42 protein-coding genes are annotated in these 53,472 nt (G+C 36.8%); 21 read left to right on the top strand and 21 right to left on the bottom strand.

What is annotated here, in order from left to right; genetic code table 11:
* The first annotated feature begins 1,179 nt into the window (after positions 1-1,179).
* From EDF66_RS24795 to EDF66_RS24810, 4 genes are all read left to right on the top strand, one after another.
* Positions 1,180-2,685, top strand: a complete 1,506-nt coding sequence (locus EDF66_RS24795; RefSeq protein WP_132845898.1) for an ankyrin repeat domain-containing protein — start codon at positions 1,180-1,182, stop codon at positions 2,683-2,685.
* Positions 2,686-2,779: 94 nt separating this feature from the next.
* Positions 2,780-3,175: a DUF2271 domain-containing protein gene (locus EDF66_RS24800; protein ID WP_021190236.1), complete on the top strand. Its 396-nt coding sequence runs from the start codon at positions 2,780-2,782 to the stop codon at positions 3,173-3,175.
* A 5-nt stretch (positions 3,176-3,180) separates the two neighbouring features.
* Positions 3,181-5,364, top strand: coding sequence for a PepSY domain-containing protein (locus EDF66_RS24805; RefSeq protein WP_132845900.1), 2,184 nt, complete (start codon positions 3,181-3,183; stop codon positions 5,362-5,364).
* Positions 5,365-5,387: 23 nt separating this feature from the next.
* Complete coding sequence (locus EDF66_RS24810) at positions 5,388-6,350, top strand: FAD:protein FMN transferase (protein WP_132845901.1); 963 nt, start codon at positions 5,388-5,390, stop codon at positions 6,348-6,350.
* Positions 6,351-6,352: 2 nt separating this feature from the next.
* Here the strand turns inward: EDF66_RS24810 and ccoS are convergent, their stop codons facing one another.
* From ccoS to ettA, 7 genes are all read right to left on the bottom strand, one after another.
* Positions 6,353-6,532, bottom strand: coding sequence for a cbb3-type cytochrome oxidase assembly protein CcoS (gene ccoS, locus EDF66_RS24815; protein WP_031288414.1), 180 nt, complete (start codon positions 6,530-6,532; stop codon positions 6,353-6,355).
* Positions 6,533-6,557: 25 nt separating this feature from the next.
* A complete protein-coding gene (locus EDF66_RS24820; RefSeq protein WP_132845903.1) occupies positions 6,558-8,945 on the bottom strand; it encodes a heavy metal translocating P-type ATPase in 2,388 nt (795 codons plus the stop codon).
* A gap of 9 nt (positions 8,946-8,954) precedes the next feature.
* Positions 8,955-10,328: an oxygen-independent coproporphyrinogen III oxidase gene (gene hemN / locus EDF66_RS24825; protein WP_132845904.1), complete on the bottom strand. Its 1,374-nt coding sequence runs from the start codon at positions 10,326-10,328 to the stop codon at positions 8,955-8,957.
* Between the two features lie 4 nt (positions 10,329-10,332).
* A complete protein-coding gene (locus EDF66_RS24830) occupies positions 10,333-10,746 on the bottom strand; it encodes a lactate dehydrogenase (protein ID WP_132845906.1) in 414 nt (137 codons plus the stop codon).
* A 195-nt stretch (positions 10,747-10,941) separates the two neighbouring features.
* Positions 10,942-12,003, bottom strand: a complete 1,062-nt coding sequence (locus EDF66_RS24835; protein WP_132772302.1) for a response regulator — start codon at positions 12,001-12,003, stop codon at positions 10,942-10,944.
* A gap of 6 nt (positions 12,004-12,009) precedes the next feature.
* The gene (locus EDF66_RS24840; RefSeq protein WP_132845907.1) at positions 12,010-13,200 is read right to left on the bottom strand and encodes a PAS domain-containing sensor histidine kinase; all 1,191 of its coding nucleotides are present in this window, start codon (positions 13,198-13,200) and stop codon (positions 12,010-12,012) included.
* 3 nt (positions 13,201-13,203) lie between these two features.
* Complete coding sequence (gene ettA, locus EDF66_RS24845) at positions 13,204-14,886, bottom strand: energy-dependent translational throttle protein EttA (protein WP_132845909.1); 1,683 nt, start codon at positions 14,884-14,886, stop codon at positions 13,204-13,206.
* A 182-nt stretch (positions 14,887-15,068) separates the two neighbouring features.
* Here ettA and EDF66_RS24850 point away from each other — a divergent pair, with 182 nt between their 5' ends.
* The gene (locus EDF66_RS24850; protein WP_132845910.1) at positions 15,069-17,603 is read left to right on the top strand and encodes an ATP-dependent Clp protease ATP-binding subunit; all 2,535 of its coding nucleotides are present in this window, start codon (positions 15,069-15,071) and stop codon (positions 17,601-17,603) included.
* Positions 17,604-17,729: 126 nt separating this feature from the next.
* On the top strand, positions 17,730-18,182 hold the full coding sequence (locus tag EDF66_RS24855; RefSeq protein WP_132845912.1) for a hypothetical protein: 453 nt from the start codon (positions 17,730-17,732) through the stop codon (positions 18,180-18,182).
* 312 nt (positions 18,183-18,494) lie between these two features.
* Here the strand turns inward: EDF66_RS24855 and EDF66_RS24860 are convergent, their stop codons facing one another.
* From EDF66_RS24860 to EDF66_RS24885, 6 genes are all read right to left on the bottom strand, one after another.
* Positions 18,495-18,896, bottom strand: coding sequence for a hypothetical protein (locus tag EDF66_RS24860; protein WP_132845914.1), 402 nt, complete (start codon positions 18,894-18,896; stop codon positions 18,495-18,497).
* 89 nt (positions 18,897-18,985) lie between these two features.
* Positions 18,986-19,387: a hypothetical protein gene (locus EDF66_RS24865; RefSeq protein WP_132845915.1), complete on the bottom strand. Its 402-nt coding sequence runs from the start codon at positions 19,385-19,387 to the stop codon at positions 18,986-18,988.
* A gap of 114 nt (positions 19,388-19,501) precedes the next feature.
* The gene (locus EDF66_RS24870) at positions 19,502-20,596 is read right to left on the bottom strand and encodes a hypothetical protein (protein WP_132845917.1); all 1,095 of its coding nucleotides are present in this window, start codon (positions 20,594-20,596) and stop codon (positions 19,502-19,504) included.
* Positions 20,597-20,607: 11 nt separating this feature from the next.
* Complete coding sequence (locus tag EDF66_RS24875) at positions 20,608-21,420, bottom strand: sigma factor-like helix-turn-helix DNA-binding protein (RefSeq protein WP_165902521.1); 813 nt, start codon at positions 21,418-21,420, stop codon at positions 20,608-20,610.
* Between the two features lie 468 nt (positions 21,421-21,888).
* A complete protein-coding gene (locus EDF66_RS24880) occupies positions 21,889-22,188 on the bottom strand; it encodes a type II toxin-antitoxin system RelE/ParE family toxin (protein ID WP_132845920.1) in 300 nt (99 codons plus the stop codon).
* Positions 22,178-22,393: a hypothetical protein gene (locus EDF66_RS24885; RefSeq protein ID WP_132845921.1), complete on the bottom strand. Its 216-nt coding sequence runs from the start codon at positions 22,391-22,393 to the stop codon at positions 22,178-22,180. Before EDF66_RS24885 ends, EDF66_RS24880 begins: the two co-directional genes overlap by 11 nt.
* A 1,522-nt stretch (positions 22,394-23,915) precedes the next feature.
* Here EDF66_RS24885 and EDF66_RS24890 point away from each other — a divergent pair.
* Complete coding sequence (locus EDF66_RS24890; RefSeq protein WP_021187772.1) at positions 23,916-24,392, top strand: helix-turn-helix domain-containing protein; 477 nt, start codon at positions 23,916-23,918, stop codon at positions 24,390-24,392.
* 203 nt (positions 24,393-24,595) lie between these two features.
* Here EDF66_RS24890 and recN read toward each other — a convergent pair whose 3' ends face one another.
* Together recN and EDF66_RS24900 are read right to left on the bottom strand one after the other, a co-directional pair.
* Positions 24,596-26,263 (bottom strand): DNA repair protein RecN, encoded by a 1,668-nt coding sequence (gene recN, locus EDF66_RS24895; RefSeq protein ID WP_132845923.1) that lies wholly within the window; start codon positions 26,261-26,263, stop codon positions 24,596-24,598.
* A 496-nt stretch (positions 26,264-26,759) separates the two neighbouring features.
* Positions 26,760-27,653 carry an alkaline phosphatase family protein gene (locus EDF66_RS24900; protein ID WP_132845924.1) on the bottom strand — a complete coding sequence of 298 codons (894 nt, stop codon included), beginning with the start codon at positions 27,651-27,653 and terminating at the stop codon, positions 26,760-26,762.
* A gap of 359 nt (positions 27,654-28,012) precedes the next feature.
* On the opposite strand from EDF66_RS24900, the gene EDF66_RS24905 reads away from it, so the two are divergent.
* The 4 genes from EDF66_RS24905 to EDF66_RS24920 all read left to right on the top strand — a co-directional run bounded on the left by EDF66_RS24905 (position 28,013) and on the right by EDF66_RS24920 (position 32,455).
* The gene (locus EDF66_RS24905; protein ID WP_132845926.1) at positions 28,013-29,623 is read left to right on the top strand and encodes a DUF4139 domain-containing protein; all 1,611 of its coding nucleotides are present in this window, start codon (positions 28,013-28,015) and stop codon (positions 29,621-29,623) included.
* Between the two features lie 101 nt (positions 29,624-29,724).
* Positions 29,725-30,363 carry a SprT-like domain-containing protein gene (locus EDF66_RS24910; protein WP_132845927.1) on the top strand — a complete coding sequence of 213 codons (639 nt, stop codon included), beginning with the start codon at positions 29,725-29,727 and terminating at the stop codon, positions 30,361-30,363.
* A complete protein-coding gene (locus EDF66_RS24915; RefSeq protein ID WP_132845929.1) occupies positions 30,347-31,996 on the top strand; it encodes a M28 family metallopeptidase in 1,650 nt (549 codons plus the stop codon). Before EDF66_RS24910 ends, EDF66_RS24915 begins: the two co-directional genes overlap by 17 nt.
* Before the next feature lie 45 nt (positions 31,997-32,041).
* Positions 32,042-32,455, top strand: a complete 414-nt coding sequence (locus tag EDF66_RS24920; protein ID WP_021187768.1) for a hypothetical protein — start codon at positions 32,042-32,044, stop codon at positions 32,453-32,455.
* 253 nt (positions 32,456-32,708) lie between these two features.
* On the opposite strand, the gene EDF66_RS24925 is transcribed toward EDF66_RS24920, so the two are convergent.
* Positions 32,709-32,966, bottom strand: a complete 258-nt coding sequence (locus EDF66_RS24925) for a hypothetical protein (protein WP_021187767.1) — start codon at positions 32,964-32,966, stop codon at positions 32,709-32,711.
* Between the two features lie 309 nt (positions 32,967-33,275).
* Between EDF66_RS24925 and EDF66_RS24930 the strand changes: the two genes are divergently transcribed.
* Positions 33,276-33,803 (top strand): hypothetical protein, encoded by a 528-nt coding sequence (locus EDF66_RS24930; RefSeq protein WP_132772284.1) that lies wholly within the window; start codon positions 33,276-33,278, stop codon positions 33,801-33,803.
* Here EDF66_RS24930 and EDF66_RS24935 read toward each other — a convergent pair.
* The gene (locus EDF66_RS24935) at positions 33,800-36,145 is read right to left on the bottom strand and encodes a BamA/TamA family outer membrane protein (RefSeq protein ID WP_132845930.1); all 2,346 of its coding nucleotides are present in this window, start codon (positions 36,143-36,145) and stop codon (positions 33,800-33,802) included. The genes EDF66_RS24930 and EDF66_RS24935 overlap by 4 nt on opposite strands.
* Positions 36,146-36,151: 6 nt before the next feature.
* Between EDF66_RS24935 and EDF66_RS24940 the strand changes: the two genes are divergently transcribed.
* From EDF66_RS24940 to EDF66_RS24950, 3 genes are all read left to right on the top strand, one after another.
* Positions 36,152-36,901: a TrmH family RNA methyltransferase gene (locus tag EDF66_RS24940; protein ID WP_132845932.1), complete on the top strand. Its 750-nt coding sequence runs from the start codon at positions 36,152-36,154 to the stop codon at positions 36,899-36,901.
* A 63-nt stretch (positions 36,902-36,964) separates the two neighbouring features.
* Positions 36,965-38,143, top strand: a complete 1,179-nt coding sequence (locus EDF66_RS24945) for an MFS transporter (RefSeq protein ID WP_132845933.1) — start codon at positions 36,965-36,967, stop codon at positions 38,141-38,143.
* 46 nt (positions 38,144-38,189) lie between these two features.
* Positions 38,190-39,386, top strand: coding sequence for an AI-2E family transporter (locus EDF66_RS24950; protein ID WP_132845935.1), 1,197 nt, complete (start codon positions 38,190-38,192; stop codon positions 39,384-39,386).
* A gap of 136 nt (positions 39,387-39,522) precedes the next feature.
* Here the strand turns inward: EDF66_RS24950 and EDF66_RS24955 are convergent, their stop codons facing one another.
* Positions 39,523-40,224 (bottom strand): sterol desaturase family protein, encoded by a 702-nt coding sequence (locus EDF66_RS24955; RefSeq protein WP_207898766.1) that lies wholly within the window; start codon positions 40,222-40,224, stop codon positions 39,523-39,525.
* Between the two features lie 78 nt (positions 40,225-40,302).
* Here EDF66_RS24955 and EDF66_RS24960 point away from each other — a divergent pair, with 78 nt between their 5' ends.
* On the top strand, positions 40,303-40,842 hold the full coding sequence (locus EDF66_RS24960; RefSeq protein ID WP_132845938.1) for a GNAT family N-acetyltransferase: 540 nt from the start codon (positions 40,303-40,305) through the stop codon (positions 40,840-40,842).
* Between the two features lie 175 nt (positions 40,843-41,017).
* Positions 41,018-43,717, top strand: coding sequence for a DNA gyrase/topoisomerase IV subunit A (locus tag EDF66_RS24965; RefSeq protein WP_132845940.1), 2,700 nt, complete (start codon positions 41,018-41,020; stop codon positions 43,715-43,717).
* Positions 43,718-43,801: 84 nt separating this feature from the next.
* On the opposite strand, the gene msrA is transcribed toward EDF66_RS24965, so the two are convergent.
* Together msrA and EDF66_RS24975 are read right to left on the bottom strand one after the other, a co-directional pair.
* The gene (msrA, locus tag EDF66_RS24970) at positions 43,802-44,317 is read right to left on the bottom strand and encodes a peptide-methionine (S)-S-oxide reductase MsrA (protein WP_132772269.1); all 516 of its coding nucleotides are present in this window, start codon (positions 44,315-44,317) and stop codon (positions 43,802-43,804) included.
* A 163-nt stretch (positions 44,318-44,480) separates the two neighbouring features.
* Positions 44,481-45,506, bottom strand: coding sequence for an isoaspartyl peptidase/L-asparaginase family protein (locus tag EDF66_RS24975; protein WP_132845942.1), 1,026 nt, complete (start codon positions 45,504-45,506; stop codon positions 44,481-44,483).
* 182 nt (positions 45,507-45,688) lie between these two features.
* Between EDF66_RS24975 and EDF66_RS24980 the strand changes: the two genes are divergently transcribed.
* The 4 genes from EDF66_RS24980 to EDF66_RS24995 all read left to right on the top strand — a co-directional run bounded on the left by EDF66_RS24980 (position 45,689) and on the right by EDF66_RS24995 (position 52,740).
* Positions 45,689-46,915: a C40 family peptidase gene (locus tag EDF66_RS24980; RefSeq protein WP_132845943.1), complete on the top strand. Its 1,227-nt coding sequence runs from the start codon at positions 45,689-45,691 to the stop codon at positions 46,913-46,915.
* 15 nt (positions 46,916-46,930) lie between these two features.
* Positions 46,931-47,986 (top strand): dipeptide epimerase, encoded by a 1,056-nt coding sequence (locus EDF66_RS24985; RefSeq protein WP_132772263.1) that lies wholly within the window; start codon positions 46,931-46,933, stop codon positions 47,984-47,986.
* 122 nt (positions 47,987-48,108) lie between these two features.
* Entirely contained in the window at positions 48,109-51,264 is a 3,156-nt protein-coding gene (locus EDF66_RS24990; protein WP_132845945.1) for a SusC/RagA family TonB-linked outer membrane protein, read from the top strand.
* An 18-nt stretch (positions 51,265-51,282) separates the two neighbouring features.
* The gene (locus EDF66_RS24995) at positions 51,283-52,740 is read left to right on the top strand and encodes a RagB/SusD family nutrient uptake outer membrane protein (protein ID WP_132845947.1); all 1,458 of its coding nucleotides are present in this window, start codon (positions 51,283-51,285) and stop codon (positions 52,738-52,740) included.
* A 71-nt stretch (positions 52,741-52,811) separates the two neighbouring features.
* Here EDF66_RS24995 and EDF66_RS25000 read toward each other — a convergent pair whose 3' ends face one another.
* Positions 52,812-53,300: a GNAT family N-acetyltransferase gene (locus EDF66_RS25000; protein WP_132845949.1), complete on the bottom strand. Its 489-nt coding sequence runs from the start codon at positions 53,298-53,300 to the stop codon at positions 52,812-52,814.
* Positions 53,301-53,472: the final 172 nt, after the last annotated feature.

The raw sequence follows: 53,472 nt of genomic DNA on the forward strand, positions 1-53,472 counted from the left end.
TTAACCTGAATTAAACCCTTCTTTTTTCAGTGCCTATCCTTTCGGATCAGCCGTTCCTCCCTTGCGGAGTGGTGCAAAGATAGGGACTTTTTATATTCACTTCCTAATCTTTTCCGGAAATAGTTTGCCGTGAACCGGTAAACAGCTTATAACCTGATCGATAAATTTACCTATGATCTGTTCTCGGGGCTGAGAAACGGACAATCCTGGATTTAAACTGTAAAAAAGCGTATACGGGGAACTGTTCGTCCTGGGCCTTCTTTTATGGATACCGTATCCTTTTTAGGAAATGGTCCGCAGAAATTATATCTTTTTCGGAGTATTGTACAGCGGATCATCGAAACTATTACTATTACAATTACTAATAAGGTGATTCATTCCTGTCCATGCTGTCCGAAGGGTTCACATCTCTACTATATAGTATATACTATAAAAGAGGCTAGAGAAATTCTGCTGTTTTAATATAACCAACTACCTTCCGCTTAAATAATCCGGAATAGGTTATATTATAACCTGATCGGGAACTGATAGGGACCTGATTATTACTTAAACTAGGATTAACATAGAGATTACTGGGATTTTATAGGGGGTTAATAGAGCTTTACCTCTACTAACCCCCTATAAACCCCCTCTTAACCCCCTACTAAACCTCTATTATATTCGAACATGATCCCTAGTTGCTTATAATATGGTATAACCCTGCTAACAACAGTAGATTTCTCCAGATTCAATTGGCTTAATGATCACTTTCGTAACAGTCAGTATCCTTATGTTTCCTTCTTTTATAATTATTGCGATCCCAATAGCCCATTATACAAATTATTCATACAAATACACACCATAGAAGCTTATACAAATAACTTCTAACAGGTGAAAAAGTAATAAGAGGATATTAGTTTACTTACAAATAGCATAACGGCAGTAATTAAATTCATTTAATGATCCAATTCCCCTCGATATAACAAAGTTATTTTAGAACAAAAGTAAAAGCTAAACGTACAAAGTCAGATTGTACAAGATATTATTAATAGCGTCCTGTTACCATAATCACTGCAATGCCTTTAAATAGTGTAATTTTCAATAAATAATATTTTTTTTCTATAATTAAATTTAATAGATTTGCCTTCTATTTAGATTTAGTATAAATAAATTCCAAACTCAAGATATTCCAATCATAACATGAAAAAGATTTTTCTAGCAGCTTTATTACTATCGGCTTTATACGGAAAAGCCCAAAATAACAATACCTTGATGAATGCGGATTTTTGGAAAGGTTCGCCAAATTTAGCTACTGTTAAAACTGAAATCGCAAAAGGAAATAGCCCTTCAAAACCAAATGCGGCTTCATTCGATCCTGTTACTACCGCTATTTTAAATAAAGCTCCTAATGATATTATCCAATATCTAATTGAACAAGAAGGAAATAGTGTTACTAAAAAAACACACCATAGCCGCAGTTATTTACATTGGGCTGCTTCTACGGGAAATCTTGAGCTTGTCAAATATTTAATAGCTAAAGGCTCGGACGTCAATTATCAAGATAGTCATGGCTTTCCTATTGCAGCCTATGCGGCATCAACAGGAAACAAAAACACAGCTGTTTACGATGCTTTATTCAAAGCAGGTGTAGATCCAAAACAAAAATATGAAGATGGGGCGACCTTACTTTTATTATCAGTCGCATCAGATAATGATTTAAGCATTACTGATTATTTTGTATCGAAAGGGTTATCGCTAACAGATAAGGATAACTTTGGACGTACTACAGTCGACTATGCTGCTAAACTTGGTCATATTGAACTTATCGAAAAACTGATAAAAAGAGGAGTTAAACCAACAAATAATGCTCTTTTCTTCGCTACTCAAGGATCTAGACAGGTTACTAATGGTATTGAAACCTATAAATACTTGGTAGAAACTCTAAAGTTAGATCCAAAAGCAACAAATAAAGATGGTGCTACAATTCTACATGCATTAGTACGTAGACCCAATATGGAAGTAATCAACTATTTCCTGGCAAAGGACGTTGCGATCAACAAAGCGGACAATGAAGGAAATACTGTACTTATGGTCGCAGCTGCCGGTAAAGATGCGAAGTTGGTCGAGCTTCTATTATCAAAAACAACAAATATTAACGCTGTAAATGATAAAGGAGAATCTGCATTGACAAAAGCAATTGCAAATGGCTCTTCAGAAGTAGCAGCTTTATTACTTAAAAATGGTGCTGATATCAAAGTGCTGAATAAAGACGGAAACAATCTTGCTTATTATTGGTTAAATTCATACACAGAACCTAATCCTCAAACACAAGGTGGCCAGCAACGCAATCCACAAGGGGATAGTTTTGAAGAAAAATTAACCTTATTAAAGAATAATGGCTTAACAGTCACTGATCTTCAAAAAAATAAAAGCTCTTTATTACACTTAGCTGTTGCAAAAGAGAACATAAACCTGATTAAAAGAGTCGCTGCCTTAGGAACTGATATTAATGCTCAGGACAATGATGGCATGAGCGCTTTACATAAAGCGGCTTTAATAGCAAAAGATGATACTATTCTTAAAGAATTGATTTCAATCGGTGCTAAAAAAGACCTGCTAACATCACTTGATGAAACAGCTTACGACATTGCAAAAGAAAATGACTTTTTAGCAAAAAATAATGTATCTATCGATTTCTTAAAATAACGGCATGAAAACCTCTTTAAAATTTACTGTACTTATATTTCTTATTACACTATTTAGCTCAAATTCATTTGCACAATCAAGTAAATTCAAGTGCATGATTCAAATGAATAGCTATGAGGGTGAGGGAGCATATATCATTATATCATTAATCAATCCAAAAGGCGCTTACGAAAAAACGCTTTCTGTATTAGGCCCGGATAAACAATGGTATAATACGCTTAAAGAATGGCATAAGTTTCAAACAAAATCCAACAACAAACTTAGTGCAATTACAGGCGCCTCTGTTGGTGGTGGTGACCGTGCAATGAGAACAATAGAAATTGACGATACAAAATTGAACAAAGGTTATAAATTACGTTTCGAATCGGCTGTTGAAGAACAAAAGTATCATGTCACTGACGTAGAAATTCCCTTGACAACAGAAGCATTAGCGGAGCGTGCTAGCGGCAAAGGATATATTAAATTTGTAAAATTAAGTAAAGTTCAATAATTAAAATGACCTTATCCATATGGAGGTATGCACATTTAGCTCTTGCGATAGTATCATCCCTATTTTTACTCATACTTTCCGTAACAGGAATTATATTGGCGATAGATGCAGTTAACGAAAAAACACAAGCATACCGAGTAGAAGATTTCAATACCATAAACCTTGCGCAATCCATAACGGCCTTGCGCAAGGTTTACCCCGAAATCATTGAAATAGCAGTCGATCACAATCAATTTGTCAGTATAGATGCTTTAGATGAAGAGGGTAATACCATTAAAGCTTATATCAATCCGACCACAGGGAAAGTATTAGGTGAAATCAAACCCAAAAGCCAGTTCATCCAGTGGACAACCGCCTTACACCGTTCCTTATTTCTACACGAAACAGGACGTATATTAGTCGGCATGGTTTCCTTCATACTGCTATTGATTACCATTAGTGGACTCATCTTGATCCTTAAACGTCAGCAGGGTCTTCGCAATTTCTTTTCTAAAATAAACCGTGATTTTTTTGCTCAATATTTTCATGTTGTCAGTGGAAGATTGTTCCTCATTCCTATTTTGATCATTGCTTTATCAGGCACATATTTATTTATGGCACGAATTGAACTGATCAAGAAATCGAACGAAGAGCTTGAACATCAGGATACGCAAACTAAGAATCAAAAGGATTTCAAGGAATTTGCGATTTTTCAAAAGCACACTTTAGGTACAATTGAAAAGATTGAATTTCCTTTCATGGGTGATGATCCTGAAGAATTTTACACGATCAAATTTAAGGATCGTGCTGTTACAGTTAATCAGTTTAATGGCGAAATCGTTAAAGAAACAAAATATCCTTATACTGCAGCACTAGAGAAATTAAGTCTCGATATCCATACAGGCCGAACAAATGTGATTTGGGCTATTATTCTAGGTCTTGCTTCTTTTAACATTGTATTCTTTATTTATACTGGCTTTGTCATCACATTCCGAAGAACAAAAACTAAGATTAAAAATAAATATAAAGCCAATGAAGCTGAATTTATTATTTTAGTTGGCTCAGAAAATGGCAGTACTTTATTTTTTGCAAATCAGATTCATAAGCAACTACTAGCAGATGGTAAACGTTCGTTTGTTACAGCGATGAACCAATACCAAAACTATCCAAATGCGACACATATTTTAATATTCACTTCGACATATGGGATCGGAACAGCACCGACTGGAGCATCAAATTTTAAAGAGCTGCTTGAGAAATTCCCTCAAGAACAGACAGTCCAATACAGTGTAATTGGATTCGGATCGAAAGCCTACCCAGATTATTGTGCCTACGCAGAACATATAGATAAACTTCTTGCGACCAAAGAATGGGCTACACGCTTCTTAGATCTTCATAAAATTAATGATCGATCTGCTCATGAATTTACAAATTGGGTACATCACTGGAGTGAAAAATCATGCATTGCTCTAGCTACTGCTCCATCTTTATACCAGTCAAAAGTTGCCAATCTGCAGCAACTTCAGGTTGTTAAAAAAACAAGCGAAGATCACGCGACATTCACTGTCGTATTTAAACCTCTCAGAAAGTTAAAATTTCAGTCGGGCGATCTTTTAGCAATATATCCTGCACATGATAATAGGGAACGCTTTTATTCCATTGGTGCAAATAATGGGACGATTCAACTGGAAGTTAAGCTGCACCCCAATGGGTTGGGATCAAATTTTCTATATGAATTAAAGGAAAATGACCATATTGATGCCCGGGTAATGACGAATCCTGACTTCCACTTTCCTAAAGCTCCTGCTGTTATCATGATTGCAAACGGGACAGGAATTGCACCTTTTTTAGGTATGATTCAAAACAATGTAAAAACACCTCTTCTTTTATATGCTGGTTTTAGATACAACAATACACTTACACAGCGCTATCAACAATTTGCACAAGAGGAAATTGTAAAAAAACATTTAACAGCCTATCAGTTTGCATATTCAAGAGAATCAACAGCACAATACGTGATGGATCTAATCAAACATGACGTACAACTATTTGTAGAACATTTAGAGAATGACGGTGTCATTATGATCTGTGGATCGCTTCAAATGCAACGTGACGTCGAAAAGGTCCTTGAAGAAATGACCCTATCGCAAAAAGGTAAAGCACTGCTTTATTATAAGGAGAAGAAACAGATTCTAACCGATTGTTATTAAAAGACAAATCAATACTACTGCTCATGAGACTTCTTTGTACGATCACCTTCCTATTTATTATAACGCTTAGTCAGGCACAGGTATTACAAAAAAAGCAAGTGACTTTAATGGGCTCTGTCTTTGAAATCACTATTGTAGACCGGGATACCGCATCTGCCCGAAATCATATTGATCTTGTAATAGCAGAGGTTACACGTATTGAGAATCTGATTTCAGAATGGAGACCGGAAACCCAGATTTCGGAAGTAAACCGCAATGCAGGTATCAGACCTGTAAAAGTAGATCAAGAAGTTTTTGATCTGACCAAAAGAGCAATCGCGTATTCCCGCAATTCAAATGGGGCTTTTGATATCAGTATAGTTGCTTTAGATAAAATCTGGAAATTTGATGGGAGTATGACCGAATTACCTACAGAAGAAGCAATTCGTAAATCAGTTGAAAAAGTGGGTTATCAGCATATTATCTTAGATAGTGTCAATTGCAGTATTTATTTAGCACTCCCGGGTATGAAAATAGGTTTTGGCTCTATCGGGAAAGGTTATGCGGCAGATCGTGGAAGAGCTTTAATGCTGGAAAAATCTGTTGCAGCTGGTATCGTTAATGCCTCCGGAGATCTGTCAACCTGGGGGCTTCAACCAAATAATAAGCCTTGGTTAATAGGCATAAAAAACCCTTTCAAAGCTTATAAAACGATTAAAATTTTAAAAATGGAAGAAAGTGCAGTTGCGACATCGGGCAATTATGAGAAGTATGCTGAAATTGACAACAGACGATATGCACATATCATCAACCCTAAAACTGGCTATCCTTCTACTGGACTGACCAGTGTTACGATCTACGGCCCTTCTGCTGAGTTTGCGAATGCTCTAAGCACCTCGATTATGGTTCTAGGTCAAGAAGAAGGTATTCTATTAGCAAAAAGATTTCCCCTCTATCATTATCTTCTGATCACTGACAACGGAACTGTTATAAAAAGCCAAAGATAAACCTAGCGCTTCTTCTTTTCTGGTTCCGGTTCAATTTCTTCCACATCATCGTCAAACAGGATTCGAACAGAAGGCGTATAGGTATCATCATTTTGTCCCGTTTTATTAGCCCAAAAAAAAGCACCTAAAAACAATAACGCAACAAATACACTACAGCCAATCAACATAAAGATGATACTCATAACACTATTTTAATATAAAAATCTTCTATAATCCCCTTCTTTTTGCAAACCATCTTGTCAAAATACTGGTGAATGATATAATCGTTACCGTACTTATAGGCATCAGTATTGCTGCAAACAAGGGAGACATTTCTCCTTGAACAGCAAAACTCAGTCCAATCACATTATAAAAAATAGAGATACAGAAACTTAAGTGAATAACACGGACTGCATCTTTACTAAAAGCAAAAAACTTAGGTAATTTATCAAAAGATTCGCCATCCAAGATTGCATCACAACCTGGAGAAAAATTATTGATATCATCACTGACCGCGATCCCTAGATCGGCAGTTTTTAGCGCTCCAGCATCATTAAGCCCATCTCCTACCATACAGACACGATGTCCATTCTCCTTGAATAAATTGATAATGTCCAATTTATTCTGTGGAGATTGATTAAACAGCAATCGTGTTGTTGAAGGAAAAATCTCCTTTAATAAATCTTTTTTTCGATCATTATCTCCCGATATCAAGTGAAGATCATAATGTTTTAAATCATGAATAATACCGGAAAGCCCGGCACGCCAAGACTGTTCCATTGCAAAACTACCCTTTACTTCACCATTAATAGAAACAAATACATAAGAAGCTTCTGCTGCTCGAGTAGGCACATCTACAAAACGGGCACTACCTATCTTGATTGTATATTGGCCAATATGAGTTACTGACCCTTCTCCAATTTTTTCTTCATACCGATTAACCGGTACAGCATCTACTCCTTCTAACCATTTTACAATCTCCCGGCTCAATGGATGACTTGAATTTCGACAAGAAGAATACACCAATATTTTTTCTTCTTCTGTTAAATATCCGTCAAAAACAATTCCATTAACAGTAGGTGACGAGATTGTCCCTGTTTTATCAAATATTATCGTGTCAATTGATGCCATCTGCTCAATGGCATCTGTATTTTTAACGTAGAATTTGTTTCGGTCAAATACACTTAAAGCTGCAGACAATGTAAATGGAGAACTCAATGCTAAAGCACAAGGGCAGGCAATGATCAATACTGCTGTAAATGCACCCCAAGCTTTATCGGTATCTGCGTCCATCATCCAAAAAACAGTTGCAGATAGGGCAATAATCAATAAAGCAACTGTAAAATATTTACTGATATAACTTATAAATGTCTGAAACTGTTTATCATATTGTTTAAAATTTTCATTATTCCAAAGCTTGGTTAAATAAGACTGCGAAACCGATTTGACCACTTCAAGCTCAATCGCTTCAGCCATTTGACGTCCACCCGCATAAATCACTTCGCCTAGTGTTTTAGTCACAGGTTTTGACTCTCCAGTCACAAAGCTAAAATCGATACAGGCATCCCCGCGGAGCAACACCGCATCTGCTGGTATGATTTCATTATTTCGGACTAATATCCGATCCCCAACTTTTAAATCGGCCAGCTGAATCGGTTTTTCCTTTTCATCGTGTATCGTTGTTACAGCCACAGGAAAATAACTTCTATAATCACGTTCAAAAGAAATGTGATAATATGTTCTTTCTTGAACCCATTTCCCAATCAATATAAAAAAGACCAAACTACAAAGTGTATCCCCAAAGCCAGCCCCGGTCTGCGAGATCACTTCATATGCGGTACGTATAAATAAGATAAATATCCCCAATGCCAATGGTACATCTAAGTTCAGTCTTTTTTGACGGATACTTAAAAATGCCGATTTAAAATAATCTGAAGCACTATACAGTAAAACAGGCAGTGTAAATAAAAGATTTGCATACCCAAAAAACACCGAATAATTTTTTTCAAAACCTGCCAGTCCAAAGTATTCAGGGAAGCTCAACATCATTGAATTTCCAAAACAAAAACCTGCTACCGCTATTTTTGCTATCAATGGATTAGCATTAATCTTCTTGCCCGCCTTAACCACATCCTGCAATGTAATTTTAGGTTCATAACCGATACTTCGAAGTAACTGTACAAGATCACGGAGTGACAATTCAGTATGCTTAAATGTGATACTTGCTTGTCTTTTCATGAAATCAACTTTCGAGACAAGTACATTTGGGTTTATTCTATACAGGTTTTCTAATAACCAGATACAAGAGCTACAGTGAATTACAGGAATGTAAAATGTTATGATCGTGATCTGCTCATCTTTATAGTCAATCAGTTTATCGGTAATAATAGCTTCATCCAGATAAGACAAATCAGCTGTTTTATCAAGGTTTGATTTTCCTGGATGCTGGTTATAGCGATAATAACTTTGCATATTATTATCATGTAAAATCTGGTATACTGTTTGGCAACCTAAACAGCAGAAATCATGGTTATCAAATTGATAGCCACTAGAGACAACTGCATCACCACAATGAAAACAATGCTGGTCTATTTGAACTTTTTTGACTTCTACCATTATATCATCTTAAATAGCTTGACTAAATAATTCTTTCTCGTTTTTTGAATGCTGTAACTTCAGATCAAATGCCATACAGATATTGCGTAGAAAAGATCTTCCTGATGGGGTAATGATTATATGATCTTTATTAACATGGATTAAACCTTCTTTTATCATATCTTCAAGACGTTCTACGATGCCTTCATTTTTAACAAAATCTGCTATCAATTTTGTTTCTCCTTTACACATCAGATCTAAAATGTTGCGTCTTATAATCAGATCTTCGTCATCAAGTAAATGCCCTTTCACAACCGGCAACTGATTGTTTTCAATCATCTTTTGATATTCCTCCACACTTTTAACATTTTGTGCAAAAGCATCCCACGAATCACTGATAGAAGATACTCCGAGACCAATCAATAAGGGACGGTATCGATCTGCATATCCCATAAAATTGCGATGAAGCCTTTGCTGTTGAAATGCAATGAACAATTCATCGCCAGGTTTAGCAAAGTGATCCATTCCAACATCTCTATACCCAGCATCTTGAATAAATTGCTTTCCCAAGGTATAAAGCGCAAGCTTTTCCTCTCCTTGAGGTAAGTCTAATTCAGTGTAATGACGCTGTCCAGGCTTTAACCATGGCACGTGCGCATAGCTATAGAAAGAAATACGATCCGGATCAAGCAACAGCGATTCTTTGATCGTTTCTGTTATTGTTTTCAAATTTTGTTTGGGCAGTCCGTATATCAGATCAAAATTAATAGAAGTATAACCGATAGCACGAGCTTCTTGCATAACGCGGCGTACATCTTCCACATCCTGCTTTCTATTTATAGTAAACTGCACAAGCGGATCAAAATCCTGAATTCCCAAGCTTAATCTTCGAAATCCCAACTGATATAAATCGGCTAAGTGTTCATAAGTCGTATTGCCGGGGTGTGCTTCGAAAGAAAATGATGCATCGTCTGCGACCTGAGCTTTCGATAAAATACCCGCCAGTAATTTTGCTAAATTCTCTGGAGCAAAAAAGGTAGGGGTTCCACCACCAAGGTGAATTTCAGAAATCAAAGGCGCACCTTCCTTTAATATTGCTGTGTACATCCCCCACTCTTTTAGCAAACTGTCGATATAAGGTATTTCAACTTTATGATTTTTCGTAATTCGGGTATTGCAACCACAATATGTGCACAGACTTTCACAGAATGGCAAATGAATATAGAGGCTTATCCCTGCTTTTTTTGATTTTTGATAGGTATGATATACGCGACTAGACCATTCCTTCTCAGAGAATTGGTCGCTATTCCAAAATGGAACAGTAGGGTAACTCGTATATCTAGGGGCTGCAACATTGTACTTCCGTACTAAAGACTGCAAATCTATTCTATTGTTCGAATTCATGAGATTATAATTTTACAGGACATACTTTTAAACAACAACAAGCAGTGCCCACACATTTGCCAGCACCCCACAAATTCAAATTGCGAATTGTCTGTTCGGCAATACCTTTTGGACTTTGGTCCTCATAAGGTGTATTGGCAACTTGTATATCCAACTTTCCTGCCTCAACTAAGTCGATGTGTTGTGTCCCTAAAGTACGTGTCAGAATACGGCCTACACCCATATCTTTTAACACCCGGAGCATGGAAGCTTCTAGAATATCCTGTGCTGAAATGACCACAACATCTTTCCCTGTAGCATAAACTTTTGTTTCTTCATTTAGCCCATTAGAAATTAATGTCAAATCATGCATTTTACCATTAGCTAATGCTAATAACTCCTTTTCATAGGTCTGAATACTGTAAACAACTACTTTCATGCTATCTTTTTTGATATTCTAAATCCGAACTAGAACAAAAGTAAATAGTCTTCAAATACTTACACATGAAGTTCATCAGCTTAAAAAGTGATCTACGTCACATTTTTAAGCTTAAAAATGATCTGAAAACGAAAAAGGGTCGCATCCTTACTGGATGCGACCCTTCTGATCAAAATATCGTGGTACTAAAAGACCTTATTGCTTTACCTTACGAAGTTTTTTAACTGAAAAAATACGAATGGCACTTTTCTCTTTTGCAATTAAATTTTCCTCTCTAAAATCGGCTAAAACACGCGAGATCGTTTCATTTGCAGTACCTGCAATTGTTGCGATTCCCTCTCTTGATATTTGAATAACACATTCATCTTCAATTGCTGTATTCACCGTTTTCTCCGCAACACTAATTAATGCATTGGCAATACGTTTACGTACTGTATCATATGCAAATCCCAACAATTGCTCTTCTTTCTCTCTAATATTTCCCGATAGCAACTGGATAAATTTACCTGCAATCAGTGGTTTGCGATAAATTAATTCAAAAAAGTCTTCTTTACTGATCAGTGCTATTTCGGATTTTTCAATAGCTTCAACATTATCAGAATAATTTTCATTCAACAACATCGCTTCATACCCGATATATGTACCTGCAATCTGAATATCTGTCGAAAGCTCCCGTCCATCATTATAACATAGAAAACTGCGGACCTGTCCACTCAGCACAAAATAGACGAATACGGGTACATCACCCTCTTCGTAAATACTTTGTTTCTTTTTGAATACTTTAACACGAGATTTTTCAATGAGTTCTTTCAACAAAAAATCTTGTTCTTCAGGACTTAAATACAAGGAGTTTTTAACTGTTATGGCCTCGCCTATCTGCCCCCGCTTTTTAAAGCGCACATCAATGGCATTTAACAACTCAACATCATCAAAAGGTTTTGTTAAATAATCATCTGCTCCTAGCTCCATTGCTTTTCGCATATCAGACCGTTCAACTTTAGCCGTAAGGAAAATAAAAGGTATGTGTGCCGTTTCTTCGTTCTTACTTAGAATATATAAAACGCCATAGCCGTCTAACTCAGGCATCATAATATCACAGAGAATTAAATCGGGCAAATGAGTTGTTGCTAAATCAACACCATCACGGCCATTTTCCGCTGCAAGTACATGATAACGTCCTGTTAACTCCAAAATCTCTGTCGTTCCTTCCCGTATATCTGTATTATCCTCTATAATTAATATTGTCTTCTTTTCCACCTACAATTATTTATTTTGGGTAAATATCATCTTAAAAAAAGCTCCTTCGTTGATAGCAGATTTGTATTCCAATAATCCGTCCATAAGATGAACATAGCGCTTTACAATGTTCAACCCTAGACCTGTACCTGGTATATTACCTGTATTATGAGCTCTAAAAAACGGTTCAAATAAATTGATCTGATCTTCCTCCGGAATTCCTATTCCATTATCACGGACTGTGATGATGCAAATATTATCCTCGATTATAGTATTAAACTCAATGAAGGTATCTTCACCAGAATATTTTATCGCGTTTGAAATCAAATTAACAACCGTATTTTTAAGCAAATTAGAATCCATCATAAACAGTCCAACCTCACCTGTGTGCTGATAAACAATATGTTGATTCTTTTTACAGATCAATTGCATCTCTTCGGTAATTTCTTCTGCTAATCCAACCACATTGATCATTTGCTTATTGACCGTAACAACACCTGCTTCCAACTTTTCCAGTGATAGAAAATCATTTAAGATGCTTGTTAGCAATTGAACAGAGCTCTTAATTTTACCGGTGTGTTTCAATACACTTGCAAAATCTGGTTTTTCAATATACTTATCGATCAATGAAGCTGATAACTGTACAGAGCTCAAGGGAGTTCTAAATTCATGCGAAGCCATGGAAACAAATCGCGATTTTAGCTGACCAAGCTCTTTCTCCTTCTCAAGCGATTTTGAAACTTCAGCCTTTGTTTTCTCCAGCTCCGAAACAAGCATAATCAAATCTTTCGTTCTTTCGCTCACTTTCTGTTCAAGCTCGACAGCATGTTTTTTCAATCGGTTTTCCGCGGCTTTTTCTCTTGTAAGATCATGAATAAAGCCAGTAAAAATATTTCTATTTTTATACCACACCTCACTCACTGCCAAACGAAAAGGAAAGGTGGTTCCATCTTTCTTTCTTCCAAGAACCTCCCTTCCTATTCCAATGATCTTTTTGTGCCCTGTTCTTTTATAATTATCAATATAGCTATCATGGCGACTATGATCCGGCTCGGGCATTAACATCGAAACATTATTACCGATAACTTCCTGATCTGAATAACCAAATAAACTTGACGCTGCCGGATTAATAGATTCGATCAATCCCCGATTGTCGATCGTAATAATTCCATCAATAGCATGATCAATAATTGCTTCTAAAAGCTTCGCACTATCCATTTACTATTTCACTAGTTTTTTATACTTAAGACGGTGTGGAGTGACATCGCCAATTCTTTTCTTTCTATTTTCTTCATATTCCGAATAGTTCCCTTCGAAGAAATATACCTGAGAATCACCTTCAAATGCTAAAATATGCGTACAGATACGATCTAAGAACCATCTATCGTGGGAAATGACAACTGCACAACCACCGAAATTCTCCAAACCTTCTTCCAAAGCACGTAAAGTGTTCACGTCAATATCATTGGTAGGCTCATCCAGAAGAAGTACGTTCGAACTTTTCTTCAATGTAATGGCCAAGTGTACACGGTTACGCTCACCACCAGATAACACACCAACTTTTTTCTGTTGATCTGCTCCATTAAAGTTAAATTTTGAAACATACGCTCTCGAGTTTGATGAGCGGTTGCCCAACATGATATTCTCATTTCCATCGGTAATATTTTCCCATACTGATTTCTCCGGATCTAAGTCATCATGGTTTTGATCCACATAACCAAGAGCTACCGTTTCGCCAACTTTAAATGTACCCGTATCAGGCTGTTCCTGTCCTGTAATCAAGCGGAACAAAGTTGTCTTACCGGCACCATTGGGACCAATAATACCCACAATACCGGCAGGAGGAAGTGAGAAACTTAAGTGTTCAAATAAGATACGGTCACCGTAAGATTTTGAAATATTATCTGCTTCGATCACCACATTACCTAAGCGTGGTCCCGGTGGAATGAATAATTCTAATTTCTCTTCACGGTCTTTTGTCTCCTCTGAAGCTAATTTCTCATAATTATGAAGACGCGCTTTAGATTTGGCATGTCTAGCTTTAGGAGCCATACGTACCCATTCCAATTCACGTTCTAATGTTTTTTGACGTTTTGATTCTGTTTTTTCCTCTTGCGCTAGGCGTTTAGATTTTTGATCTAACCAAGATGAATAGTTTCCTTTCCAAGGAAGACCTTCACCGCGATCCAATTCCAGAATCCATCCAGCAACGTTATCCAAGAAGTAACGATCGTGGGTCACAGCGATAACTGTACCTTTATATTGTTTTAAATGTTGTTCTAACCAATCGATAGACTCGGCATCCAAGTGGTTGGTTGGCTCATCTAATAATAAAACATCTGGTTCTTGTAGCAAAAGACGACACATTGCCACGCGTCGGCGCTCCCCTCCTGACAAATTGGCAATCTTAGCATCAGGTTCTGGACAACGTAAAGCATCCATGGCACGTTCTAATTTTGAGTCAATTTCCCAAGCATTGGTTGCATCAATAATATCCTGAAGTTCACCTTGTCTAGCCAATAGCTTATCCATTTCATCTGCATTTTCATACACTTCAGGTAAGCCAAATTTTTCATTAATTTCTTCGTACTCTTTCAGAATACCTGTGATCTCGGCAACACCTTCTTGAACAATTTCAAGTACTGTTTTTTCCGGATCTAAAATAGGCTCCTGCGCTAAATAACCCACAGAATAACCTGGTGAGAATACTACTTCACCTTGAAAAGATTTATCTAAACCAGCAATTATCTTTAACAGTGAAGATTTTCCGGAACCGTTAAGACCGATTACACCAATCTTTGCACCGTAGAAAAAAGAAAGGTAAATATTTTTTAAAACTTGTTTTTGAGGAGGGTAGATTTTGTTGACACCCGCCATTGAAAAGATTATTTTTTCGTCTGACATACTAATCAATTATTCTTTGTTTGGACAATAAATACACACAAATGTAAACTTTTATACTGACATTTTGATCGATTTAATAGCATGGCTTAATTGTTGATAAATATTACTAAAATATTAAGGATTGATAAAGTAAATTTATTACATTTATATCATTCTTGGTCATTAAAAGAAAGGTAAATTACATGGAAGCAAAATTTTCACCGCGCGTAAAAGATGTCATATCGTACAGTAGAGAAGAGGCTTTGAGGTTGCGTCACGATTATATTGGCACAGAACACTTGTTGTTAGGTTTGATTCGTGAAGGTGATGGCATGGCAATTAAGATTTTGAAAAATATCGGAATTGACACTGCGGCTTTACGTCAGTCTGTAGAGGAGGCCGTGAAAAGCTCAGCTGTATCTCGCGCTCCAATTGGCAATATGCCACTTACTAAACAAGCAGAAAAAGTACTTAAAATCACATATTTAGAAGCTAAAATTTTTAAAAGTGAAATCATAGGAACAGAGCATTTGTTATTAGCTATTTTGAGAGATGAAGATAATATCGCTTCTCAAATACTACAACAATATCAAGTGAGTTATGATATCTTCAAAGCGGAAGTAGAACAAAATAAAACAACTATCCGAGATGAAGCTCCAGGTTCGTCCACTGGTGATGACGATTATCCTGAAGAAGAGCAATTCATCCAACCTAAGAAGGTTTCTGACATTAAATCTAAAACTCCGGTTTTGGATAACTTTGGTCGCGATTTAACAAAAGCTGCGGAAGAAGGTCGTCTTGATCCTATTGTAGGTCGTGAAAAAGAAATCGAACGTGTTTCTCAGATTTTATCACGTCGTAAGAAAAACAATCCGTTGTTAATCGGAGAGCCGGGTGTTGGTAAATCTGCCATTGCAGAAGGATTAGCACTACGTATCGTACAACGTAAAGTATCGCGTGTACTGTTTAACAAACGTGTCGTTACGCTTGATCTCGCATCTTTAGTGGCTGGTACAAAATACCGTGGCCAATTTGAAGAGCGTATGAAAGCTGTGATGAACGAATTGGAGAAATCTCCAGATGTGATTTTATTCATTGATGAGATTCATACCATTGTAGGTGCTGGTGGAGCTTCGGGTTCATTAGATGCATCCAACATGTTCAAACCTGCTTTAGCAAGAGGTGAGATTCAATGTATCGGTGCTACTACATTAGATGAGTACCGTCAGTACATCGAGAAAGATGGAGCTTTGGATCGTCGTTTTCAACGCGTCACCATTGAACCTGCAACTCGTGATGAGACTATTGAGATTTTAAATCGTATTAAAGAAAAATACGAAGAACACCATAATGTCAACTACACTCCTGAAGCTATCGAAGCTTGTGTAAGTTTAACGACTCGTTATATTACCGATCGTTTCTTACCGGATAAGGCTATCGATGCGCTGGATGAAGCTGGTTCACGTGTGCATTTAACAAACATACATGTTCCACAATCCATCATTGATATCGAAGAGAAAATCGAAGAGATCAAATTGGAGAAAAATCGTGTTGTTCGCAGTCAAAAATATGAAGAAGCTGCAAAACTACGTGATACGGAGAAAAAACTGTTAGAGGAACTTGACCGTGAAAAATTAGCATGGGAAGAGGAAACGAAAGCAAAACGTTATGTCGTAACTGAAGATAATGTTGCAGAAGTTGTTTCGATGATGACTGGGATTCCTGTACAGCGCGTTAGCCAGACAGACAGTCAAAAACTGTTGAACATGGGTGACCTGATGAAAAATAGAATCATCGGTCAAGATGATGCTGTTCAGAAATTAGTGAAAGCTATTCAACGGACACGTGCCGGTCTTAAAGATCCGAAGAAACCAATTGGTTCATTCATCTTCTTAGGCCCTACCGGTGTTGGTAAAACTGAGTTGGCAAAAGAGTTAGCGCGCTTTATGTTTGATTCTGAAGATGCATTGATTCAGATTGACATGAGTGAGTATATGGAGAAATTTGCGATATCACGTTTAGTGGGAGCGCCTCCGGGATATGTTGGCTATGAAGAAGGTGGACAGTTAACAGAAAAAGTTCGTCGCAAACCATATGCTGTAGTCTTATTGGATGAGATTGAAAAAGCGCATCCAGATGTTTTCAACTTATTATTACAAGTTTTAGACGAAGGGCAATTGACAGATAGTTTAGGTCGTAAAGTTGATTTTAGAAATACCATCATCATCATGACTTCTAATATCGGAGCACGTCAATTGAAAGAATTTGGTCAAGGTGTTGGTTTTACCACTGCGGCAAAAACAACACAAGCAGATTCACATTCAAGAACTGTTATCGAAACAGCTTTGAAACGTGCTTTTGCTCCTGAATTCTTAAACCGTATCGACGATGTAATTGTTTTCAATTCGTTATCGAAAGAGAATATCTTCAAAATCATTGATATTGAGTTGAGATCTCTATTCGGTAGAATCACAGATTTAGGTTACACAATAGATTTGACTGAAACTGCAAAAGAGTTTATCGCAGAGAAAGGATACGACACTAATTTCGGAGCCCGTCCATTAAAACGAGCAATTCAGAAATATTTAGAAGATCCAATCGCTGAAGAAATCTTAAAAGGTGATGTTAAAGCTGGCGATCGTTTAAAAGTTGATTTAAACGCTGAAACTAAAGAAATTGAAGTCACTGCTGATCGTTCTGAAAGACCGATTGAGCCAGCAGATAAAAAAGAAGATTAATAGAATTTGATTTATTTAAGAAAATGCACCAGAAATGGTGCATTTTTTGTTAGAAGTGTTAAAAGATTGTTAAACTATTTTAGTTACAAACAGTCTTACAAATTAAGGAACAAAAAAACTACAGATATGAAAAGAATTTTATTAGCCTTATTAATAGGTGGTGCAACCTTAACTTCACTTAGTTCTTGCACGAAAGAGTATATAACTAACTCTTTACCAGGAGTAACACATAATGTTGCTGTAAAATCAAGTGAATGGAAATTTGATGGAACTTCAAGAACTACTTTTGTAAAGTCCATACCATTCAGAGAGATAGATGCACAATACTATGATTATGGACAGGTAGCCGTTGCTATTTCATTTGATGAAGCCTCAGATTTTTTCATTAACATCCCATCTCCAAATGTTCCTACTAAACGTACTAAATACAATTTTAGAGTTGAGTATACTTTTACGGATAATAAATTAGATGGTGTATTAAACATCTATGCTGAAGATACCGGTATTGGTACCGCAATAGCTCCTCCAGATATGTTAGCAAAAGTAACATTGAGTGATGCAGACAATGGTGGTAACTAGAAAAGCAATGGTGGTAACTAGAAAAGAAAGAGCCTCAAATCGAAGGGCTCTTTCTTTTTATATCTTTTACTTTACTAATCAACAATATTTAATAGAGCCTTAGCATGAGCCAATGCAGCTGAGCTAGGTTTTATACCACTCAAAATATCAATAATTTTATTGACATGCCTTCCTAACTCAAAAGAACAATACAATACCCCATCTTATCTTCTTCTATAATTTTTAATGTGATCAGCAATAGGTGAGAAATAGTAATAACTCACAAATCTCCCGTTGAAAGTTCTATAATCTCCCAGACCTAATACTTTCTTATTATATCCATTTACCGAACACAAGCTTATTTCGAATAGCGATTAAAAAAAGACAGGAAAATATAAGAAAGAACACTAAAAAGAAACAGAAAAATTTTGTTGTCTTATTTCTTAACGCAATATCATCCTTGTACTTTTCATAAATAGTTAGGTAGCGTTTATTCCAGAAAAAAATAAAATAGGTTGTGGCAAGACTAAGGATTACCATCAAGTATGCTAAAGTATCTGTCGGACCTTGACGAGCATTCACATCTTGATATATAATATAGGAATAACAAAAAAACATATAAATTCCAAAGAACATAGCAGTGAAAAGCCCACCTACTGTTAGCGGCGGATTATCATTTTTAAATTCGTTGTCTTTATAATAACTGTTGAAAATCACAAAAAATAACTTATCCATTTTTCCAAGACTATAATGAGGAATGCGTAGATCTATCACTCACTGTACTTTACTCATTCTCAAAAATAAATCAAACTATTGCCACCTCCTTATATCCAGTTACCAAACACAAGCTTATTCCGAATCAAAATAATAAACATAGGACATACGATCAAAGAAAATATTAAAAAGAAACATAAGAACTTTATTGATTTTTTTCTTAATAATGCATTATCCTTATATTTTTCATAAATGTTCATATAACGCTTATTCCAAAAGAAAACAACATACGTTGTAATAAAACTAAGCAAAGCAATAATGTATCCAAAGGCTTTTGATGGGCCTTGACGTGCATCAATGTCAATGTAATAAATATAAGAATAACAAAAAAACATATAAATCCCAAAAAACATAGCAGTGAAAAGCCCACCTACTGTTAGCGGCGGATTATCATTTTTAAATTCGTTGTCTTTATAATAACTGTTGAAAATCACAAAAAATAACTTATCCATACTTTATTCCTATATAACTAATAACGAGTTTCTGTTGCCTTGATAAGAATTATAACTTCTCCATTTAAGTTATCTGCGCCAAATTTAATTTACTTCGATTTACAATCCAAAAAATTATTCTACAATGACATTTATACCAGCCATATTGGCTTTGTATTTAATCTTTTCAATCAGTCCATAATAACTCCAATTCCGCAATAGAAATTCATCCTCTTTAGCAAATTCTTCTTTGTTCGTTTGATTCACTAATAATAATGTTCCTGCTTCAGATTTAACACATATATCGATCAACTTTCGACTATATAGATGAAGACGACTATCTACATATCGTTTCTCCTTTTCATTAAAATGTTCCAAACTTTTCATCTTTTTCTTACGACCATGACCACCTTTGTTGAATGTTGCAGCTTTTTGCAATCGTTGCCTAGCAGCCTGAAGAGCTAACCGTCTGTATAGAAATTCTTCTTTATTTCCTATTTGATAACTATCCTTATCAATAGATACTGTAATCGGATGCTCGACAGACAAGGATGCCTCAGCAATGATATGATCTTTTAGTTCGTGTTGCTTTTTTGGCAGTTCCAATGCTAGCAATAGAAATATTTTCCCTTTCACGATCTGGATAGAACTTGTACAAATCTTTATCTGTCCGACCAACGCTCTCTGTAGTAACACCCTTTTGTCTGATCGATCTTTACCTAAATACGTGCGGAAAGGAATTTTGAAAAGCTGCAATTTAAAATCCCACCCTTTCTCATCATTACTCAGCTTCACCTGATTTCCACCGAAGGGAATTGGCATATCTTTTTTATAGTTCCGCAATGATTTTTCACCTTTCCAATAAGCCACCCGATCAGTACTAAAAGCCCTGTTCAAGGTCATATTCATTGAAGAAAGAATATCCGATGGCAGTTTTCCTTTAAAATATAAAGACAATATGCGATAAGTTGTATGCATCTTTGAGGATGTAAATATGCCTTCCGGATCCTTTTTAAAATCTCCCAATTTAACTTTAACTTCATCACGCAGATAAATGAGATCTTTCATCTGCTCTTGAATAAACTGGTGCGTCATCACCATATTCGATCCGCGGTACACAACATCCTGCCATTCGAATAATTTCTTATAATACTCAGATCGTTGCTCTTTATCATCACAGTCCAAATAAAGCTGAACTTTTCGAGTTAAAATTAGCGTATCTTTTTCCATAACGGACTATTTTAATTAAGCTTTTTTGCAGTTTTGATCTTAGCATGAGCCTGCACGAACAGCTGTTTCACCCTCGATGGATTTAAATTCAATGATTCCGAGATTTGTTCAAATGACAGTTGTAGTTCATAGCGCATATGAAAAATTTCTGTCTGATGGTCATTGAATTCACCTTCAAGGACAATTTTAGATGATCTATTCAGCTGCTCCATTTGTTGCGTATTATTGAATACAGAACGGAGTATCTCAATGGTTTTTTCAACCTGCAAGCTAACTTCATAATCAGATATACCGCCCAAATAATGGGCAATACGTTCATAGTTAAAACTATATTTTAAACAAAGTTTGATGAATAGCTGCTGTTGATTGTTAAGACTTGGTAATAGTTGGTTAAGCTTATCCAATCGCTCTTGTTTTTCTTCCTCAAGTTTCTCCAAATATATCAGATCAACTTCATCCTCTTCTTCTATTTCATAGCCGAGTAAAAACTCTTGATAATCCTCAATACCATCTAAGCGCAGTAAGCTTTTGTGAAATCTATTTCGCGTTGTATTAAAGAATGCATATATAGCCGCTTTAACCTGTGCCTTTAAAAAATTGAAGGTATCGTCGATATTCTTCACCTGTTTTCGGTATAGCCATAATCGCAATAAAGCTTCCTGAGCTATACTCTCAGCTGCACAATCATCCTTTGTCACCCGAAATGATTTCACAAAAAGATATCCGTAAAAGCGATTATAGCAATAATTTAAGCCACGCTCATCTCCATCTTGAAGCAGGGAAATATACTTTTCGGCTTTTAGTACTTGTAAAGTTTTATTCATAATCATCGTTTTAGTCAAGGCATTTGAGCATGCCAATTCTTTGGTTATTCACCTCAACAGATCTCAGCCGGCCTGGCGGATTTTATTGGAAACTGAGATCATGTTTGAGGTATATTAATACGACTTAGAACGTTAATGTCATATTGGAATTGATCGGGAATTAGTGGCTTTATCAAGAGAATACCAATCTGTTATATATCTAACGACTTAAACTCAAAGAGTGAGTACCTAGATAATGTATAGGCTTACTTTTTCATCGTCATCAAAGTGACCTGAGCATGCCTAGAGGTATATGGAGTTTTTAGAATATGGACTAACAGTAGGCCGTTGTGTAGTAATTAGTAGCATAGCTATCCCATAGATTGTATATACAGAAGTATTCAACTATGGATAGTTGTAATAAATAAGTATTTAGTGAGAGACCTATAGTCATCACCCTACGGCTTCACAAGCAGCCTCAAGAATTATTTATGTGTGAGGGTATTTTTGCGGAGTTTGTGCGGTATGAAAAACCGCTTTGATGATGATCATCTCCTTCTCCTCATCTAACGTATAAAAAACGATATAAGGAAATTTCGTTAGCATCCTGCCACGAAAGTTAAGATAGAATACCTGGAAGTATCGGACTTTCAAAATATCAGCAACAGCTTTGTTAAAGTCCTGAAGAAATTTTAAGGCAACTTTTTTAGAGGCGTGCTCCAAATAATATGCGGTAGCATCTTCAATTTGCTTTCTTGCTGCAGGAGTTATAAGTATGCTATAGGCCATATTTGACCTTCAACTCTTCGAAAACTAAACTAGCAGGCTGGCAATCTTCGAGCGGCACATCATTCTGCGACAGAAGGAATTGCTCTTGTTCATGAGTGAGTTTGAAATCAGTCTCTTTCGCTTCGTACGTAGCCCCGATAAGTTCGAGTACTTCGAGGAAAAAAGAAGTCTTGTCTTCTGGAACAGATACTTTAAATGTAGTCATAACCAAATTTAGTAATAAATATTATAAGTTCCTAACTGGCAATAGTTTGAAATGACCGTATCAAGAGAACCTCAATTTTGTCTAATTTTAGTATTTCCAATATAGAGCTACCTTTTATATATGAATATTTTTAGATTAAAGAATACGACCAGAAAAAATTGACAGCTTATTTTCTAATTTCATTAACGAATAAGCGGACGCATTGTGTATATAACTTAAACCTAAACAATGAGGTGTTACTGCCAAGAACATTGTATAAATTTCAGATTATTGATAAATATTCAGTGAGTGGCAACGACCCTCACCCAACGGCGTCACAAGCAGCCTCATTTATTTTATGGTGAGCTAGAAATTAACCTTCTAACCCTTTAAATTCTAACTATTTTCAAACGCTCTTTTAAATTGTAGTCAGTAGCAACTCATCTTTTAAGATTATAAATGATGAGCCTGTTGTATATACCTTTCAAATTATGGTCAGCAACAACAGTGACAAAAGATTACCTTGCAAGTACTGAGTTGTACAGACCTTTCCAACCTGTGGTTGGTAACACCAATCCTATTATCGATATTCAGTGAGTGGCAAATACCCTCACTCTACGGATGTAAACCTCAATCATTTTATGCTACAGTTAGTTTGTAAATCGCATCATTAACAAACATAGTTCTGACGCCTTAGTTGTATATAGATTTTCTAAAATCAGGTTGACAACTACAGTAAAGTTGCTTATATATTCCACTACCTAAGATAGAACAACCTATTTTAATGCCTCGAGTTACTCCTAGGATTGTGTATACTTCAAGTTCGTAAACAAGCCAATCCTAAAACATATTTAATTACATAAATCCTAATCACTTTTGTTTTGCATATGCTTTATTTTTCCACAGAGACTAAGTTGTGTAAATTTATATCAATAGGAAAACCTTCCCATTGTGTATAAATACTATTCAGTGAGCGGTAAAAACCCTCACCCTACGGCGCTACAAGTAGCCTCAATATATTATATGGTGAACTAGAAACTAACCTTCTAACCCCTTAACTTTATAACTATTTTCAAACGCTCTTTTAAATTGTAGTCAGTAATAAAAAGAAAATCTAAAGTATGAAATCTACTGGGGCTGTATATACCTTTTCCAACTTGTAATCAGAAACAAATCATACTATCTTCAGTATTCAGTGAGTGGCAAAACCCTCACCCTACGGCGTTACAAGAAGCCTCAATTATTTTATAATAAGAGCCAAAGTAACTTTCGCCCCCCTTAACTTACTAACCTTCTAACTATCTAACTAATGCATCACGTAGTGAGTCCTATCCCACTAACTATTCCAATCAATACCAATATGTCAAAGAACTAAGAAGTTTATTCTTGGTTTATAATTCCTCTTGCAGAGGAACACATTACATTTTGTCTTTACCAACAAACTTTCGTAATTTTAAATCAAATTTATACTTTGTCAACCATAATCATTCCATGGTATCCTACCGATTTACCGGTAAAGTACCGATCCACAAAATCATAGCATATGAACACTATTTTTGAAGAAAAAAAAGAAACCATGCACATCGGTCACAATATAAAACGGATAAGAGAAATTCAAGGAATAAAACAAGAAGCTCTAGGACAATTATGCCGAAGCAAATACTCTCAACAACGTATTTCTGATTTTGAAAATATGGTTGCTTTTGACGAACCTCTTTTAAAAGAATTGGCAGATGCACTTGGAGTGACACCAGATTTTGTCAAATCGTTTAAAGACGAAAATGTAATATATAATATCCAGAATAACACGAATACATTTAATGATCATGCAATAGATCAAAGTCATAGTCAGCATACCCAACCAACATTCAATTCTGATGGTTCCGACAAATTATTGGCACTACTGGAAAAATTCATTGAGGAAGACCGTATCAAAACACAATCTATTGCAGCATTAAGCAAAGCGGTTTTAGATCTAGCCAGTGAAGTGAAAAAATTGAAAGAGGATAGAAATAGTTAATTGATCAACATGTTCAATATATCATCATATATTTTATGAACAATCTCAGCTTATGCAAGACCTTTGCATAAGCTGAGAAGCCAAAAACTTATAGAAGTTCAAAATTCAAGTAATCTATCAGGGATCATGTTGTTAGCTCTTTATCTATCTTAAACATACCTGCACACCAAAATTGACCAGATGATTTTTAGTACTGACACGTACTAATCAACAATATTTAACAAGGCCTTAGCATGCGCTAGTGCTGCAGAGGTAGGTTTTATTCCGCTCAACATCTGAGCGATTTCTTTGATACGCTCTTCTTGATTTAAAAGCACAATATTAGATTTTGTTTTATCACCTTCATCAATTTTGTAGACTTTAAAATGAGATCTTCCTTTTGATGCGATCTGAGGTAAATGAGAAATCGCAATAACCTGCATATCTCCGGCTAAGCGTTCCATGATCTCCCCAACTTTCAATGCTACTTCACCAGAAATACCAGTATCAATTTCATCAAAAATAATCGTCGGTAATGCTGAACTCTTTGCAATCAAAGATTTAATCGCTAGCATGACACGCGATAACTCTCCACCTGAAGCAACCTTATGAATTGTCTGTAATTCCTGTCCTTTATTTGCCGAAAATAGAAATTGGATACTGTTCATTCCATTTTCTTTCAGTTCATTTTCCGCTAAATCCTCCAGCCTGACTTCCAGTTTGGCATTTGGCATGCCTACTTCCGCTAAGATCGAAACCACATGTTTTTCAATTTGAGGTAAAGCTTTTTTCCGAAGCTCTGTTAATGCTTTTCCTTTTTCTAAAGCCTGCTGATAAGTCTCGGTCAGCTCTTTCTCTAAGGCAATAATTCGCTCATCCTGACTATTAACATCCAGTAGTTTTTGTTCTAAAGCATCTTTGATTGCTATTAAGTCTTCAACTGTATCGACATGATGCTTCTTTTGAAGGTTATAAATCAAACTCAGACGTTCATTGATCAACAATAATTTGTCCTGATCCAAATTTGTTCCCTGCTCCAGATAACCAATTTCTGTAGCAATATCCTTGGCCTCTATCCAGACACTCCGAAGTCGATTAACCAGATCGGGCAAAGCTGTAAGATAAGAAGCTACAGACTCTAACTGACCTAAAGATTCTTTCACCTGTAAGATTACGTTCTGCTCCTGCTCCTCTAAGATATGTACGGCACCAAGTAAGCCTCTTTTTATCTCTTCTGCATTCTCAAGTTGTTGCTGCTCGGCCTCCAAATTTACCTGTTCATCCGCAGTTAGCGATGCTTGATGAAGCTCATCAAACTGAAATTGATTAAAATCTGCTTCAATATGAGCTTGCTTGGCTTGTTCCTTTATCTTTCTTAATTCGTTTTTAACTTTTTTATACCTTAAAAATGAGGTTAGGTAACCCGCTTTTAAAGCAGTGGACTTTGCGACATTATCCACGACCAAAAACTGAAATTCTTCCGTATTGATCTGCAAGGTGGCATGCTGTGAATGAATATCAATCAACTTTTCACCTAAACTTTTAAGGATAGCTAAGGTAACTGGTGAATCGTTCACAAAAGCACGCGACTTACCATCTACACTAATTTCACGACGAATAATGGTTTCATTTTCATAATCCAGATCATGTTCCTGAAAAAAACCTTTCAGATCGTATGCTTCAATTTGAAAAAAACCTTCAATGCTGCATTTCTTATTTTGATTAAAAAAATATTTTCCTTCTACCCTACTTCCTAAAATAAGGGATAGCGCACCCATGATAATTGACTTACCCGCACCAGTTTCACCTGTGATGATATTCAATCCTTTATCAAATTGAATTGATAATTCGTCAATCAATGCGTAATTCTTAATATCTAATCTCGCTAGCATATTTTTTTATGTGTCTATTTTTTGACTTAATTTATATGAGATTAATCTTGAACGCTATCAAATTTAAACGAATATATCGCTCTCTCCGTTACCATCAAGAATTATTTAATATCGGAAAGATAATAAATATTATCTTTTTATAAGCTAACTGAAAACGAGCTAACTATAAAAATTTCCAGCACTAAGATAAAACAATAAATGATAATTTGCTAATATAAATAGCTAAAAATCTATTTATATTAGTATAAATAAGCGATATGTGGAAGAAAAACAAACCTATATAACCATCTAGCTGTACAAAAATATATGTAAGGGAGACAAGATAAATAAGCGAATGTATACGAAGTGCGCGCGTTAATTTGTATTAGCACAAAAGGGAAAAGAACACTTCGGCAAGTATCATAAGTAAAAGCATTTGAATAAAAAAAGACAGGCACGATAAATTTTCGTATACCTGTCTTTCAGATCTCTGCCTAGCGGGAGCAGAAAAATATCGTTATTTAAAAATCACAGTTGGCGCAATTCCCGTCCAGGATTTTGGAATATTCTTCAAGCCAAATAGCTTAGCGAGTACCAAAGAGGTATTTTTATTACTATTAAAAAACTGATCAGTAAGCCCTAGATTTTTAATTTTTGGACCGGTAATCGCCCATGGAATCTGCATTTCATTCATAGTCACGCCACCATGACCTTTTTTTATACCGCCGTGATCTGTAATAAACAAAAAGTAGGTATCATCGTAAAGCTTTTGTTCTTTAAGCTTATTAATGAAATTACCGATTTCTACATCCACCTCTTCAATTGCTGTAATATACTGCGGCGACATCCATCCATATTCATGTCCTGCATGGTCTGTATGCACACTATACAAAAAGACTAAAGTAGGATCATTTTTATTTTTCTCTATAAATTTCAATGCCTTTGCATAATTATCTTTATACCTGTCCCCTTCCTCAAAGGAGACTTCATCCAAATATTTTTTGTTAATTGGATTGATTAATTCGGCCCAGTTGTAGTAAAATGCTGTTTTTGCATTGTTTTTTTTATCTTTTAATACCTTGAAGATAGACGGACTATATCCCTGCTCATCTGTTTCTATGGCTTTTAATGTATGGTTTTCCATTGTCCAGTTGTTGGCTGTTATACCGTGTTCTTCCGGTCCCTGTCCCGTTAAATGACTTGTCCAATTTGGCAATGTGATCGATGGCATTACGGGCCTATTTGTCAACGTAATCAGTCCTTTTTCAAATAACCGATCAATATTAGGGTGTTTAGAACCGTTGAACCCTTCAGTACTAAAACCATCAAGGCCAATTATAACTACCCTTTGTGCGTTTACATTAACGTAAACCAGTATAAACAATGCTACTATTAATACTCTTATTTTCATGGTATTATATATTATATTTTTTAACAGAATTTCACTCACTGCATCACCAGAATAATTCGGTCCCATTACATTGGTAAAACTAAAGTTAGAAAATATCTTTTGTTTAGCAAACATAAACTTTGTTTATTAAAACTAAAATTACAATTTCTTAAACCACCGTTTACCTACTGATAAGCAGCCTTTTATTAAATACCTACTCTTTCTTTTAAAACAAAATTCATCTCTAGCATATTGTATCCATACTAGCAGTTCCCAATCTATTATTCCAGATACAGGGGGCAACATTATTCCTGCGCCAAATTATTTTTATGAAATAAAACTAATTACCGCATCTTTATATAAATTACTAAATGAACAAGATGGAGATAACAAAGATTTCATTAACAATTGGTAGCATCATCATCAGTGGCAGTTTATTTGCACAGAGCCCCAAAATTATTAAGACGGATTTAAAAGAGGTTATGCTGTATACCAATGCGGCTGAACTGAATCATCATGCTAACGTAAACCTGCCCACAGGAACTAGTGAACTTGTATTTACACATGTTGCAAATGGCATCGATGAAAACAGTATTCAGATCGGAAGCTCTCCTAACGTAACGGTGATGTCCGTACGGTCAGCCGTCAATTATATTGGAGCGGATGTCAAAAGTGATGCATTTGTACAAGCAGAGAATTTATACAAAAAGGAGGCTAACGCTTTAAAAGCTTTTGAAAATCAAAAGGCAACGGAAGAAAGTATCTTAAAACTACTGGAAAACAATCAAAAAATAGCTGGAACAAATGGTAGTACCACTGTTGCTGAACTTGCTAAAATGGCCGATTATTATAAGACTAAATACCTGGAGGTAAAAAGTAATATTACCATATTAGAAGATAAAATCGTTAGCCAGCAAGATGTCGTTAACAGAGCAAAAGTCCAGCTAGAAGAGGTACAGGGACAAACAACAGGTTCAGGGGGACAACTGATTGTTCAGGTTATCAATAACCAAGCTGGAAATCAACCTTTCGACATTACGTACACATCTTCACAGGCATCCTGGAATGCATCATATGATCTACGATCCGCTAGTACTACTGCACCGTTGGAAATTATTTACAAAGCGAATGTCACGCAAGAAACCGGGATCGACTGGAAACAGGTTCATCTGACCTTGTCAACAGGTGCTCCGTCTCAATACGGAATAGCGCCAACACTAGTTCCTTGGCAACTGTATTATAATCAGCCCACGTTTCCTCAAGCTTTGCAAAATAAGGCTTCAGGCCTTGTGCTTGATGAAGTCGTTACCATAAGTGACAAAAAAAATATCCGCATTCGGGGAACAAATGGTATCAATGCTTATACACAGCAAAACGAAAATCAGCTGAATACGACATTTGATATTACTATCCCATACGATATTGCATCCAACGGCAAGCCACATAGTGTATCGTTAAAAGAATACAAGCATCCGGCAAATTACAATTATGTAGCGATACCTCGCTTAGATCCTAGCGTATATCTCATGGCGGAATTAACAGATTACGAAAAACTAAATCTGATGCCCGGAATTGCAAATGTCATGTTTGAAAATATGCTGGTTGGCAAGACCTTTATTGATCCAAATATGTCTACCGATACGCTCAAAATGAGCATGGGGAGAGACAAGATGATCAGCATTAAGCGTGACAAGGTGAATGATCTATCTCAAACCAAGATATTGGGCGGAAGCAAAAAACAAAGCTTGGTGTATGAGATCAGCATAAAAAATAATAAGAAGAGCAGTGTAACCATCAACCTGCAGGACCAGATACCAATTTCGACAGACAAATCGATGGAAATCACAGTCGATGACCAAGACGGTGCCGAATTAACAAAAGAGAACGGTATACTGAAATGGAATGTCACACTTCCTGCTGGCGCTAGTAAAAAGATCCGATTTGGCTATAGTTTAAAATATCCAAAAGATAAACAGGTAAACATTTATTAAAGTATTCTTTTTTTAAAGCCGCACTAGTGATAGTGCGGCTTTTATTTTTTAATTTCTTTTTGCATAAGTGCTATAATAATAAAAAAAGTTATGTTTGTGTTATGCAGGATTATAGTGCTACATTGAAAAGATTTATGCCCGAAGAGGCTGCTCCCATTATCTCCAGATGGATCAATGATACGGGCTGTTTATTCAAAATATCTAAAACCCGAAGTACAAAACTTGGTGATTATCGTGCACCTTTTCGTACGGCTGGCCATCGCATTTCGGTGAATCATGATCTCAACCCCTATTCCTTCTTGATCACCACCATTCATGAGTTTGCACATCTGCAGACTTGGCAACAGCATAAACATGCTGTGAAGCCGCATGGTAGTGAATGGAAGTCTAATTTTCAAAATTTAATGAATCCATTTTTAGGGCTTCAGATTTTTCCTGCTGAAATTGCCATGGCTGTAGCGCAATATTTAGCAAATCCGGCAGCATCCAGTTGTACTGATCTTCATCTTTTTCGTACCCTTAAAAAATTTGACAAACATGCCGATCAGGTATTAACTGTTGAAATGTTACCTGAAAAAAGTCATTTCAAATTACAGAATGGCCGGGTATTTCAAAAGCAGGAAAAAGTGAGAAAGCGCTACAAATGCGTAGAATTGAGCAGTAACAAAATTTATCTTTTCCATCCTATTGCGGAGATTTATCCTATTGAAACAACACATCAACATGAAAAAACAATTTAAATACATAGCGTTAGGTATAGCATGCATGGGTATGCCGCATCTTGTATCAGCGCAAACGAAGCAAAATACCCTCGATCAAAAAGCTCTCAGCAGCATCACTGAAAAAAGCTATAAAAGCACCATCCTCAAACTTTCATCGGATGAATTTATGGGTAGAAAACCCTTTACAAAGGGGGATACTTTGGCGACCAACTATATCGCGGCTCAATTTAAAGCACTAGGACTAAAACCAGGTAATGGCAACAGTTACTTTCAGGAAGTTCCGATGGTAGAGATTACCTCCACTCCCAATGTAAGCCTATCTTTAAAATCTTCGCAAGACGAACTCACACTAAATAATCTTACAGATTATGTGGTAACAAGCCGTCGTCTGCAGGATCATGTGGAATTGAAAAATACAGAGCTCGTTTTTGTAGGATTTGGTATCGTTGCTCCGGAATATCAGTGGAATGATTATCAAGATCTTGATGTAAAGGGAAAGACTGTCGTTGTCATGGTCAATGATCCCGGACATTATGATAAGTCTTTATTTAAAGGCGATACAATGACCTATTATGGAAGATGGACATACAAATATGAAGAAGCAGCACGTCAAGGTGCCGCAGGCGTTATGATAATCCATCAGACAAAGGCAGCTAGTTACGGTTGGAATGTGATCCGTACAGGCTGGGGAAATGCGCCACAGATGGACTTAGATAATGTGGGAGACCCTCATAAATATGCACAAGTGGAAGGATGGTTATCGACAGAAAGTACATCCAAGCTTTTTAAACTAGCAGGTTATGATGACTCACTAATGGAAAATGCGAAGAAAAAAGGCTTCAAAGCAGTTCCTTTGGGAATAACATCAAATTTTGAGGTCAGCAATAAAATAAAAAGATCAAAGTCAAATAATGTCATCGCCAGACTTGAAGGTAAAAGCCGTAAAGATGAAAATATTATCTACACCGCACATTGGGATCATCTCGGCATTGGCGAAGCAGTCAATGGAGACTCAATCTATAATGGTGCCATTGATAATGCTGCTGGGGTAGCGGCACTATTTGAGATTGCAAAAGCTTTTAAAGCCGCTAAAAAAGCTCCCGAACGTTCCATTGTATTTCTTGCTGTGACTTCGGAAGAAGACGGATTACTGGGATCGGATTATTATGTTAGAAATCCGATTTACCCTTTAAATAAAACAGTTGCTAATATCAATATGGATGCCTTCAGTGCTGCGGGTGCTACCAAAGATGTATCTATTGTTGGGAAAGGGCAATCGGATATGGATGACTATGCCGAACGTTCTGCTCTCAAATTTGACCGCTATACGAAATCAGAGGGCAATCCTGGATCCGGAGGCTTCTATCGTTCTGATCATTTCAATTTTGCGAAGGTTGGTGTTCCTGCATTTTATGCTGGTAGTGGAAACGATTATCTGGAAAAAGATCAGTCCATTACTGAAAAACGAAAAAAAGCATTAGAGGGCCGTTATCATGCTGTCAACGATGAAGTGATTCCGGAGTGGAATTTTGAAGGTATGTTAGCCGATATTCGACTATTTTTTGATATTGGTTATACCTTAAGTCAAGAAGCGACTTTCCCGAAATGGAAAGAAAAATCTGAATTTAAAGAAATAGGCGAAAAGCGTTAGTTATTTTATACTTTTGTATTCAAAGAATTAATTAAAGAAGAAATTATGTTACACTTACACTCGACATTAGCAATTATCTTATTGTTAGCTCTGATTGTTTCAATCATCATTACCTTTGTAAACTTCTCAGGTAACAAACCGTATAATAGAAAAATTGCGCTGTTAGGTTTTATCGCCTCTCACTTGCAATTATTAATTGGATTGATTTTATTCTTCGTATTAAAATACCCATCCATGATCTCAGGTTCTATTATGAAAGACCCTACGATGCGTTTTAAAATTATCGAGCATCCGCTTACGATGATTATCGCGATTGTGTTAATTTCTATTGGTTATATAAAAGCTAAAAAATTGACTGATGCCAAACAAGCTAACAAAACTGTTTTGATTTTTTACATTCTTGGATTAATCTTAATCTTAGCACGTATTCCTTGGGGAACTTGGTCATTATTTGCATAATTAATTGCTATTCGTACTATAAAAAAATACGCTGTTTCTCTTACGGGAAACAGCGTATTTTTTTTCGACATTTTATCTTGGCGCGGGTAAGTAAATATTTAAAACTTTTAACCCTATGCTTTGTTATATCTTAACCTCCAAAAGGGGGTTACCTGTCATCTAGATGGAACCGTACCAAGGCAATTCGAAGAAAAACAGCGTAAAAAAAACGTCAATTCGAAAGAATTGACGTTTACTATATTTTTATAAAGACTTATTTATTTTTTCCGAATCCTAAAATTCCAAAAACTGTTCTAAAAGCGATAAGAGATGCTACTACAAGGCTAATGTTAGCTATTGCTGAAAACATCGATACATGTTGATCAAAGTTTGTGCAAACATCTGGTACAAATCTAATGAATACTCCTATAAGACCCAAAACGATAGCTATTGTTAAAGTCTTGTAATAATGAGTTTGATTTGCGTTATTATCAGTCTTTTTTGGTTCTCTATGTTGTACTGTTTCTGCCATTTCGATTTAATTTTTTTACAAGACAAAGGTACAAATTATTCATTGTTTCGGAAATAAAATAACAAAAACATTTATTGAATTATTAAGGCTATCTATTTTATAAAGAGATAGAAAATGTCTAAAATTGCAACGCAAACAATTTTTAATGAAACATCATGAACTAAATCAGTTCAAATCTTGAAGATTACTGGATTTATGATTGCTTCATTATTGATAAAAAACAAATTTAATAATGAAACCATCATGATCTTACAGATAGCTAAGTGCAGATCATGATCGCTTGATATCCGTTAAAAAACAAATTATATAATGAAAAAACTATTGTTTCTCCTGCTGTTAATTCCATTTTTAGGGCATGCACAAATGCAAAAAATAGAGAATTTTATAGTAAAAGAAAATTTATCAGGCAATGGGAAACTTGCCATTATAGCTGTAGATTCGGCAGAGAAGACAAATGAACGTATCAACGGTACGTATAAGTTTAGCATTAATGGGTTTACCCAGGACTTACAGTTCCACGATGGAATTGGGGTTCCAAATGATAAAATTGAATCCTCAACATTTGTATTCTTCAAACATAAGAATCAAGACAGATCAAAAGGTCGACTATTTTATATCTATAAATCTGACAAAGGATTGTCAGCATTTGCAATCAGCGGACTTATGTTTCTCATTATCCCGGCAGTGATCTTACTTATTGCTTATGCATTTAAGAAACTATTATTAACGGCAATTGTACTGGCTGTATGTTTCTTTTTCTTCAATCACTCGCAGGGCCTAAATATCTCGTCTATTATAGAATCTATTTTTGCAAGTTTAAAAAACTTAATTTTCTAAAAAGGCAATCCAATACCAAAGTTATACTGAATAAAATTATAACGGTCAGGCCTATGTGTCTGGTAATACTGATCCTTAAATTCTTTGGAATCGAAAAAATGTTTTAAAACCCATTGATCGCTTCCTGAGAATTGCGGATCTTTAACTTTAAGTCCTGCATCCAATCGGATAATAAAATAGTCGGAATCAAAACGAAGTCCAAAACCCGTTCCTATTGCAATCTGATTTAAAAATTTATTAAACTTAAACTCTCCGCCTGGATTTAATTCGTTCTCTTTTAATCGCCAAACATTTCCAAAGTCTACAAAGGTAGCACCATTCATCTTAGCTCCTAAAACACTATTTAATATACGGAAACGATATTCAGCATTTCCTTCAATTTTGATTTCCCCCAATTGATCTAAGTTCCGAAGGTTCAACCGTAAATCTTCATTTACACTTTCGCGATTATAATTTCCGGGACCCAATGTCCGAGCTTGCCAGGCACGCATGCCATTCATTCCGCCACCGTAAAAGCTTTTTTCGAAAATCATGAGCGTCGAATTGTTTCCATAAGGAATAGCAATACCTGGATTGATCCTAAAAACAAATTGTCTATTGCCCCCTAGATTACGATAAAGACGATAGTCTAATTCCGTTTTGGCATACTGCAAATAAGGTACTCCAAGAACCTTTTTTTCGCCATCCGTCGTCCGGTCAAACTTAACTACCCGGCTTACAAGATCTAAAATATTACCACTTAAATCTACTGAGCCTTTGAAATAATTAAAATTTTCCTTCTTGGTCAGCTTCTTGGCGTTATAAGTGAATGCGTACTGGGATCCCAGACCAAAATACTCGCGGTTATTACTTCGTACATATAATAAGTACCCCTGATCTATCAGGTTCTGAGCAAAATTATCGTTTAAACGTCCTTGTCTATATTCTAACACAATTGGCGTAAAGCTGTGGAATTTGTTTGCAGATTCGTGCCAGGAGTAATTTAATGTATTGATAAAATAACGGTTTGAATAGGTGGCATCCTGATTGAAGATTTGTAAGCTCGTCGAAAAAGTCGTTTTGGCTAAACCATACTGTGCGGTATTGCTGACAGGAAAAGGTGTCATCATACGTGGGACAATCAGATTTACACCGATCTGAATATCATTATTAAAGATTTTGTTAGAAATGCTACCACTAAGTCTAGGGTCAAACAAAATACCATAACGTAATTTTACTTCCAATAGTTCGGCTCCGCCAAAGATATTACGATGTGAAAATGTATTTCCGATATTAAAACCGCTCATCCCTGAACTCAGTGTAAATTCACCTTCAATCTGATTTCCCATCAACGGGCGAGGTACCATCTCATAGAAAGCATCCAATTTATTTGAATCTGTCTTTTGATAATGAATTTTAACACTCCGAAATCCATTCATTTCGTACAAACGATCGTAAGAAAGATTCTCTTTCGTCAGATTGTAAGGATTCCCAGATTTGATATACATATATCTGGTCAATGGTTTCAGACGAAAATTATTTGTTTCGTCTGTGAAATGGATCTTATTGATGCTGTCAAATGTCTGTTTAATTTCTTTCTTTGCAGTTCCAAAATTTCGAATAGTAACAAAGATATTATCGATGGTATATGCCTGATGTTTTGTTGAATCGCTTGGATTTTCAACCTGCACTTCTAAATTTAACTGATTTTTCTTTGACATCGAATCTACAGCAACACGCATGTATTGACGGATATAATCAAAATAACCATGATCACGCATAGCCATATACAATTTTTCTCTTTCTGTGATCAGGTTTACCGCATCATATTGATCTCCTTCTTTGATAACTGTAGCTGGTTTTACTTCTTTTTTATAAAGGTCGGCAACTATAGGATCTGCAAAGTTGTACGTAATTTTGCTCATGTAGTAGGGATCGCCCTGAGTAACATTAAAATGAATGGTCGCTCTTTTCTTCTTAACTGCTATTTCAGGTGTTACGCTGGCACCAAAATAACCTTTTGTAAATAAAAATCTTTTTATCTGTGTCGCAGATAAATCAACTAAACCAGAATCTAATAAATGGGGGGCTTCACCGACATTTCTGATATTACGTTTCTTATATTTTCCATCTTTTGTATTAAAAAGATTATAGATAAATAAGTTAACCCGCGAATTGACCTTAATCTCATTCGAGATGTAGAGTGAGGTTGTTTCTTTGAGCTCAGGTTTTACACCATGGATATCCACATGATCTACCAAAGCTTGGTCCTCATTTAAGAAACGTGCTGTACGGCAAGATGTGAAAATTAGCAACAAAAGCGTTATACTTGTAAAAGCTAAAAGGCGTTGATTATTTATCATTAAAAAATGTTGTCAAAAGCACAAATTACTCTAATATCATCACTTCAAAATAAAAAGTTTCGCAAACAACATGGTCTTTTTATTGTCGAAGGAATAAAATCTGTTATCGAATTTCTATCTTCCTCTTATCAAGTTGACAGCTTATTTTATACAGAAGATGTACTCGCAAAAGTGGGTAAAATATCGGGAAAAATAAAATCTTATGTGCTGACTGAAAACGAATTTCAAAAAATCAGCAGCTTAAAATCTCCGCAGGGTATACTAGCTCTGGTACATATACCGAAACAGGAGGCTTTAGCCATAAAAGATTTCAAAGGACAGCACACCTTACTATTGGATGACATCCAGGATCCTGGAAATCTCGGCACCATTATCCGCACAGCCGAATGGTTTGGTTTTCAACGGATCCTTTGTTCGATCGGTACTGTCGATGCTTATAACCCTAAAGTCGTCCAGGCTACAATGGGTTCTCTTTCACGTATCGAGATCCATTACCTCGATTTAAAGGCTTTTATTCAAGACGCTAAATTACCAGTTTTTGGTGCTTTACTCAACGGCGATAGTATTTACGAAACCGACTGGAGAGATGAAGGTCTCCTTGTTCTTGGAAATGAGGGAAATGGAATTTCGGATGAGCTCATCGAATTGGTCGACAAACCTGTCACGATTCCGAGGATCGGTGAGGCAGAATCTTTAAATGTCGCTGTAGCAACCACGATCTTTTGTTCGGAAATAGCGCGAACAAAAAAATTATAAGACATCGCCTTCTCTTCAAAAAGAAGGCGATTCATTTTTTACAAAAACAAGAGTCCGTTTACCATGACTGAAAATAAATCCATATATACATTACAATTTGCCCTTCTCTGTCTGAGTTCGTTACTTTTCTCTGCAAGTTTCAATATGATTATTCCAGAACTTCCGAACTACCTGAGTCAAATGGGAGGTGCTGAACATAAAGGTCTCATCATAGCTCTATTTACTTTAACAGCTGGTATCTCACGTCCTTTCAGTGGCAAATTGACCGATCGATGGGGACGCGTACCGGTTATGGCCATCGGATCTATTGTTTGTTTTTTATGTGGTTTTCTGTATCCGATACTCACCACGGTCTCCGGTTTTCTTCTTTTGAGATTGATTCATGGTTTTTCGACAGGTTTCAAACCTACTGCTACTTCAGCTTATGTTGCTGATATTATTCCCCGCGAACGCTGGGGTGAGGCTTTGGGGATGCATGGTCTCTGTTTTGCAATTGGTGGTGCAGTAGGTCCCGCTATCGGTAGTGCAATTTTTCAATACTTTGGTATCAATATCATGTTCTATAGCTCATCTCTTTTTGCACTTCTTTCTATTGTTATTGTTATGAATATGAAAGAAACACTTGCAAAAAAAGAAAAGCTCAATTTATCCATGTTCAAAATCTCGCGTACCGACATCATTGATATCGGTGTATTACCAGCGGGAATTGTAACGTTTCTATCTTACTCCGCATTCGGAGCCATATTGACATTAATCCCCGATTGGAGTGATCACCTCAACCTGAGCAACAAAGGGATATTCTTTGCTGCATATACGATTGCATCAATTTTGATCCGCTTCATATCTGGAAAAGCATCGGATAAATATGGACGTACCAAAGTAATTATGATCGGGTTATTTATTGTTGGTATTTCTTTATACCTCATTGGACAGGGAGATTCCTTTAACAAACTGATGTTAGGAGCAAGTATATACGGTATCGGTACAGGGATCTTATCTCCTGCGATCAATGCCTGGACTATAGACCTTGGTAAGCATAATCAACGTGGACGTGCGGTAGCGACGATGTACATATCGATGGAGGCAGGTATTGGTTTAGGTGCCTTATTTGCAGGGATGTACTATCAGGATATTATCACCCGGATACCCCAAGTGATGTATTTTAATGCTTTGTTTTTAGGTATCGCTTTACTGTATATGTTTTTTTGGCAAGGATTTAGCTATAGAAAGAAAAAAGCTTAATTGTATTCTCAATTAAGATTAACCCTTTATTTGTTAGCAGTCATATATGGAAAGTAAATCAGGAAAAAAACCGTATTCAGTTGAGCTTGCCTCAAGTTTGTTTGCCCTAGCATTAATCATCGGATTTTTATATGTTACTCAAAGTGTTATCGTACCGTTACTTTTTGCGATCATTCTTTCAATGACGCTCTACCCGATTGCATCTTTTTTTGAAAATAAATTGAGATTTGGGAAGGCGGCCGCTTCGATCATGGCTGTTATTATTGCCATCTTAATTATCAGCACTTTAATATGGTTTATTGTACATCAAAGTATTATCATTGGAAAAGATGCTGTAGCGATTCAGGAAAAAGTATTGGCTGCTGTAGAATCGATACAGAACTGGATTCAATCTCAATTCGGATTAGAGCGAAGTGAGGTGATTCAAAAGATGAAAGAGCAAGGAAATAATGCTTTAGAAAATGTGGGGGGGTATATGTCAACAGCTTTTGGTTCAATCGGAAGTACATTAGCAGGTGTTATCTTAGTTCCTATCTTTATTTTCTTTCTCCTTTACTACCGTGATTTTTTTAAAGAGTTTTTCTTTAAAGCATTTAAAAACACCGATAACAAGAAAATTCATGCTGTACTGAGCAAAATCTATGAGGTAGTACAAAGTTATTGTTTGGGGCTTGTAATGGTGATGGGAATTGTCGCTGTGCTGAATACAGTAGGTCTCATGTTGATGGGTATTCAATACGCCTGGTTTTTCGGCTCTATGGCTTCTTTGCTCATGTTATTGCCTTATATCGGTATCGCTATTGGCTCAATCTTACCGGCTTTGTTTGCGTTGGCGACAAAAGATAGCGCTTTATATGCGGTCGGTGTGATTGCCTGGTTCCAGGTGGTTCAATTTTTAGAAGGTAATATCATTACTCCTAATATCGTCGGCGGCAAAGTAAGTATCAATCCCCTGATGGCCATTATTGCTATTCTACTGGGCGGAATGATTTTTGGTTTAGCAGGATTAATTCTAGCGCTACCGGTGTTCGCAACCTTAAAGGTGATTTTTGATGCGATCCCTAGCATGGAGCCTTTCGGATATTTAATCGGTGAGCCTGAAAAAGAGCATCTCAAACGAAATGCAACACAGGAACTGCTTCAAAAATGGGGAATCGTACGGAAACCTAAAAAGTTTCTTACACCAACTGTTGTGGAATCGGCTTCGCCGGATGATACAAACAGTACAGATAAAAAACTGTAAATACTCTTTTACTAAGTGATAAAACAATTCGTCCAAGGATCTGAAAGATGATTCTTGGACGAATTATTTTATATGATCTTTTATTGCAACCGGATTTTTGATGGTTGACATTGCTGAATTAAGTGTATTCCTGGTTTCAGGATTCCCGATGAGTTTTGAAGAGTCTATCCCAGATTGAGGTATAAAAACCAAAATTGACATGAATATCATGATGATGATTCATATGAAAAAGACCATTGGTGATCCATCGATTTTTAAACTCTAACAGATTAAACCCAATATGTCCTAATATTCCCCACAAGAGATTGAATCCTAGATAAAAACCAACTGTAAAAATATCGCAGGGAATTAACATAAAGGTGATGATCAGAATAGCTCCGAACATCACATTTTCTAGTGGATGCATCACAAAGAGACTCAATGCATTTGTACGTTCGAAAGTATGATGCCTATAATGAAAATAACGATATAAAATGGATTTGTGAACAAGCCAGTGCAGTATAAACATCAAAAAATCCACAAGAAACAAAACGCCTAAAAATTTGATTGGAAATACCTTCCAATCAAGATCAACTATTTTAATCCATCCAATTCTTAACATATAAATGCCCGCAATGGCAACAACCGCATTAAGGGAGATATTTAAAATTGCATTTCCAATATCTGCTTTCAATATGGGATGACGCTCAACCAACTCCTGCTTGCTGTTATACAGATAGTGCGCCAAAGCATAAAATGTAATGGATAAGAAAAATAGCAGAAAATTCCCTAGAAATGCTAGTTGTACAACTACCGAAAAATCTGCCTGATGTAAGTAATCAACAATTTCTCCCCCCATTGTATCCATTTTCTTCACTAAGCTTTAAATAGTTGAAGATAATTAATTTCTATTAACTTTACTTTAAATAATATTTTTATGAAATACGTACCTACACTCGAAACGGAGAGACTACTTATTCGTCCGATAACTTTAGATGATATTGAAGAATTCTATGCGATGGATTCGCAACCGGAAGTTCATCTTTATTTAAACAGATCTCCTTTAAAATCGAGTGAAGAGGCAAAAGATTATATTCTTAGTTTGCTGCAACAATATGACGCATATGGTACAGGACGTGTTGCTGTTATTGAAAAAGCAACAAATCAATTTATAGGCTGGACCGGATTTAAATTTATCGACGAACCGATGAATGATCGGGTCAATTTTCTAGACTTTGGCTATCGCTACCGTAAAGAGTCCTGGGGTAAAGGTTATGCCACAGAAGCGGCATTGGCCTGTATTGCCTTTTACTATGAAAACATGACGCATATACCTCTCCATGCCATTACGCACGTCGATAATCAAGGTTCGCGAAATGTATTGGAGAAGGCTGGATTTAAGATTACGGATACTTTTAAGTTTACCATCTGGGACATGGACTGTTATTGGTATGATCGGGTTGAAGATGCTAAATAAGACCTGAATGCATCTTTTCTGAATTTAGAATGCCACTTTTGAATGTTGAAATTTTCAATGTAAATCTATTTGTATATCCTTTGGATAAAACGAAATGCTTTTCGTATTTTTACGCTTGCAAAAAACGATGCTTTCTTGCAGCAAATTAGAATAAAAACACCATATTATTGATTACATGAGTGAAGAAACAAACTATCCTGCAGACGATAATCAAGAAGAATTAAATAACGGACAGACAAATAACAGTAAAACAATTCCACTTTCGGGTTTGTATGAAAACTGGTTTTTGGACTATGCATCTTATGTTATTTTAGATCGCGCTGTACCTCATATCAATGATGGTTTTAAACCTGTACAACGACGTATCCTGCATTCATTGAAAGAGATGGATGACGGAAGATATAACAAAGCCGCAAATGTGATCGGTAACACGATGAAATATCATCCTCATGGTGATGCTTCAATCGGCGATGCTATGGTTCAGATCGGTCAAAAAAATTTACTGATTGACTGTCAGGGGAACTGGGGTGATCCTATTACCGGAGATGCTTCTGCTGCTCCTCGTTATATCGAAGGACGTCTATCGAAGTTTGCTCTGGATGTTGTCTTCAATCCAGAAACAACAAACTGGCAATTGAGTTATGACGGCCGTAATAAAGAACCGGTTACGTTACCTGTCAAATTCCCGCTATTGCTAGCTCAGGGTGCCGAAGGTATTGCTGTAGGTTTGGCTACTAAAATTATGCCTCATAATTTTCTGGAGTTAATTGATGGTTCCATTCAGGTTTTGAATGGCGAAAGACCACATATCCTTCCTGATTTTCCAACGGGGGGAATGGCAGATTGCTCGGCTTACAATGAAGGACAACGCGGTGGCAAGATCCGTGTCCGTGCAAAAATTGAGGAGCGTGATAAGAAAACGTTAGCGATTACTGAAATTCCTTTTGGAACAACTACCGGTGGATTGATAGACAGCGTAGTTGCTGCGAATGATAAGGGAAAAATCAAAATCAAGAAAATCGAAGATAATACGGCAGAGTTTGTGGAGATTATAGTGCATCTAGCTCCGGGAATATCTCCTGATGTTACGATTGATGCTTTATTTGCTTTCACAGCCTGTGAGGTTTCCATTTCACCAAATACCTGTGTGATCAAAGAAGATAAACCGCACTTTTTGAGTGTTAATGATATCTTGATTGAAAACACCATCAATACAAAGAACTTATTAAAACAAGAACTTGAAATCAAATTACATGATCTCTTAGAGAAGATATTCTTCAGCAGTTTACTGAAAATCTTCATTCAAGAGGGTATGTATAAGCATCCTCAGTACGAAAATGCTGGAGATTTTGATACGGTTGTTGAAGTACTAAATGGTCTTTTCGAACCGTTCTTCTCCCAGTTCTACCGTCCTATCGTTCCTGAAGATTATAAGCGATTGATCGATAAACCGATGAGTAGCATCACGCGCTTTGATGTTAAGAAAGCGGATGATCATATGGCTTCTCTAGAGGATGAAATCAAGAATGTTAAACGCCATCTTAAACACTTGACTGATTATGCCATTGCATGGTATGAAAGATTGCGTGATAAATATGGTAAAGGTCGTGAACGTAAAACTGAATTAAGAGCTTTTGATCGTGTGGAGGCTACACAGGTAGCTTTGGCCAATGCAAAACTGTATGTCAACCGCGAAGAGGGTTTCATCGGTTCGGGCATGAAGAAAGACGAGTTTGTGTGCGACTGTTCGGACATCGATGACATCATTGTTTTCCGTGCGGATGGTAAGTATGTCGTTACCAAAATTCAGGACAAAGTATTTGTCGGAAAAGATATCATCCATGTCGCTGTCTTTAAAAAAGGTGATGAGCGAACAATTTACAATGCCATCTATAAAGAAGGAGACACGGGTACAAGTTTCATCAAACGTTTTGCTGTTGTCGGTGTAACACGTGATAAAGAATATGACATCAGCAAAGGATCAAAGGGTTCTAAAGTAACTTACTTCACTGCAAATCCGAATGGAGAGGCGGAGATTGTCAATATTCAACTGAAACCGCATACGAAATTGAGAAAGCTTAATTTTGATATGAATTTTGCTGAGATTGCTATTAAAGGCCGTGCATCTCAAGGAAATATTGTTTCGAAATATCCGGTTAAAAAGATCACATTCAAAAGCGCCGGGGTTTCTACCTTAGCTGGCCGTAAGATCTGGTTTGATAAAATAACGAAACGTCTAAATGCTGATGAAAGAGGTCAGTATTTAGGGGAGTTTGATGGTGACGACAAAATTTTGATCGTCATGTCGGACGGTACTTACGAGCTGTCTAATTTTGATCTGAGCAATTATTTCGATGATAAGATGATTCGCATCGAGAAATACTTCCCTGATCATGTCTATACTGCAATCCATCAAGATGGTAAATCGGGCACCTACTATGTGAAGCGATTTAAATTTGATGATATTCCTGTCGGTAAAAGTGTATCATTTATTAATGATGAACCGGGTTCAAAACTTATCGTGCTGACAAACAGTACAGACCCTGTGGTACACCTGGAAGTGCTGAAAGGAAAATCGCAGACAGAGGAGAGTTTAGATCAACCTTTGAATGAGATCATTGATGTCAAAGGTTTGAAAGCGCAAGGTAACCGCCTATCCTTTCATACGGTGAAGAGTGTTAAACTGACTACTGATGAAATTGATCTGGCCGTGAATGCTAAGGAAGAGGTGACAGCTCCTACTGAAACTTCGGAATCTGATGAAGAAACGGAAAAGACAGCTGAAGCAACGAATAGCCAAAGTGATATTAAACTGGAAATAACAAATCCTGACGATATCCAAACGGATAATGGCGGTCAGATTGAGTTATTCTAAAACATAGATGCAAATAGCTTTACAGCTATTTTAGAACATAAAAAAAACCGCTTAATAGCGGTTTTTTTTATGTTCTAGTATCTTTTAATCTTTAAACTCTTTGATGAATTTTTGAAGTTTTGGTGCAATAACAACAGAACAGAAAGGATTTTCAGGATGCGTATTGAAATAATTGTGATGATAGTTTTCTGCTACCCAAAAAGTAACCGCTGGCTCTACAGTAGTCACAATAGGGTCTTCAAAAACATCCTCACTATCTAACTCATCAATAAAATTCTTAGCGAGTATTTCCTGTTCCTCATCGTGGAAAAATACGACCGATCTATATTGCGTACCGACATCATTACCTTGACGGTTTAACGTCGTTGGGTTATGCGTTTTAAAGAAGATCTTCAATAATTCTTCGTAATTAACAAGATCTTCATCGTATTCAATCTGTACCACTTCAACATGTTCTGTCGTACCTGTACATACCTGCTCATAGGTAGGATTATCATTCAGCCCGCCCATATATCCTGGTAAAACGGATTTTACACCTTCAGTATTTTGAAAAATAACTTCCGTACACCAAAAACAGCCGCCTCCAAATGTTGCTTTCATATCTTAATATATTTTATATTCAAACTTAGATAAATTTGTTTAGTAAAATTACAAACTTTCAAATTTATCGATCTCTCCTCCGTCATCAAAAAATAAATAATTGAGGAAACTTAGAAATTAAATGACAGAATAAGCGTCATAATAGTTTACTGATTTTGAAAAATTATGATTTGTAGTAATAGGAACCTGGAATCAGCAGATCCTGCTTTTCGTTATGACATACCGCGTATGAGAATCCTTTTTGCAAAGCATAAGATCCATATTCACCTTTTTTATTCAATGCTAAAAATCCTACCTGAATATCTTTTGCAATATTAGGTTTCTTCTTAACAATACGTTTTACAGCTTCTTTGCAGGCATCTTCCGGTGAATATCCCTGACGCATCAATTCGACTACTAAAAAACTACCTACTGTACGGATGACTTCCTCTCCTACTCCTGTAGAAGTGGCCCCGCCTACTTCATTGTCTACATAAAGTCCAGCTCCGATAATCGGGCTGTCTCCTACCCGGCCATGCATCTTAAAAGCCATACCGCTTGTTGTACATGCACCAGATAGATTTCCTTGAGCATCCAATGCAAGCATACCTATTGTATCATGATTATACTGATTACCTGGCAAACGCTCGACCGCGAATGACTTGTTCTCAATATTCATAACCGGTTTATATTTCTTTTCTTTTAACCATTCTTTCCATGCTTTTTCTCCTTCAGGGGTAAGCAGGTCTTCTTTTTCAAAACCATTCTCCAGCGCAAACTGCAATGCACCATCTCCTGCAAGCATCACATGTGGTGTTTTATCCATTACCAGACGAGCTACAGAAATTGGATGTGCGATATGCTCTAAGGCCGCTACGGAACCACAGTTTCCTTCTGAATCCATGATACAGGCATCTAAGGTAACGATACCATCGCGATCTGGATATCCACCTTTTCCTACTGTCATATTTTTTAAATCAGCTTCCGGTACACGCACTCCCTGCTCTACGGCATCAATTGCTTTTCCGCCTTTTTTTAGCACTTCCCATGCCGCCTGATTTGCCGCGATACCAAAGTCCCAAGTTGAAATAACGATCGGTTTCATTCCCGACCGCTTCTGCGGAATTGAAAAACTTGATAATGTCTCTACAGTACTTATAGCTGTTGCTCCAATAATACCTTGTCTAATAAATTGGCGTCTTGAACTCATATTTTAATCGATTTAGCAATACAAGTATACACAATTGCATTTTTCTTTTTAAGAATTTTTTAATTCTACCCAGGCTCCGCATTCGTATTTATGCAAAAGAATCGATCATTAATTCACAAATCGTCAACATTTCTTGTGAAAACATACAATTTAGACTATCTTTAAAAACCAAACTAATCAGCATGACAAATAAACTAAAATATGCTATTCTTACCTGTGCAGGCTTTTTTACGATTAACCATGCCTTTTCACAAGCACTAGATTCCACTGTTTATCTTCAGGTTAAAGAACTGCAAGAAACCGTAAGAAAAGCATATGCTCCTGATAAGCGTACAAAGCTATTTGCCTTCACAAAAACAGATATTGCCAAAAATGACTATCTGATAGAAACGACAGAACCCGCCGCTAAAACAGCTTTCGAACAGCAATTTAAAAATATTCCGGCAACGGTAGCCATTAACTTATTGCCCGAACAAAACTTAGGAAATAAACTGATCGGTATCGTACATTTATCTGTCGGAAATATGAGAACTAAGCCTGATAATGCGGCTGAAATGGCGAGTCAGGTATTAATGGGAACACAGGTTGACCTCTTACAAAAGGATCATGGTGAATACCGCATCCGTACTCCGGAAGGCTACATTGCCTGGTTACCGACTTCTTCGGTTACAGCGATGACAAAGGAAGAGGCGGCACAATGGAACAGTCAGCCTAAAATAATCTATACCGCTGAATTTGGAAAATCACTTTCCGAACCGCATGCGCAAAGTCAACGTGTATCGGATCTTGTATATGGCGATATTCTGGTGCTGACGGGTGAGAAAAATAACTATTTCGAAGTTTCCTATCCAGATAAAAGGAAAGCATACATCAAAAAAGAAGAAGCTTTATCGCTAAAAAAATGGGTTGATTCACGCAATCCTACAGCTGACAACTTGATCTCGAGTGCCAAATCTATGCTCGGACTTCCTTACCTTTGGGGGGGTACTTCTGTAAAGGGAGTAGATTGCAGCGGCTTTACAAAGACAGCTTACTTCATGAACGGTTATGTTATTCCGCGTGATGCTTCTCAACAGGTATTAGCAGGTGAATCGGTGGATATCCTGGATGCTGAAGGTCACTTTGATCCAGAAAAAGCGCTTAAAAATTTAAAACCTGCTGATCTTTTGTTTTTTGCTGCAGGTAAAAATACGAATCCCAATGCCCGTGTTACGCATGTAGCACTTTACATCGGTAACGGAACGTTTATTCATGCAGCGGGATCTGTACGGATCAATAGTATGTTGAAAGATGCTGCAAATTACGATGATTTTCAGACACGCACTGTCGTTGCTGCAAAAAGATATTTGGGATCAAACGATCCACAAATACAGAAAGTACAAAATAACCCTTATTATAGCATCAAATAAAAGATAACAACGATCATGAGTACACATTCAGACTGGATTACTAAAGATTTTGGGGCTTTCAAACTGAGATATAAACCTTACACTTTAGAAATGCGTTATGTCTTTACTGTTGCATCTTTCAGCAGAACGACTACTCCGGTTGTATTGACACAATTGGAATATGACGGCATTATTGGTTACGGCGAGGCAAGTATGCCTCCATATCTAGGAGAATCGCAGGAAAGCGTTATCAATTTTCTAAACAAAATCGACCTATCCGGATTCAACTCTCCTTTTCAAACGGAGGAGTTATTGGCTTATGTGGATCAAATAAGTGCTAAAAACACGGCTGCAAAAGCATCAGTTGATATTGCTCTTCATGATTTAATAGGAAAAATACTGGGACAGCCATTTTATAAAATATGGGGATTAAATCCCGCATTAATTCCCGCTACTTCCTATACCATTGGTATCGATACGGAGGAGGTGATCCGTAAAAAGGTCATGGAGGCAGATCAGTTTAAAATCCTCAAAGTAAAGTTGGGCCTTGAAACGGATAAAATGATTATCGACACTATTCGCCAATGTACGGATCGTCCTTTGTGCGCGGATGTGAATCAAGGATGGAAAACAAAGGAGCAAGCACTTGAAATGTCACATTGGCTCGCTGAAAGAGGCGTAGTTTTTTTGGAACAGCCGATGCCAAAAGAACAGATCGATGATAATGCCTGGTTAACAGCACATAGCCCCATACCGACTATTGCCGATGAAGCATGCCAGAGATTGAGTGATGTTCCTGCATTGCAGGGTGTTTATTCGGGCATTAATATCAAACTGATGAAATGCACTGGAATGCGTGAAGCAAAAAGGATGGCAGAGTTAGCGCAGTCATTAAAAATGAAAGTAATGATCGGATGTATGACTGAAACTTCTTGTGCCATATCTGCCGCGGCTCAGTTGGCTCCTTTGGTAGATTGGGCAGATCTGGATGGTGCACTTCTTATCGGAAATGATATTTACGATGGCATGAAAGTCATTGACGGACAATGTATCTTACCAGATCGTCCAGGGATAGGTATCCTAGCAGAATAAAACACATTAAATTTTCATAAGATCATGAATTTTCAGAAAAAATATCATGATCTTATTCTTATCTTGTACCTTACGGGTATAAATAGATCATCTATTAAAAGCAACAACTAACCAATACTCTTATGAATAAAATTTTACTTACCTCGTTATGTACGATGGCTTGCGGGACTCTGCAGGTCGTACATGCGCAACAAATCCAGGTTGCGGGGAAAGTTTCAGATGGAAATGGCGCTGCCATTCCAGATGTGACGATCTCGGTCAAAGGAACAAATACCGCAACATCCACAAATTCCAGTGGATTGTTTACGATAAATGCGAATCAGGATGCAACAGTCATCATCAGTGCTGTCGGTTATCAAAAACAAGAAATCAAACTAAATGGCCGAAAAACATTAACAATAACCTTACAAAAAGAAGAGAATGCACTGGATGAGGTTATGGTAGTCGCTTATGGTACGGCTAAAAAGAGCACCTACACGGGTTCTGCTGCGGTGGTAAAGAATGATGCTATTGATAAGCAACCTGTCACTTCGTTTCAAAATGCGTTAACAGGTCGTGTTCCGGGACTACAAGTCAGTACCAGTTCGGGGCAAGCTGGTTCTACTCCGGCAATCCGTATCCGAGGTATAGGATCCATGAATGCTTCAAATGAGCCTTTATATGTGATCGATGGTGTACCCGTTGTGTCGGGGTCTACTGGACAAATGAACGATTATTTGGTCAATTCAAATAACGTGATGAGTACGTTAAACCCTTCTGACATCGAAACAATAACCGTATTGAAAGATGCCGCAGCTTCTTCTTTGTATGGTTCTCGAGCGGCCAATGGTGTGATCATCATCACCACTAAAAAGGGGAAAAATGGAGCCCCTAAAATTAATTTAAAATCATCTTTAGGTATCAGTCCAAGTTGGGCAACTGATAACAACGAAACAGCTTCTGTGCAAGATCAAATTGATATGTTGTACAGTGTACTCTATGATTCTCGTATTGCCGGCGGACTTAGCGAAGCTGCAGCAAACAAGTGGGTGATAGATCGCTTCAAAACTAAATTTGGTATACATGGTTATGATTTTTCGACCAGTGGAACATCGATGTTTGAAAAAGTCAACATTACAGGTTTAACCGATGGTATCGAAAATCGGGAGGGTAAATATTATGATTGGAATGACGCTTTATTCAGAACAGGTATTTTCAATACAAATGATCTATCTGTAAGCGGAGGAACAGACAATACGAACTACTACACATCGCTTTCTTATACACAGGATAAAAGCCGTGTCATTTTAAATGATTATGACCGTATCAGTGGACGAGTGAACCTTAATCAAAAAATTGGTAAATACTTAGAATTTGGGTCTAATATCAATATTGCTAAAACAAAATTGGTCGGTATGAATGATACTCGAAATACTGGAAGTAATTATTTAATGCAAACGCGGAATCTACTTTGGCCACTGTATTGGCCTACCGATTACAAGACTGGCAACGAGTGGACAGCTCGTTATGGTAGTTTGGCTTATAATCCGCTTTATTATAATAAGGAATGGGAGAACAGTTCCAAAACTAGTAAGATATCTGCTGTTGAATCATTGACCTTAAGACTGCTCCCTGAATTGACAATTAAAACGATCTTTTCATATGATGAGACGGAATCTAAGGATCATATTTACTACAGTGCGAAACATTATAATGGTTCTTCTACTAATGGCGTCGTCACTGAAGTCACTTCGAACATTCAAAAACTAGTTTCGTCGACCACAGCGAATTATAATAAAACTTTTGGCCTTCATCATGTAAATTTATTAGCAGGTTTTGAAGCTGAAAAAAATGATGGTAGTTTCGTCCGTGCAACTGGAAAAGACTTACCTTCTTCAGCTTTACATACCGTATCTACAGCTGGACAGTTGGATGCAGGAGCTTATGCTTGGGGCAACAATATGATGTCAGTATTATCTCGTGCTGAATATAACTTTGATGAACGCTACTTTGCATCGGCATCTTTTCGTAGAGATGGTTCTTCTCAATTAGGCCCAATACCTCGCTGGGGCAATTTTTGGTCAGTAGCAGGCTCTTGGAATATTGCTAAAGAAAGTTTTATTGCTCAAGTAGAAAATATCAATGCGTTGAGGGTAAGAGCTTCCTATGGTGTCAACGGTACTTTACCAACTCCAAATTACGGTTGGAGATCATTGACCAGCTATTCGAACAAATATATGACACAACCTGGAGGTGCTTTGAGTAATATCGCTGACCCTAATCTCAGCTGGGAAAGAAATTACACGACCAATCTAGCCTTAGAATTTGGACTCTTTGAAAACAAAATATTTGGTTCAGTTGAGTATTTCAACAGAGATTCTAAAGATCTCATTCAGCAAGTTCCGATCTCAACAATAACTGGATTTTCCAATACACTAAAAAATATTGGAGAGATCAATAATAGAGGTCTAGAATTTGAATTAGGGTCTGATATTATAAAGAGTCAGGATTTCAGATGGACCGCAAGTGTAAACGCTACTTTTATAGACTCTAAAGTCAGCAAGCTAAGTGGTGGTAAACCTATTATTTGGTACGATCCAACAGGTAAGGATGATCGCGCACGTTTCATCTATCAAGAAAATCAATCGACATTATCTTTTTATGGTTTAGAATGGGCGGGTGTCAATAAAGAAAATGGTAAAAATGTCTGGTATACGAATGATGGTACCGAGGGAGATTTTCTATTCGAAGGAAGAGGTGCCAGTTACAACTATACTAAGGCACAACAAACCATTATTGGAAATGCTAATCCAAAAGTTTACGGTGGCATTAATACAGATGCGGAATATAAAGGCATATCGCTAGGTTTAAACTTCGCCTACAAAATCGGCGGAAAACTGTATGATGCTACATCAAAAGATGTTGCTGACGATGGTTACTATTGGGAAAGAATTCATGCCCAATATTTTGTTGATGGATCTTGGTCTCCTACCAATATGGACGGCAACTTCCCTATGGTTTCTGGTCGAGATCTAGAAGATGTCAACCAAATCAGTAGCCGTCACCTCTATGATGCTTCATATTTGCGATTAAAAAATATTTCATTATCCTATAAAATTCCAAATGATTATTTGAGCAAAATAGGTATCAACAATGCGCGTATTTTCTTTAATGGAAGTAATCTATTGACTTTCTCAAAATATAAGTATATGGACCCAGAGGTTAATCAGTATGGTACACGTGGATGGGAAACCCCTACTCCTAAAACCTATACATTTGGATTAGAATTTAACTTTTAACCTATTGAATTAAGAAAAATGAGAAAATTATTTATTGCTTCGTGCATCTTTATATCCCTATCAGCTTCATCTTGTAAGGACTTTTTAGACGTAAAACCGACAAATTCTGGAGATGCTGAAACTTCCATACAAACGGCTGCTGATGCCAAAGTTATTGTCAATGGTATTATGAGCATTCTTTCAAATCGAGATTATTATGGTCGAAATTTCCCGTTATATGCCGATGTAAAAGGTGGTGACTTCACTATCTTTGCGGCTGGTCGAGGATTTGATTATTTGTATACTTTTAACCATAGTGCTTCTTCCAATAACTATTCAAGTGTTTGGACACAAGGATTTAATGCAATTGCTCAAATCAACAATCTGCTGAAAAATATTGAAAGTCTAAAAGCGACTGGATCATTGGAAAATTTCAATTCTTATGAAGGTCAGGCCTTGACTGCTCGAGCTTTGGTCAACTTTGACTTAGTGCGGCTCTATGGAGAACCTTACAATGAAAATAAAGCGGCTTGGGGTATCCCCATTATCACGAAATCCTTGAAGGCTGATGCTCAGGAATTGAGAAGCACAGTTGAAGACACTTACAAACAAATCCTCTTAGATCTTAAAGCTGCGGAAACTTTACTTCCGAAAACAAAATTGAATGGCTATTTAAACTATTACGCCAATAAAGCTTTGCAGGCCCGGGTTTACTTATACATGGAAGATTATCCAAATGCTTTGACCGCCGCGCAGGAAGTGATCAACTCAAAAGTATACACACTGTACAGCAATACGGCTTGGGTTGATTCTTGGAAATCAGAATTTGGTACAGAGTCAATTTTTGAATTAGGAATTTATCCAAATGAAACTGACTTAGGTAATTCGTCTTTAGGTGCTTATTTTAGAAGATCGGCTCACGGTAGTTCGGCTATTTTAGGAAACTTTATGGCGAGCGACTTTTTCTTAAATCGTCTTAAACAAGATGATACAGATGTACGTTGGGGTATCATGGCACGTGATGAAACATCTGCAACTCGATTGGGTGCAATTTATAAGTATAGTGGTGGCATTAACTTAGAGGGGGATAAAAAATCTTCAAACAGTACCGCCGTGAACTTCAAGGTTATCCGCCTATCTGAAGTTTATTTAATAGCTGCAGAAGCTGCGCTAAAATCGGATAAAACTCTTGCTTCAAACTATTTAAATGAAATCCGTAAACGTTCTCCAAAGTTAAGCCTTACAAATGAGTCGACCATATCTTTAGATATAATCGCTGAAGAAAGAAGCAAGGAATTGGCTGGAGAAGGTCATCGTTTCTTCGATATGATCCGATGGAATAAAGCGATTGAATTTAATGATGAATTTGGATCCATCAATGCGATCCATCGTACTAAAACAATTAATAGATCATTTAATAAAACGATTCTTCCGATTTTCACAGATGAAATCAATGCAAATCCAGGTATTGGTGCACAACAAAATCCGGGATATTAGTCTCCATGATTGACGCAATAAAAAATGGCTTCTGATGTTGATCGGAAGCCATTTTTTGTGAGTTATCTTTTTTATGAATCTATCTTTTGAAAGGCTACCCGAGGTGTCCCATCGCCGACGTAGATAATGCCACAACGTATGTATCCTAGTTTTGTGAGTACTTTTTGCATCGGGATATTTGTTTCATGGGTATCGACCCGAATGTTGTGACATTGCTCAAAGCACCATTGAAAGCATTGTGTCGCTACTCCTTTTACTTGACCATTGGAAGCCAGACGATGTACTACACCATATGGCTCTTCATTCAACCACTGCCCATCTTCAATTATGGTATAATTTGGATCAGGTTCTAGTGAGAAACAGAAGGTGGCTACTATTGAATCATCTTCTATACAGACATAATTCTCTCCGATATCTATTGTTGACTGGATATATTCCCGAGAGGGATAGCCATTTGTCCACTGAATGGTATTGCCACTAGCACGCATTAAACCTCGTGCAATGTCAATAATAGCCATCACCTGATCTAAATCTTCTAATTTTGTTTTTCTAATATCCATATTTACAATAAACTTTTATTTTATCAGTAACGCAGTGACCAAGTAACGAAGTGACCAGTGACATAGTAACGAAAGTTCTAACTAACTAACTAACTAACTAACTAACTAACTAACTAACTAACTAACTAACTAACTAACTAACTAACTAACTAACTAACTAACTAACTAACTA

It is taken from the genome of Sphingobacterium sp. JUb20 (genome assembly GCF_004342035.1).
GTDB classification, from domain to species: Bacteria; Bacteroidota; Bacteroidia; order Sphingobacteriales; family Sphingobacteriaceae; genus Sphingobacterium; species Sphingobacterium anhuiense.

What these genes read in the sequence shown, in the direction of transcription:
- EDF66_RS24795 (WP_132845898.1), top strand. Translation starts at nt 1,180, where the DNA reads ATGAAAAAGATTTTTCTAGCAGCTTTATTACTATCGGCTTTATACGGA.
- EDF66_RS24800 (WP_021190236.1), top strand. Translation starts at nt 2,780, where the DNA reads ATGATTCAAATGAATAGCTATGAGGGTGAGGGAGCATATATCATTATA.
- EDF66_RS24805 (WP_132845900.1), top strand. Translation starts at nt 3,181, where the DNA reads ATGACCTTATCCATATGGAGGTATGCACATTTAGCTCTTGCGATAGTA.
- EDF66_RS24810 (WP_132845901.1), top strand. Translation starts at nt 5,388, where the DNA reads ATGAGACTTCTTTGTACGATCACCTTCCTATTTATTATAACGCTTAGT.
- ccoS (WP_031288414.1), bottom strand. Translation starts at nt 6,532, where the DNA reads ATGAGTATCATCTTTATGTTGATTGGCTGTAGTGTATTTGTTGCGTTA.
- EDF66_RS24820 (WP_132845903.1), bottom strand. Translation starts at nt 8,945, where the DNA reads ATGGTAGAAGTCAAAAAAGTTCAAATAGACCAGCATTGTTTTCATTGT.
- hemN (WP_132845904.1), bottom strand. Translation starts at nt 10,328, where the DNA reads ATGAATTCGAACAATAGAATAGATTTGCAGTCTTTAGTACGGAAGTAC.
- EDF66_RS24830 (WP_132845906.1), bottom strand. Translation starts at nt 10,746, where the DNA reads ATGAAAGTAGTTGTTTACAGTATTCAGACCTATGAAAAGGAGTTATTA.
- EDF66_RS24840 (WP_132845907.1), bottom strand. Translation starts at nt 13,200, where the DNA reads ATGGATAGTGCGAAGCTTTTAGAAGCAATTATTGATCATGCTATTGAT.
- ettA (WP_132845909.1), bottom strand. Translation starts at nt 14,886, where the DNA reads ATGTCAGACGAAAAAATAATCTTTTCAATGGCGGGTGTCAACAAAATC.
- EDF66_RS24850 (WP_132845910.1), top strand. Translation starts at nt 15,069, where the DNA reads ATGGAAGCAAAATTTTCACCGCGCGTAAAAGATGTCATATCGTACAGT.
- EDF66_RS24855 (WP_132845912.1), top strand. Translation starts at nt 17,730, where the DNA reads ATGAAAAGAATTTTATTAGCCTTATTAATAGGTGGTGCAACCTTAACT.
- EDF66_RS24860 (WP_132845914.1), bottom strand. Translation starts at nt 18,896, where the DNA reads ATGGATAAGTTATTTTTTGTGATTTTCAACAGTTATTATAAAGACAAC.
- EDF66_RS24865 (WP_132845915.1), bottom strand. Translation starts at nt 19,387, where the DNA reads ATGGATAAGTTATTTTTTGTGATTTTCAACAGTTATTATAAAGACAAC.
- EDF66_RS24870 (WP_132845917.1), bottom strand. Translation starts at nt 20,596, where the DNA reads ATGGAAAAAGATACGCTAATTTTAACTCGAAAAGTTCAGCTTTATTTG.
- EDF66_RS24875 (WP_165902521.1), bottom strand. Translation starts at nt 21,420, where the DNA reads ATGAATAAAACTTTACAAGTACTAAAAGCCGAAAAGTATATTTCCCTG.
- EDF66_RS24880 (WP_132845920.1), bottom strand. Translation starts at nt 22,188, where the DNA reads ATGGCCTATAGCATACTTATAACTCCTGCAGCAAGAAAGCAAATTGAA.
- EDF66_RS24885 (WP_132845921.1), bottom strand. Translation starts at nt 22,393, where the DNA reads ATGACTACATTTAAAGTATCTGTTCCAGAAGACAAGACTTCTTTTTTC.
- EDF66_RS24890 (WP_021187772.1), top strand. Translation starts at nt 23,916, where the DNA reads ATGAACACTATTTTTGAAGAAAAAAAAGAAACCATGCACATCGGTCAC.
- recN (WP_132845923.1), bottom strand. Translation starts at nt 26,263, where the DNA reads ATGCTAGCGAGATTAGATATTAAGAATTACGCATTGATTGACGAATTA.
- EDF66_RS24900 (WP_132845924.1), bottom strand. Translation starts at nt 27,653, where the DNA reads ATGAAAATAAGAGTATTAATAGTAGCATTGTTTATACTGGTTTACGTT.
- EDF66_RS24905 (WP_132845926.1), top strand. Translation starts at nt 28,013, where the DNA reads ATGGAGATAACAAAGATTTCATTAACAATTGGTAGCATCATCATCAGT.
- EDF66_RS24910 (WP_132845927.1), top strand. Translation starts at nt 29,725, where the DNA reads ATGCAGGATTATAGTGCTACATTGAAAAGATTTATGCCCGAAGAGGCT.
- EDF66_RS24915 (WP_132845929.1), top strand. Translation starts at nt 30,347, where the DNA reads ATGAAAAAACAATTTAAATACATAGCGTTAGGTATAGCATGCATGGGT.
- EDF66_RS24920 (WP_021187768.1), top strand. Translation starts at nt 32,042, where the DNA reads ATGTTACACTTACACTCGACATTAGCAATTATCTTATTGTTAGCTCTG.
- EDF66_RS24925 (WP_021187767.1), bottom strand. Translation starts at nt 32,966, where the DNA reads ATGGCAGAAACAGTACAACATAGAGAACCAAAAAAGACTGATAATAAC.
- EDF66_RS24930 (WP_132772284.1), top strand. Translation starts at nt 33,276, where the DNA reads ATGAAAAAACTATTGTTTCTCCTGCTGTTAATTCCATTTTTAGGGCAT.
- EDF66_RS24935 (WP_132845930.1), bottom strand. Translation starts at nt 36,145, where the DNA reads ATGATAAATAATCAACGCCTTTTAGCTTTTACAAGTATAACGCTTTTG.
- EDF66_RS24940 (WP_132845932.1), top strand. Translation starts at nt 36,152, where the DNA reads ATGTTGTCAAAAGCACAAATTACTCTAATATCATCACTTCAAAATAAA.
- EDF66_RS24945 (WP_132845933.1), top strand. Translation starts at nt 36,965, where the DNA reads ATGACTGAAAATAAATCCATATATACATTACAATTTGCCCTTCTCTGT.
- EDF66_RS24950 (WP_132845935.1), top strand. Translation starts at nt 38,190, where the DNA reads ATGGAAAGTAAATCAGGAAAAAAACCGTATTCAGTTGAGCTTGCCTCA.
- EDF66_RS24955 (WP_207898766.1), bottom strand. Translation starts at nt 40,224, where the DNA reads ATGGGGGGAGAAATTGTTGATTACTTACATCAGGCAGATTTTTCGGTA.
- EDF66_RS24960 (WP_132845938.1), top strand. Translation starts at nt 40,303, where the DNA reads ATGAAATACGTACCTACACTCGAAACGGAGAGACTACTTATTCGTCCG.
- EDF66_RS24965 (WP_132845940.1), top strand. Translation starts at nt 41,018, where the DNA reads ATGAGTGAAGAAACAAACTATCCTGCAGACGATAATCAAGAAGAATTA.
- msrA (WP_132772269.1), bottom strand. Translation starts at nt 44,317, where the DNA reads ATGAAAGCAACATTTGGAGGCGGCTGTTTTTGGTGTACGGAAGTTATT.
- EDF66_RS24975 (WP_132845942.1), bottom strand. Translation starts at nt 45,506, where the DNA reads ATGAGTTCAAGACGCCAATTTATTAGACAAGGTATTATTGGAGCAACA.
- EDF66_RS24980 (WP_132845943.1), top strand. Translation starts at nt 45,689, where the DNA reads ATGACAAATAAACTAAAATATGCTATTCTTACCTGTGCAGGCTTTTTT.
- EDF66_RS24985 (WP_132772263.1), top strand. Translation starts at nt 46,931, where the DNA reads ATGAGTACACATTCAGACTGGATTACTAAAGATTTTGGGGCTTTCAAA.
- EDF66_RS24990 (WP_132845945.1), top strand. Translation starts at nt 48,109, where the DNA reads ATGAATAAAATTTTACTTACCTCGTTATGTACGATGGCTTGCGGGACT.
- EDF66_RS24995 (WP_132845947.1), top strand. Translation starts at nt 51,283, where the DNA reads ATGAGAAAATTATTTATTGCTTCGTGCATCTTTATATCCCTATCAGCT.
- EDF66_RS25000 (WP_132845949.1), bottom strand. Translation starts at nt 53,300, where the DNA reads ATGGATATTAGAAAAACAAAATTAGAAGATTTAGATCAGGTGATGGCT.